This is a genomic window from Rhodococcus sp. TAF43 (assembly GCF_052113525.1).
Classification (GTDB): Bacteria; Actinomycetota; Actinomycetes; order Mycobacteriales; family Mycobacteriaceae; genus Prescottella.
Genome location: NZ_JBFRDL010000014.1, coordinates 1 through 55322, shown reverse-complemented (window position 1 = coordinate 55322; position 55322 = coordinate 1). Strand labels below are relative to the sequence as shown.

Below are 55322 nucleotides of genomic sequence, written 5' to 3'. Positions count from 1 at the left end.
GATCGCGTGAGAGTCGTTGTTGCCCTGCTCGATCGACGGCACCGAGTAGATGTGGGTCTGATCCGAGACGGCGGTCAGCGCGCGGATCGACGTCTCGATCGTCTTCGCGAAGTCCGGCGAGTCCATCGTCTTGGCGATGTTCAGCGAGCCGAGGTTGCACGAAATGTCCTTGCCGACATGGCTGTAGGACAGGTCGTCGTTGAACGTCGACGGCGTCGAGACCTGCAGGATCTCCGAGCACAGGTTGGAGTGCGTGATCTTGCCCTCGATCGGGTTCGCCCGGTTCACCGTGTCCTCGAACATGATGTACGGGTAGCCCGACTCGAACTGCAGCTCGGCGAGGGTCTGGAAGAACTCACGCGCCTTGATCTTCGACTTGCGGATCCGCTTGTCGTCGACCATCTCGTGGTACTTCTCGCTGACGTTGATGTCCGCGAACGGCACACCGTAGATGCGCTCGACGTCGTACGGCGAGAACAGGTACATGTCCTCGTTCTTCTTCGCGAGCTCGAACGTGATGTCCGGGATCACGACGCCCAGCGACAGCGTCTTGATGCGGATCTTCTCGTCCGCGTTCTCACGCTTGGTGTCGAGGAACCGGTAGATGTCCGGATGGTGGGCGTGCAGGTACACCGCGCCGGCGCCCTGACGCGCACCGAGCTGGTTGGCGTACGAGAACGAGTCCTCGAGCAGCTTCATGATCGGGATGACGCCGGAGCTCTGGTTCTCGATCTTCTTGATCGGGGCGCCGTGCTCTCGAACGTTACTGAGCAGCAACGCAACTCCGCCGCCGCGCTTGGACAGCTGCAGGGCCGAGTTGATCGAACGACCGATCGACTCCATGTTGTCCTCGATGCGCAGCAGGAAGCACGACACGGGCTCGCCGCGCTGCTTCTTGCCGGAGTTGAGGAACGTCGGGGTGGCCGGCTGGAAGCGACCGGCGATGATCTCGTCGACCAGCTCGGTCGCGAGCGTCTCGTCGCCCGCGGCGAGCGTGAGCGCAACCATGCAGACGCGGTCCTCGAAACGCTCGAGGTAGCGCTTACCGTCGAACGTCTTGAGGGTGTAAGAGGTGTAGTACTTGAAGGCACCGAGGAACGTCGGGAAGCGGAACTTCTTCGCGTACGCACGGTCGATCAACGACTTCACGAACTCGCGGGAGTACTGGTCGAGCACCTCGGGCTCGTAGTAGTTCTCCTTGACCAGGTAGTCCAGCTTCTCGTCCAGGTTGTGGAAGAAGACCGTGTTCTGGTTGACGTGCTGGAGGAAGTACTGGTTAGCCGCCTCGCGGTCCTTGTCGAACTGGATCTCACCGTTCGGTCCGTACAGGTTCAGCATCGCGTTGAGCGCGTGGTAGTCCAGCTCCCCCGCCGACGCGTCGGGTCGTGCCGCAGCGCGCTCTACACTCCCAGCCGGGGCTGAATCTGTGATGGTCGGTGCCACTGTTCACTCTCCATGAATTGTTCGAGGCCCTCGCGCACGGCGATGACATCCTCTGGTGTTCCCATTAGTTCGAAGCGGTACAGGTACGGCACCTGACACTTCTGAGAGATCACGTTCCCGGCGAAGCAGTACGACTCGCCGAAGTTCGTGTTGCCGGCAGCAATCACCCCGCGGATGAGCGAGCGATTGTGCTTGTTGTTCAAGAATCGGATGACCTGCTTGGGCACGTAACTCGTGTCGCGCCCCATCGCCGTCGTGCCGCCCCCATAGGTGGGGAGGATCAGGACGTAGGGCTCGTCGACTCCGAACGCGCCTTCACGGTCATGGAGCGGGATGCGCGCGGCGGGGACACCGAGCCGCTGGACGAATCGGTGTGTGTTCTCCGACACGCTGGAGAAGTACACCAGCGATGCCATCGGTGTTCACCCTCTTACTCGAGCTGAGATTCGACCGGCCCCGCGACGCTTCAAGCAGCGTTTGCGGTGAGGGTCTTGATGCGATCGGGTCGGAAGCCCGACCAGTGGTCGTCACCGGCCACCACGACGGGGGCCTGGAGGTATCCGAGGGCCATCACGTAGTCGCGCGCCTCGGGGTTCTCGGAGATGTCGACGATGTCGTATTCGAGACCGGCCTTGTCGAGGGCACGGTAGGTGGCATTGCACTGAACGCAGGCGGGCTTGGTGTAGACGGTGATGCTCATGATGGTCCCTCTTTCCACGGCCTGACGAGCTACGGATGCGTGCTCTGCATGCCGAGGAAAAGAGCCTGTTTTCCGACCCGGGATCCGTTTCGTTCCCGTTGTGCCCCTCGGCTGTGTAGACACTACACCTAGTGGCCGACAGAAACGCACAACCCGAGATCTTGTGAGTGACACGGTTGATATTCGCAGGTTGACCCCCTCCCGGCGGCGCGCCGAGACCCACTTTCGGCGTGTCGCAGATCACGTTTGCGTCGGTGATTTCGGTCACCTCCGAACCGTCTCGGACACGCCCCCGACGCGACACGCCGCGGACACGCCGAAGACGCGCCGGCGATGCCGTCACAAGCACCGTCGACGTGTGTTCACGGACACACTCACAACCCCTCGCCGCCCCACTCGCGCAAACGTCGGGAGCGCCGGTGCGGATGCCGGCCCCAGGGTCGGGACGGAGGGGTCCGGACGTCGCGCCGACCACCCCGAGCGACGTACCCCCCGACGCATAACTGGCCGGTAACTGGCAGGCGGCTTCCACCGTCGCCGCACCGCGGTGTGCCAATGTGATCAGGTGCCGTCGAACGAGAGCCCCTACTACTTCGCGACCGTGTCGCGGGTAGTTCGCGTGACGCCCAACATGCAACGGATCACCCTCGCCGGCGGCGACCTGACCCGCTTCACCTCGAGCGGCGACCCCGACGAGCGGCTCCTGGTGGTGTTCCCGCCCGACGACACGGACCGCCCGCCCGCGCCGGAACCCGTCGGAGACGGATGGGACTTCCCCGGCACGGAGAGTCCCGAGATGCGCAGCTACACCGTTCGCCGCTGGGACGCCGCAACCCACGAGATGGACATCGACTTCGCCGTGCACGACGGCGGCGCCGCCGTTCGATGGGCCCTGCAGGCGCGCCCGGGGCAGGTGCTCGGGGTGACGACGGCGTCCGGCTGGTACCGCCCGCCGACCGAATCACGCTGGCAGCTGCTGATCGCGGACATGACCGCGCTACCCGCAGTGGGGCGCATCGTCGAGGGCCTCGAGCCCGACACGCGCCTCCACGTGATCGCGGAAGTCACGACGGCCGCGGACGAGCAACGCCTCGACAACACCGCCGGCGACGTCACGTTCACGTGGCTGCACGGCACCGGCAACGGCATCCGGCCCAGCGTCCTCGCCGCCGCCGCGAGGTCGTGGACCCGCCCCGACGGCCCCGGCTACGTGTGGTTCGCCGGTGAGGCAGGCCTCTCCCGCGAGGTGCGCCGGTGGGTGCGGCACGACCTGGGCTGGCCGTCCGACCGGTACGACGTCATCGGCTACTGGCGTGCCGACAAGGAGGCCTGGACCGCGCGGTACGAGCAGGCGCGCGAGCAGATCGAGGCGGCGCAGCTGGCGGCACTGACCGCGGGCGGCGACTTCGACTCGGTCCGCGACGCCGTCGACGCGGCGATGGAGCAGGCCGGGCTGTGAGCACTTCCTGAAACGCCGAATGTCACATACGTTCAGTCGAACTGAACGCATGTGACATTCGGCGAAAAGGACGTCAGGCGTTCGCGAGGGCCTCGGACGCCTTGGACGCCTTGGACGCCTCGACCAGCGCGGCGACGACGCCGGCGACCTGCTGCGCAACCTCGGCGTTCTCACGCGGGTGCTGGTCGCCGAACTTCTGGATGGTGCCGCCGATGGAGAGTTCGACGTCGAGCACGTTGCCGCCGGCGATGCCGAGAGCCTTGCGGGTGTCGTCGTGCGCCCACTTGGCGGCGTTGGGGCTCGGGGACGCGCTGATCACGGCGACCGGCTTGTCCTTGACGGCGCCGGTGCCGTACGGACGCGACAGCCAGTCGATGCCGTTCTTCAGGACGGCGGGGATGGTGCCGTTGTACTCCGGGGTGACCAGGAGCAGGGCGTCCGACTCGGCCGCAGCCGCGCGCAGCTCATCGGCGCCGGGGATCGTGGCACCGGGGACGTCGACGTCCTCGTTGTAGAAGGGGAGGTCGCCGAGACCCTCGTAGATGGTGAGCTCGACACCCTCGGGTGCGACAGCTGCCGCGGTCTCCGCGACCTGACGGTTGACGGAGCCGGCACGGAGGCTGCCGACGAGGACGAGAACGCGGGACTGAGACATGGGAAGTTCCTTCGGTGATCCGGTCGATAACGCCGTGGACATGTATAGCAGCACAAACGGACCGCGGTCCACTTGCATTCCCGCCTGGGCTACGATGCTCACGTGAACAGCCCGCTGCTTCCGCTGGTGGACGCCGAGATCCCCGAGCGATGTGATGCCGCCCGCAATCGGAAACTGCTCCTCGACGCTGCCGCTCGACTGGTCGCCGAGCGAGGCGTCGACGCCGTGACGATGGAGGCCGTCGCCGCCACGGCCGGAGTCGGCAAGGGCACCGTCTTCCGCCGCTTCGGCAGCCGCTCGGGCCTGATGAACGCGCTGCTCGACCACACCGAGCGCGAACTGCAGCACGCCTTCATGTTCGGGCCCGCACCGCTCGGCCCGGGCGCCGACCCCATCGTCCGCCTCGTCGCGTTCGGGCGTGCACGCCTCGACATGGTCGCCGTCCAGGGAGACATCCTGCGGGCCGCCGAGGACTCCCCCGAGTTCCGGTTCGCCGGTCCGGCCCGGGCCGTGAGCCTGCGACACATCGTGACGCTCCTCACCGTCGCGGGCGTCGACGGGGACACCGAACTTCTCGGCACAGCCCTGCTGGCACCGCTCGAGGCGAGCCTCGTGCTGCACCAGATCCGCACCCTCGGAATGTCGGAGAGACGGATCGCCGACGCCTGGGAAGACCTGGCCCGCAGGATCACCCGTTCGGCGCCGCCCGCCGACTAGGGTGTGGTCATGCGCACGTCGTTGGTCGTCCTCGCCCTCCTGTCTGCAGCCACGCTGACCGCGTGTGGCAGCAGCACCGACGGTGCGGACGCCGGGACGACGTCCGCGAGCACGTCGGCGTCGGCCGCTGCTGCGCCCGAGGACGCGCTGTGGGGGCACACATACCTCTCGGTCGCCGTCACCGGTACAGCCATCCCCGGCGGCGGCCCGCTCGAGGTCGCCTTCCCCGAGAAGGGGAACATCGCGATGAGCGCGGGCTGCAACCGCGGCGTGAGCAGCGTCGACCTGTCCGGCGGAGTCGTGAAGACCGGTCCGATCGCGACCACCATGATGGCCTGCCCGGGCGACCTCGCGGGCGCCGACAAGTGGATGACCGACCTGTTCGCCACCCAACCGTCGTGGACGCTGACCGGCGACATCCTCACGCTCTCGTCTCCCGGAACCACCGTCACGCTCGCCGACAAGAAGACCGCGAATCCGGATCGCCCGCTCGTCGGAACGACGTGGGTGGTCGACTCGCTGATCGGCCCGAACGCGATCTCGACGTCGGCGGCCCTCGAGACGTCGGCACCGACGTTGACGATCGGCGACAACGGGCAGGCCACCGGATCCACCGGATGCAATCGTTTCAACGGTCCCGCCCAGGTCGGCGAGAGCACCGTCATGTTCGGTCCGCTGGCCACCACCAGGATGGCGTGCCCGACGGACGTCGCCGAGGTGGAGCAGGCCGTGCGGCACGTCCTCGACGGCGAGGTCACCTACACGATCGACGGCGACACCATGAAGCTGATGCGCGCCGACAGCACCGGCCTGGGACTGCGCGGCCAGTAGGCGACCACGCCTACGTCAAAGCGTCTCGCGCAGCCACTCCCCGAGCACCCGCGCGCTCGCGTCCACCTGCGCCGGCCAGTCCATCGCCGAGTCGTCGGCCTGATCGCTGACGTGCTTGACCAGTCGGCAACGCGCACCGACCTGCGCGCACGCGAACGCGACAGCGAACCCCTCCATGTCGACCAGGTCGGCCCGGGCGGCGAGTGCATCGCGGATCTCGGCGTCGGAGATGAACGAATCCCCCGTCGCGAGGACCGAGCCGTCGCCGTCCTCGACCTCGATGACGTCACACACGGGGTGACCGAGCGAGCGCAGCACCTCGCTGCTGATGTCGTGGTTGAGGACCGCCGACGGCAGGTAGAGGCCGCTGTGATGGGTATGCAGGGCGCCGGCGGTACCGATGTTCACCACGAGCGGCAGCCGATCCGGATCGCATTTCGCGAGTGCGTGCGTGACCGCGACCGCCGCGGCCACCTTGCCGATGCCCGTCACGACGACGTCGAGGCCGTCCGGCACGTGCGCCGCCTCGCCTGCCGTGGCGCTCACCACGAGGATGCCGGTGCTGCCGGTGCTGCTCATCAGGGTCTCCCGAGTTTCTCTGCCGACGCCGGTGGGCGTGCGGAATCACATCCTGCCGTGCCGGTTCGCGTTGCTGCACACCCGACCCGTGCTCGCTACAGTTCTGCCATGGCAATTTCGCGCGCCCGGATCATCGAGGAACTCGGCGTCGAGTCGACGATCGATCCGGCAGCCCAGATCCGCAACCGTGTGCAGTTCATCAAGAACTACCTGCGGTCCACCCCGGCGAAGGGCTTCGTGCTCGGAATCAGCGGCGGCCAGGACAGCACGCTCGCCGGCCGACTGACCCAGTTGGCGGTCGAGGAGCTGCGCGCCGAGGGCCACACCGCCGAGTTCGTCGCGGTCCGCCTGCCGTACGGATCGCAGTTCGACGAACACGACGCGCAGGTGGCCCTGAAGTTCATCGGACCGGACCGGTCGCTGACCGTGAACGTCAAACCGGGTGCCGACGCGACCATCGCCGAGGCCTCACAGGCCATGCGAGGACTGCTGGGCGACGGCGGGCTGCTGCGAGACTTCGTGCGCGGCAACATCAAGGCGCGCGAGCGCATGATGATCCAGTACGCGGTCGCGGGCGAGCTCGGCTACCTGGTGGTGGGTACGGATCATGCCGCGGAGGCGCTCACCGGGTTCTTCACCAAGTTCGGCGACGGCGGCGTCGATCTCACCCCGCTGACGGGACTCACCAAGCGGCAGGGCGCGGCACTGCTGCGCGAACTCGGCGCCCCCGACTCGACGTGGCGCAAGGTGCCGACCGCGGACCTCGAGGACGACCGGCCTTCACTGCCGGACGAGGTCGCGCTCGGGGTCACCTACCACCAGATCGACGACTTCCTCGAGGGCCGGGACGTCACCGACGAAGTGGCCGAGAAGCTGGAGCGGATGTACCGCAACACCCGCCACAAGCGGACGGTTCCGGTGACTCCGCTCGACACGTGGTGGCGCGAGGACTGACGGTCCACGACCGAGGGGGATCCATGACCAGATTTCTGGTGGCGGGCGGCACCGGTGTCGCCGGGCGGTCCGTGGTCGCCGAACTGCTGCGCCGCGGCGAGCCGGTGCGGGTGCTCAGCCGCCACGGCGGGGCGCCGAGCAACGGTCTCGAGCACGCCGCCGGGGATCTGGTGAGCGGTGAGGGACTCGCGGCCGCCCTCGACGGCGTGGATGTCGTGATCGACACCACCGACGGCAAGACCCGCAGTACCTGGGCGGTGTTCACGACCGGCGCGACCAACCTGCTCGCCGCCGCGCGGTCGGCGGGCGTCTCCCGCGCGGTGCTGCTCTCGATCGTCAATGTCGACCGCGGGAGGTTCGCGTACTACCGGGCCAAGACACAGCAGGAACGGCTGTACAGCGACTCACCGCTGCCGACGCAGGTGGTGCGCGCGACGCAGTTCCACGAGTTCGTCCCGATGATCTGCGCGCCGGCGTCGAAGGTCGGGCTGATCCCCGCGTTCACCCGCACCCGGTTCCAGCCGATCGACACCGCCGACATCGCCCGCGCGCTGGTCGACGCCGCCGTCGCGGATCGGGTGTTCGACGACCCGACGACGATCGGCGGACCCGAGGTCCTGACGATGCGTGAGATGGCACTCGCGTGGAAGGCGGCCACCGGCGCCCGCGGCCGGGTCACGAACCTTCCCATGCCCGGCAACATGGGCACCTTCTGGAGGAACGGTTGGAACCTGGTGCCGGACAAGACGTTCGGCACCGTCACCTTCGCCGAATGGCTGCGCGGCCGGTGAGCCGCAGAGCTATCCGCCCGCGAACGGCGGCAGCACGTCGACCTGCGCGCCGACCGGTCGCGACGGGTCGCGGGTGAGCTCGGAATCGACCAGGTACGCCGCGACGCCCAGGATCTTCTCCATCCCGGCGCCGTAGCGGTCGACGAGTACCGCCGTCAGGTCCGCGAGATCGGCGTCCATCGGCACCGACAACGTCTCCGTCGTGCAGTCGGCCGCCTCGGCCGCCGCCGCGAAGTACCGCACCTCCACCGTGCGCACCGCCCCGAGTGTGTCAGCCACCGATCGCTCCCATACTGCGTTGCGGGGGGACGAATCCCGCCGCGTTGATGCCGTGACCGGCCCACTTGTCCCACATCGCCGCGCGCCACAACTGCGCGAGTTCCTCGTCGTCGGCACCGGAGCGCAGCGCGTCCCGCAGGTCCACCTCGCGATCACTGAACAGGCACGACCGGACGGTCCCCTCCGCGGTGAGCCGGGTGCGATCGCAGTCCCCGCAGAACGAGCGGGTCACCGAAGCGATGATCCCGACCGTGGCCGGACCCCCGTTCACGAGCCACTCCTCCGCGGGCGCCGACGGATCCTCGCGGCCCACCTCCCGCAGCTCGAAGCGCTCGCCGAGGACGGCGAGGAGGGTCTGCGCGTCCACCATATTCTCCCGCGCCCATTCGTGGTCGGCATCGAGGGGCATCTGCTCGATGAACCGCAGCGCGCATCCGGAGTCGAGGCACCACTGCAGCAGATCGGCTGCCCCGTCGAGGGTTTCGGCCATCAACACCGCGTTGATCTTCAGTGGCGCGAGTCCGGCGTCCTGGGCGGCGCGGATCCCCGCGAGCACCGAGCTCAGTCGGTCACGGCGGGTCAGTTCCGCGAAGTGTGCCCGATCGACCGTGTCGAGCGAGACGTTGATCCGCGTGAGCCCGGCGCGGGCGAGGGCGTCGGCGCGGTGCTCGAGCCCCACCGCATTGGTCGTCATCGACAGGGGAATCCCGGGCACCGCGGCGGCGCAACCCGCGACGATGGTCTCGAGGTCGCGGCGCATCAGCGGCTCTCCACCGGTGAACCGGACCTCCCGTACCCCCAGCCGGTGCACAGCGACGCCGACCAGTCGGACAATCTCGTCGGCGGTGAGCAGCTGCCGCGCCGGGACCGCCGGCAGACCCTCCGCCGGCATGCAGTACGTGCAGCGCAGCGAGCACTTCTCGGTGATGGAGACCCGCAGATCTCGCGCGATCCGCCCGAAACTGTCCACCAACTCGGGAACGTCGGGACGTCCGGTCGTCGCGGGCGCGGTCCGCACAGCAGGAATGCCGACGTCCACCACCGTTCCCGTTCGTACCGCGCTCATGCCCCCAGTATGCCGCTGTACCGCCGCCCGAGTGCGGGGAAGATGCCTAGGATTGGCACTCATGGCACAGCGTCCTGGGCACGAGCACCGCGGCACTGCGAGATCCGTCGAAGAACACGCCGCGGAGGTGGGCCGACTCCTCGCGCCGCTGCTGACGCGACCGTCCGAGACCGTGCGCCTCGACGACGCGCTGGACCGGGTCCTGTCGTACGACATCACCTCCCCCGTCGATCTGCCACTGTTCCGCAATTCGCAGATGGACGGATTCGCGGTCGATGCCGTCTCGGTGGCGGCGGTTCCGGTGACGCTCCCGGTGGTCGGCACCGTCGCCGCCGGCCCGGCCGAGCCTGCCCCGCACGTGCCGGGAACCGCGGTGCGGATCATGACCGGGGCGGTGATTCCCGATGGCGCGGATGCCGTTGTGCCGGTGGAGGACACCGAGGTGATCGACGGAAAGGTGACCGTCAGTCGGCCCCGGGACCGCGGCGACTACGTCCGCGAGCGGGGCAGCGACGTGCGCACCGGGATGCTGCTGCTGACGGCCGGAACGCTGCTCGAACCGCGACATCTCGGGGTGCTGGCCGCGGTCGGGCTCGGGTCGGTGGCGGTGCGGACCCGGCCCCGCGTCGCGGTGATCACGACCGGCGCGGAACTGGTGGACGCCGGCACCACACCCGCGCCGGGACAGATCTACGACTCCAACGGCGCCGCGCTGTCCGCGAGCCTGCGGGCCAACGGCGCCGAGGTCGCGGTGGTGGACCGCAGCAGCGACGAGCCCGACGCCTTCCGTGCCGCGCTGCGCCGCGCGGTTGCCCGCACCGAACTGGTGATCACCTCGGGCGGGGTGTCGATGGGCGACTACGAGGTGGTCAAGGACGTCCTCACCGAACTGGGCGCACGGTTCGGTCCGGTCGCGATGCAGCCCGGCGGACCGCAGGGCCTGGCGTTGGTCGACGAGATCCCGGTCCTGACGTTCCCCGGTAACCCGGTGAGCACGATGGTCTCGTTCGAGGTGTTCCTGCGCCCGCTGCTTCGCCGCGCGGTGGGACTGCCCGCCGTGCCGACCGAGGATGCCGTGCTCGGCCACGCGGTCACGTCGATCGCGGGCAAGCGCCAGTTCCTGCGCGGCCGCCGCACCGACACCGGGGTCGAGGTGGTGTCGGGTCCCGGATCGCACCTCGTGGCGGCGTTCGCGTGGGCCGATGTACTGATAGACGTTCCCGCCGCCGTCACGTCCCTGGCGGCGGGCGATCGAGTGAAGGTGTGGCCCCTGTAGTGAGCGAACAGAACATGAGCGAGCTGAGCCATCTGGACGGCGAGGGCCGGGCCCGGATGGTGGACGTGAGCGCGAAGGCGGACACCACCCGGATCGCCGTCGCTGCCGGCGAACTGGTGACCACACCGGAGGTGGTCGCGCTGGTCCGCGCCGACGACATGCCGAAGGCCGACGTCCTCTCGACCGCGCGGATCGCGGGCATCGCCGGCGCCAAGAAGACCTCCGAGCTGATCCCGCTGTGTCACCAGCTGGCACTGTCGTCGGTCAAGGTCGAGTTCGGGTTCACCGACACCTCGATCACGATCGAGGCCACCGCGAAGACGAAGGGCCCCACCGGGGTCGAGATGGAGGCCCTCACCGCGGTCGCCGTGGCCGGCCTGACGCTGCACGACATGGTCAAGGCCGTCGACCCGGCCGCGACGCTCGACGGCGTCCGGTTGCTGACCAAGGAGGGCGGCAAGCGCGGSCWGTGGCGGCGCGACGACGCGACGCCGACCGCCGCCGCCACGGTCACCGACGTGCGGGCCGGTTCCGCGACCGTCCTCGTCGCGTCCACGGGTGGCGCGCGGGGTACCCGACCCGACACCACGGGCCCGGCGATCGTCGGCTGGCTCGAGACCCGCGGCCACACTGTCCGCGGCCCGCTGGTCTACGCCGACGCCGACATCGCGGCGGGCCTGGCCGACGCACTCTCCGACGCCCCCGCGCTGGTGATCACCACCGGCGGCACCGGGGCCTCCCCCACCGACGCGACACCCGAGGCCACGCTCGCCGTCCTCGATCGGCAACTGCCGGGCCTCGCGGAGGCCATGCGCCGGCGCGGCACCGAGGTGACCCCGCACGCGTCGCTCAGCCGCGGCGTCGCCGGGTTGGTCGGGCGCACCGTCGTGGTGAACCTGCCGGGGTCGCCGGGCGGGGTAAAGGACGGCCTGTCGGTGCTGGACCCCGTCCTCGATCACCTGTTGGCGCAGGTCGCGGGGGGCGGTGCACACGATGCGTGAGCTGCTCGCGCGCATCTGCGCCGAACCACTCGATCCAGCGGTCGTCGACGCCGCAGTCGCCGGGCCGGAGCACGGCGCTGTGGTGGTTTTCACAGGTGTCGTCCGCGACCACGACGGCGGCCGGTCGGTGTCGGCGCTCGAGTACCAGGCCCACCCGGACGCCGGACGGTTCCTCCGCCAGTGCTGCGAGCAGGTCTCCGAGCGCACCGGACTGCCCGTCGCGGCGCTACATCGGGTGGGGCAGTTGACCATCGGCGATCTGGCGTTGGTCGCTGCGGTGGCCGCACCGCACCGCACCGAGGCCTTCGCCGCGTGCGCCGAACTGGTGGAGCGGATCAAGGCCGAGGTGCCGATCTGGAAACGTCAGCGGTTCGCGACCGGCACGTCCGAATGGGTGGGTTTGTGACCCGGTCGGAGCGGCCCATCGGCCGACCCGCACAGCCCCGGATACCGGAACCCGGTATGGTGGCGAGTACTGGACGTCCGCTTGCGAGGCGTCCAGCGTCGTAGAACGCTTCACTTCGCGCCGGATCCGAGCGAGTGCTCGAATGCCCAGAGGGCATCCACGCCCGCCAACGAGTGCAGACGAGTGCACCAGCACAAGCATTTCTTGCGGCGATCGATCTTGCCTCCCGGCAATGTCGCCACCTTGTGCAGGCCGTGCACCGGGACCTCCCGGCCGTAGGCGTGCATGACGAATGCCCGAAAGGCACCGACGAACTTGTCCACCAGCGTCACCACCCCGTCCGACGAATCGGCAACTCCCTCCTTCGAGTCCCTGGGCGTCCCCGCCCCGATCGTCACCGCTCTGACCAACGGCGGCATCACCGCGCCGTTCCCCATCCAGGTCGACACCCTCCCCGACACTCTCGCCGGCCGCGACGTCCTCGGCCGCGGCAAGACCGGCAGCGGCAAGACCCTCGCGTTCTCCATCCCGCTCGCGGCCCGCCTCGCCGGCGGCAAGCGCCGCCCGGGCAAGCCCCGCGGCCTCGTCCTCGCCCCCACCCGCGAGCTTGCGACGCAGATCACCGCGACACTCGAACCCCTCGCCGACGCACACGGTCTGCGCGTCACCACCATCTTCGGCGGTGTCTCGCAGCACCGCCAGGTCAAGGCGCTCGAGGCCGGGGTCGACATCGTCGTCGCGTGCCCGGGCCGCCTCGAGGACCTGATGAAGCAGGGCTTCGTCAAGCTCGACGGCATCGAGATCACGATCCTCGACGAGGCCGACCACATGGCGGATCTCGGCTTCCTGCCCGGCGTGACCCGCATCCTCGCGGCGACGCCGGCCGGTGGCCAGCGACTGCTGTTCTCGGCGACGCTCGACAACGGCGTCGACAAGCTGGTCAAGCGGTTCCTGCAGAACGAGGTCCTGCACTCCGTCGACGAGGCGAACTCGCCGGTCGCGGCGATGACCCACCACGTCTACGACGTCTCCGGCGTCGAGGCCAAGAAGGCCCTGATCCACAAGCTGGCGTCCGGTCAGGGTCGGCGCATCTTGTTCATGCGCACCAAGCACCAGGCCCGCAAGCTCGCCCGCCAGCTCACCGAGTCGGGCATCCCGTCGGTGGACCTGCACGGCAACCTCTCCCAGGCCGCGCGCGACCGCAACCTCGCTGCCTTCTCGGAGGGCTCGGCCCGCGTGCTGGTGGCGACCGACGTCGCGGCGCGCGGCGTCCACGTCGACGAGGTCGAACTCGTGGTCCACGTCGATCCGCCGGCCGAGCACAAGGCGTACCTGCACCGCTCGGGTCGCACCGCGCGCGCCGGCAGCGCCGGCGACGTCGTCACCATCGTGCTGCCCGATCAGCGCAAGGATCTGTCCGCGCTGATGCGCAAGGCATCGATCAAGGTCACCCCGGTCCAGGTGACCGCCGACTCCGAGCACGTGATCCGTCTCGTCGGCGAGCCGGCCCCGCACGTGCCGCCGGCCCCCAAGACCGACAAGCCGGCCGGTGACGCGCGCCGCCAGCAGGGACAGCGTCCGGGCCGTGGCGGTCAGGGCGGCCAGGGCCGAAACAGCCGGGGTCCGCGAGCGGAAGGCGCCGCCACCACCGGTGGTGGACGCCGCCGCTCGGGCGGACGTCCGGGCGGCGGCAGCGGAACGGGCGCCACCGGTTCCGCCGGCTCGCAGGGCGGCGGAACCCGTCAGGCGTCGCAGGGCGGCGGCTCGCGCCGCCGCCGCGGCTGACACCCCTCAGGAACGAATCAGAAGCGTTCCCAGTGGATCGCGTCGGCCAGTGCCCGACGCGTCCGCCAGCCGAAACGCTCCAGATCGGGCACCTCCTGGAACTGGTCCACCTTGCCGACGCACAGCCACGCGATGGGGCGGACCGGGGCCGGGATGTCCAACAGTTCGGTGAGGTACTCCTCGTCGTAGAACGACACCCACCCGACGCCGATGTTCTCGGCGGCCGCGGCCAGCCAGAGGTTCTGGATGGCCAGCACCGCCGAGAACAGGCCGGTGTCGTCGATGGTGTGCCGGCCGAGGATGTTCTGGCCACCGCGCGACGGATCGTAGGTGACCACGATGCCGGTCCCGCTCTCGCGGATGCCCTCGATCTTGATGGGGTCGAACGTCTTCCGGCGATCCTCGGGCAACGAGTCGGCGAAGGCACGGCGACGGTCGGCGACGTGGTCGGCGAACGTCGCGAGGGTGTCGGGGTTGCGGACGACGATGAAGTCCCACGGCTGCGTGTTGCCGACGCTCGGTGCCGCGTGTGCCGCACCGAGCACCCGTTGCAATGTCTCGTCGGGGATCAGCTCGCCGCTGAACTCGGCGCGGACGTCACGGCGTCGGCGGATGGCTTCGTACACGGAAACAAGAGATTCGGTCACCACCCCACGGTAGCCGTCCCCGGAAAGCCCTCCCGGTAGAGCCGCTCGCGGGTATCCGATCAGGCGTCGACGGTGTAGCGGTGCACGCCCATCATCGTGTCCGCGTCGAGCCCCTCGGCCTCGGATTCGGTGCAGGCGTCCAGCATCGCGTCCACCGAGTCTGGATCCAGGTCGGTGCCGATCACGACCAGTTCGGTCCGACGGCGCTCGCCCGGGTTCCACCGCTGCGGATGGAACGCGATGTGGTCACCCACCACCTGCAGCAGGTACTTCTGTTGATGACCCCGCACGCCGAAGTACACGTACCCCTTGATCCGGTACACGCCCGCGGGCTGCTTCTCCAGGAAGCGGATGAGCCGACGCGGGTGCATCGGCAATTCGGACGCGAACGTGACGCTGTCGTAGAGCGTGTGGATGTGCGTGTCGTGATCGCCGCCGCATTCCCCGCAACCGGCGGCGTCTGCTGCGTCGGCGAGCAGATCGTCGAACGACAACTGTTGTCCCGGCCGGGGTTCGGGCCGCGGGGCACGGTCGAACAGCAGGCCGGGATCCACGCGCCCCTGCACGGTGGAGACCACAGCCGCCCGCGGATTGATCCCGCACACGTCGCCGAGAAGGGTGTCGTGGTCCTCCCCGCCGATGCGGTCCGTCTTGTTCAGCACGATCAGGTCGGCGATCGCGATGTGCTGGTCCAGTTCCGGATGCCGCGCCCGGCTGTTCTGGTACTCGGCACCGTCGACGAGCATGACGAGACCGCCGTACGTGATGTACGGGTTCTCACTGCCGAGTACCAGCCGAATCATGTTGCGCGGCTCCGCGAGTCCACTCGCCTCGACGACGATGACGTCGATCTCCGACGTCCGGTGCGCCAGCCGGTCCAGCATCGCGTCCATGTCGCTGACGTCCACCGCGCAGCACATACAGCCGTTGCTGAGCGCCATCATCGAATCGACTTGCCCCGCAACCATCATCGAGTCGATGTTGACCGAGCCGAAGTCGTTGACGATCACGCCGATCCGGGTGCCGCCGTTGTTGCGGAGCAGATGGTTGAGCAGGGTCGTCTTTCCCGACCCGAGGAAACCGGCCACGACGACGACAGGGATCGACCGCGGACCACGTTTCTTCGCCACTCCTCGATCCTCCGCGCCCCGAGTCACCTACATCACCGACCGGCCATGCTACTCGGTTGGGGCCGGTGTGTTTCCACTCGCGCGAGAGCCCACACAACAATGCCCCGGTCAAATGCCATATCGTTGGCGACATCGACGCACTCTCCCACCTGATCCGCACTCGCCCGGCGACCGAGCTTCTCGTGTCGTCGCCCTCCGAGGTCTCCAGGACCCTGGCCTCGCTGGCCACCGTCAACCCCTACTTCGTCGCCACCACAGGCGATCCCGGCCTGGGCGACTGGCGTCCGGCGAGTCGGCTGTACGACGAAGCGGACGCGCTCGCCGAGGTCGTCGGACATGTCGGAGCGCGCATCAGCTCGACGGAGTATCGCGTCGCGGCGTCGACGCTGTTCCTCGGGTATGCGGCGCGGTTGTGGTCGCTGGTGCTGGGCGGGGCCGTCCGTGATCGACGACTGCTGGACCTGGATCCGGCCGAGTTACTGTGGCTCGACGACCACGGTCAGATCCGGTTGCACGTGCGCGAGCCTCGCGGCTGGGAGGGCGCAGATCTGGTGGATCTCGTGCGGGCGATGGTCCTCGACCGTCACCTCGAACCGATGGTCGACTCGATCCGGTCCGCCGAGCCGATGTCCGAGCGCCTGCTGTGGGGCAATGCGGCGTCCGCACTGATCGGGGCGGCGCGTGTGCTCGACGGCGACACCCGCACCGACGCCATCACCGTGACCGAGACGATCCTCCGTGATCCCCGCCTGACCGACACCGTCGACCGTGAGGGCGCGGGCTACCGACGTCGGAGCTGCTGCCTGTTCTATCGCACGCCGGTCTCCGGATACTGCGGCGACTGTGCGCTCACCGGTCCGAGCGAATCCGTCCACCACCAGGGGGACGAGTCGGTGTGACCACCGCAGGACCCGGCCACGCCACGATCGAGTTCGGCCGGTCGCACGTCCACCTGCGCACGGCTGACGCCCAGTCCGACGTCTCGAGAAATGGTCATTCGACCCAGCCGACGTGCTTCAGGCCACAAATTGCACTACAGTTCAAAAAGTTGCCCGACCCCCCCTGGGCAGCAACGGGCCCGCCCAGAATTCCCCCCCTGCCTGGGCGGGCCGTCGGGTGGTGGCGCGTGAGACTACTCCGCGTCACCACCCGGCACCGTGTGCGAGGATCCGTCGATGATCCTCGAGCATGCACCACTGCAGGTGAGACCGGGACAGGCCGCCGCATTCGAAGCGGCGTTCAGCCAGGCCAGAACGATCATCTCGGCGATGAAGGGGTTCCGGCGCCTCACGCTCTCACGCTGCCTCGAACGCCCCGGCGCTTATCTCCTCCTGGTGGAGTGGGACACGCTCGAGGACCACACCGAAGGGTTCCGCGGATCGGCGGAGTACCAGGACTGGCGTCGGCTGCTGCACCACTTCTACGACCCGTTCCCCACCGTCGAGCACTACGCGCCCGTCGACGACGCCTGACACGCCCGCCACTGGCGCGGCGTGCAGGGACCGCCGGGGACGGCACCCGACCCTGCAGAATGAGCGCTCATGGAATCACTTGCCATCCTGAGTGACGTCGACGCCGGCGAGCTGCTGACCCTGCAGCGGGCCGCCTACGTCACCGAGGCACAGGCCCACCACGATCCGAACCTTCCGCCGTTGATGCAGACGTCGGAGGAGCTGCAGCGCGAGCTGCGGGACGACGCGGTGCTCGCCCTCGGACTGCGCGACGACTCGTCGCGACTGGTGGCAGCGGTGCGCGTCCGCATCGGGCAACCCGACCGCCGGACCGCCGAACTCGGCCGGCTGGTGGTCGCACCCGACATGCAGGGGCGGGGCCTGGGCAGCAGGCTACTGTCCCTCACCGAGCAGCATCTCCCGGAGTCGGTCACCGAGATGCGGTTGTTCACCGGCGAGTTCAGCAGCGGGAACCTGCGGCTGTACGCGCGGTTCGGCTATCACGAGACGCACCGCACCCCGACACTGTCCGGCTACGATCTTGTGCACCTCGCCAAGACCGTCGGCTGACGGCCGTCCGCGCCGATCGGCGATACGTAAAAACTCCGGGCCACGATCGTGATGATCGTGACCCGGAGTTTCGGAGTGGAGCTAAGGGGACTCGAACCCCTGACCCCCACACTGCCAGTGTGGTGCGCTACCAGCTGGTCTGGGTCGGCCACCACCGGGTCCTACTGCGTCACCTGCGACACCCAGTCGGGGTTGCCGAGCGCGTCGATCACTTCACCGTTGTGGACGACGGCCGGGGTGCCGGTCGCGCCGGACGCGGCGAGGGCCTGACGGCCGGTCTCGGCGTCCGCGGCAGCCTGCTGCATCCGCTCACCGCTGGTGATGCAGTTGACGGCGGCCTCGTTGGCGCCGGCGTCCTTCGCGAGCTTCGCGAGGTCCTCGTTGGAGAGGTCCGACTTGCCGTTCTCCGCGGGCTGGTTGGCCGGCGAGAACAGCTCGCCGTGGAACGTGGAGTACGCGATGGCGTCCCCGGTCTGGGCGACGCACTGCGACGCGGCGACCGCGCGCGTGGAGAAGTCACCGCTGGCCGAGAGCCGGTTGAGGAAGTTGAGGATGTGGTAGCGGACCGCGAGCTTGCCGTCGTCGACGGCCTGCGCCACCTCCTGGCCGTGCTTCTGCTCGAGCTGCGCGCAGAACGGGCACATCGGGTCCTCGAACACGTCGATCGTGTTCGTGACGTCGGGCAGGCCGAGGCGCACGACGCCGGCGTCCTCCATCGTCACCTGGACGGCGGAGTTCTGCACCCCCCCGTATCCCTCGTTCCGCGGCTTGTCGTTGTCCTTGGTCAACAGGATGCCGCCGATCACCAGCGCCGCGATCACGACGATCGCGAGACCGCCGACGATGTACGTGGCCTTGCTGGAGGTCGGTTGAGGGTTGTACTTGGCCGACTTCGGCTTCTTCGAACTCACTTCGCGTCCTTCGTCATAGGTGTGAGATCCGTTCGGGGAACTGACTGCGGCGCCTGCTCCATCATGTGGGCAGGCACAGCTCGACGACTACTCTGCCACCGCTGCCTGAGCGGGTACTGAGAGCGGTCCGCGGGAGCGCGGGCCGAGGGACAGCGGGCTCCGCGGGAACACCACCAGCCACACCGCCAGCGCCAGGAAGCCGACGTCGCGGGCGACCTCCCGCGCGTAGTCCCACCCGTCGACGTCGGCGACACCACCGCCGCCGAAGCAGCCGCAGTCGATCGACAGACCGCGCGCCCACACGGAGACGATGACACCGATCAGAACGAGCAGCGCGGCCGCCGACACGATGGCGGTCAGTCGCACACCCAGGCCGATCACCAGGAACAGTCCGAGCGCGATCTCGAACATCGGCATCGTGTACGCGACGGGACGGACGAGATCCTCGGGCAGCAACTGGTACGCGCGCACCGCGACGACGGTCTGGGTGGGGTCGATGAATTTGATCCATCCGGAGATCAGCCACACAGCCGCCAGACCGAAGCGCGCCAACAGGCTCACAATGCGTATCCACACGCCCCACACGCTACCGAACAGGTATGCCTCGGCTTTCTAGATCATGTGCGTTTTCGCAGCTAGATTCGGCTGTGTGAACGACTCTGCCCCCGATCCCGACACGTCGAACACGGCGTCCCCGGCCGCCCGGCCGCACGACTTCGACCACACGCATTCGGACGTCTCCGGCGGCTGGCTGCGCGCGGCGGTGTTCGGCGCAATGGACGGTCTGGTGACCAACACGTCGCTGATCGCGGGCGTCGGCGGCGCGGGCGTGGAAGCACACACGGTGATCCTCAGCGGTGTCGCAGGTCTGGTGGCCGGCGCATTCTCGATGGCGCTCGGCGAGTACACGTCGGTGTCGACGTCCAACGAGCAGATCGACGCCGAGGTGCGGGTCGAACGCCGGGCATTGCGCAGGCATCCCGAGGCGGAGGAGGCCGAGCTGGTCGAGACCTTCACCACAATGGGCATGAGCGAGCAGACGGCGACGGCCGCGGCCGCGGAGGTGCACGCCGACACCGAGCGTGCCGTCAACATCCACATCACCCACGAGCTGGGCGTCAACCCGCTGGAGAAGCCGTCACCGCTCGTGGCGGCCGGCTCGTCGTTCGTGATGTTCTCGATCGGCGCGATCATCCCGCTGATCCCCTACCTGCTGGGGTTCGAATCGCTGGTCGCGGGGCTCGCGGTGGGCGGCTTCGGTCTACTGCTCGCGGGCGCGCTCGCGGCGCACTTCACCGCCCAGTCCAGGATCCGTGGCGCACTCCGGCAGCTGGTGTTCGGTGCGATCGCGGTCGGTGCCACCTACGTGGTCGGCGCGCTCATCGGAATCGGTGTGCCCGGCTGACGCTGCATCCGACGCCTCCCCGTCGGTGTCGGTGTCGTCCGGCACCCGCCCCTTGGGCACCAGGAACCACAACACCATCGGCAACAGCATGATGGTCCCACTCACGGCCCAGGCCGCGCCGTAGGACCAGGCCTGCGCCACGATCCCGGCGACGAGCGGGCCGGCGAACGCGCCCACGTCGTTCATCATCTGGAACAGGGCCAGGACCGGGCCACCGCGCCGCTTGGACCCGACGACGTCGGCGACCGCGGCCTGCTGCGCCGGTCCCATCACACCCGACCCGATGCCGCACACCGCGGTCGCGATCAGGAATACGACGATGTTGTCGCTGGCCCCCATCGCGATCGTGGACACTCCGCAGATAGYCAGTCCGACGAGCATGAACGGCTTGCGGCCGATGCGGTCGGTCATCCGCCCCGCCTGCATCAGGACGGCGGCGTTGCCGAGCGCGAACACGGTGAGGGCGATCGCGGCCGTGGTGCCGTCGCCGTCGAGCATCTCGACGACGAACAACGGCACCAGCGAGATCCGGACACCGAAGATCACCCAGCCGGTGACCAGGTTCGCGCCGAGTGACGCCCGGAACATCGACGACTGGAGTCCCTCTCGGATCGTCATGATCGGCATCGCCCCGTGGACCTCCGGCGCGGCCAGGTGCGACTTGCGGAGCGCGAAGAACACGACGGTCGCGGCAACGAGCAGGGCGACCGCGTAGATGACGAACGGGACGCGCAGACCGAACCGCACGAGTGCGCCACCGAACAGCGGTCCCGTGATCGTGCCGATCAGGAACGCCGCCGAGTACACACCGGACACCCGCCCGCGGCCGCCGGGTGGCGACATGCGGATCAGCAGGCCCAGTGCCGACACGGTGAACATCGTGGACCCGATGCCGCCGAGACCCCGGAACACCAGCAGCTGCCAGTAGTCCTGCGCGAACGCGCACGCCCCCGTCGAGACCGCGGTGATGATCAACCCTGCCAGATAGGTGGGCCGCTCCCCCAGCTTCTGCACCAGGGTGCCGCTCATCGGCGCGAAGATCAGCCGCATCAGCGCGAACGCGCTGATCACGGCACTGGCGGCGGTGACGCCGACGTCGAAGCTGCGGGCGAACTGCGGCAACGCGGGCGCCACGATGCCGAACCCGACGGCGACGATGAACGCCGACACGACGAGTACCCAGATCTCCTTGGGAAGTTTCGCCTCAGCGCTCGTCGAGGTAGACGTCAATTTTCTCATTGCCGATCAATCTATCGGCGCACTCGAACGGTGGTTCAGCCCAGTCCCAGTGCCCGGGAGACCACGTCCTGCGCCGCGGCCTGCACCTGCGCGAGATGGTCGGGGCCACGGAACGATTCGGCGTAGATCTTGTAGACGTCCTCGGTGCCGGACGGCCGCGCCGCGAACCAGGCGTTCTCGGTGGTGACCTTGAGCCCGCCGATCGCCGCACCGTTCCCGGGCGCCGACGTGAGCGTGGCCGTGACCGGTTCACCGGCCAGGTCGGTCGCGGTGACCTGTTCCGGCGACAGCTTCGACAGCACCGCCTTCTGGTCGCGGGTCGCGGGCGCGTCGATCCGCGCGTACGCGGGATCGCCGAACTGCCGGGTCAGTTCCCGGTACCGCGCCGACGGGCTCTGCCCGGTGACCGCGGTGATCTCGGCCCCGAGCAGCGCCAGCAGGATGCCGTCCTTGTCGGTGGTCCACACGGTGCCGTCGTGGCGCAGGAACGACGCCCCGGCGCTCTCCTCACCGCCGAAACCGAGCGAACCGTCCAGCAGTCCCGGAACGAACCACTTGAATCCGACCGGCACCTCGACGACGGGTCGGCCCAGCCCGCCGGCCACCCGGTCGATCATCGAGGAACTGACGAGGGTCTTGCCGACCTTCGTGGTCGGCGACCATCCCGCGCGGTACGTGTAGAGGTAGTCGATGGCGACCGCGAGGTAGTGGTTGGGATTCATCAGCCCGCCGTCGGGGGTGACGATGCCGTGCCGGTCCGCGTCGGCGTCGTTACCGGTGGCGAGGTCGAACCGGTCCCGGGCAGCGATCAGCGACGCCATCGCGTACGGCGACGAACAGTCCATCCGGATCTTGCCGTCACCGTCGAGGGTCATGAACCGCCACGTCGCGTCCACCAGCGGATTGACCACAGTCAGGTCGAGTCGGTGCCGTTCGGCGATGGCGCCCCAGTAGTCGACCGATGCGCCGCCGAGCGGGTCGGCCCCGATCCGCAGGCCCGACGCCCGGATCGCGTCGAGGTCGAGCACGGTGGGCAGGTCGTCGACGTAGGCGGCGAGAAAGTCGTAGCGCCCGGCCGTCTCGAGCGCCAGCGCGAGCGGGACACGCGCGACGGCGGACAGTCCCGAGCGCAACAGGTCGTTGGCGCGGTCCGCGATCACGGTGGTCGCATCGCTGTCCGCGGGGCCGCCGTGCGGCGGGTTGTACTTGAAGCCGCCGTCGCGCGGCGGGTTGTGCGACGGTGTGACGACGATGCCGTCGGCCCGGGCGGCCGGACCGGACGCGTTGTGCCGCAGGATCGCGTGGCTGACCGCTGGCGTCGGGGTGTAGCCGTCGCGTGAATCGATCACCACCGCAACATCGTTGGCGACCAGAACCTCGAGCGCTGTCGCCCAGGCCGGCTCCGACAGCGCGTGCGTGTCGCGACCGAGGAACAGCGGACCGGCGATGCCCTGCGCGGCGCGGTATTCGACGATGGCCTGCGTCGTCGCGAGGATGTGGGCCTCGTTGAACGCCGAGTCGAGGCTCGAGCCTCGATGTCCGGACGTCCCGAACACCACCTGTTGCAGCGGATCCGCCGGGTCGGGGGTGCGCGTGTAATAGGCGGACACCAGATGCGCCAGATCCTCCAGATCCTCCGGCAACGCCACCTGTCCCGCTCGTTCGTGCACCATCTACCCCTCCGACTTCGACCCGATGAAACGCTGTGGAACGCTTCGGCTCCATCGTGCCAGGACCGGAGGCTACCGGCCGGTTCACGAGGTGATCCGAAACCCCGCCCACGCGAATCCGATACCGACGGCGAGACTGGCCGCGACATACACCGCAGACGTCACGGACCGCCGCACCCGGGTCAGACCGACAGCCTCGTTCGCGAACGTCGAGTATGTGGTGAGGCCCCCGCAGAAACCGGTGCCGAGCACTGCGAACACCGCCGCCGGCAGCGTCGCGCCCGCGAGCAGACCGAGGATCAGACAGCCGACGACGTTCACGACGAACGTGGGCACCGGGAAGCTGCCGTACGAGTGCAGGTGTCGTCCGGCGAGATACCGCACACCCGCGCCGACGCCCCCACCGAGCGCGACCCACAACACCGTCACGACACCGACCCCCGACGCGTGTGCAACACCTCGCCTATCCCCATGCCGAGACGCGCGGCGAACAGCGCCGGCACCAACGTCGCGAGGAGGTACAGCACCGCGACGCCCGGGTTCTGCACGACATCGACCGCGAATGTCGAGAACGTCGTGAATCCGCCCAGCACCCCGACCCCGAGGAACAGCCGCCACAACCGGTCCGGTCCGACCATCGCCGCGAGCACTCCGAGCAGCAGCGAGCCGACGACGTTGACCACGACGATGGTCCAGATACCGGGGAACTGCTGGGCCAGCAGGTAGCGCACACTCGCACCGATCGCCCCACCTGCCGCGACCACCGCCAGCGTCCGCGCCTCGGTCATCGCCCGCCGTCCTTCCCTTGCGGTCACCGCGCCTGTGAGTCGGTCCGGCCCGCGCGGGACCGACCGCGCGAACCCGGCGTCCGCGCCCTCATGATCATCGCCGCCACGAAGTATCGGCACGGCGATTGTCCGTCATTGACGAACCGGTGCGGGGTGTCCGCCTCGAAGTACAGCGTGTCCCCGGCGGCGAGCACCCATTCGCTGTCGCCGACGCCGACCGTGCGCCGGCCGTCGAGGACGTGCACGAACTCGTGCGAGTTGGGGGCGTACGCCGGGAAGTGCCCCGCGTCGCACCCTGGAAGACGCGGTCGGGGTACCGGTACTGCGTCGAGGAATCGATCTATCTGGCGCCGTGGGCCACCGGTCGACGGCTCGGCGGTGCGCTGCTCGACCGGACGCTCGCCGAATGCGCCCGCCTCGGCATCCGCGAGGTGATCGCGGTGCTGACGTCGGAGACCGGCGCGCCCGGCTCCGGCTCGTACCACCTGCACCGCAGCCGCGAGTTCGAGGTTGCCGGACGGCTTCTTGGCGTGGGGTTCGAACACGAGACGTCCCTCGACACGATCATCATGCAGCGCGCGCTACCCGATCATCCACGCGGCGGCAACGGCACGAAATAGCTGGTGCGATGCTGGTAGTCGCGGTACCCGGGCCGCTCGGCCATGTGCTGCTCGAGCAGGCGCGCACCCGTGGCGAAGACGAGGAAGTACGTCATCGCCAGCGGCGAGAGGATCGTGAGAACGCCGGGCCACGTCTGCGCGGCGACGAGGAAGATCCCCCACCACACGCACGCGTCGCCGAAGTAGTTCGGATGACGAGTCCAGCCCCACAGGCCGCGGTCCATGATCGTGCCGCGATTCGCCGGGTCCGCCTTGAACGCCGACATCTGTGCGTCCCCGACGGATTCGAACACGACCCCGACCGTCCACACGATCACGCCCAGTACGGTCAGCACCCCGAAGGGCCCGCGCGTGACGGCGGCGACCTGAACGGGCAGAGAGACGAACCAGAGCGCGCTGCCCTGCGTGATGTAGATCTTGCGGATCGCGGTGAGCGTCCGGTTCCCGCCGGCGTCGTCGAGGAGCTTTTCGTAGCGCGGGTCCTCTCCGTGCCCGCGCGAGCGCCGCTCCATGTGTATCGCGAGCCGCAGTCCCCACACCGCAACGAGGCCGGCGAGCAGCCAGCGTCGCCACTCGTCGCCGTCGCCGAATGCCGCCGCAACCAGCGCGACGAGGACGAAGCCGACACCCCAGGACACGTCGACCACATTGTGTCGAGCCCGCCGGAACCCGAAGGCGGCGGTGACCACCATGAGGATGACGATCGCGATCACACTCGTGATGGTGACGAGCGCGAAACCGCCCCAATCGAAACCGTTCATCTCGAGACCATTCATCGCGCCGCCCATTCCGTCCGCACGTTCCCCACCTCGAGGCCCGCGGCCTCGACAAGTCCGACGGTCTCCCCCGGCCCGGTCGTCGTCATCACGCATCCCTCCGGTCGAGGACGATCTGCTGCACGTCGAGGTAGCCCGAGCGGAACCCGGCCTCCGAGTAGCAGAGGTAGAAGTGCCACATCCGGCGGAAGACGTCGTCGAATCCGAGCGCGGCGACGTCGTCCGCGTTCTCGGCGAACCGCTCGTCCCACAGCCGCAGCGTCCGCGCGTAGTGGTCGCCCATCGACAACCGTTGCCGCACGCGCAGGTTCGTCTGATGTTCGGTGATCTCCTCGATCGCCCGGACGGATGGCAGGAATCCGCCGGGGAAGATGTACTTGTGCACCCAGGTGTAGGTGTTGCGGGTGGCGAGCATCCGGTCGTGCGGCATCGTGATCGCCTGGATCGCGACTCGTCCACCGGGCGCCAGCACCCGATCGAGGGTGCGGAAGTAGGTGCCCCAGAACTGGTGTCCCACGGCCTCGATCATCTCCACCGACACCACCGCGTCGTACCGGCCGTCGACCCGCCGGTAGTCCAGCAGATCCACCTGTACCCGGTCGGCGTATCCGGCCTCGGCGATCCGCTTGCACGCCAGGTCCTGCTGCTCGGTGGACAACGTCACCGATCGAACGGTCGCGCCGCGGGCGGCCGCCCGGATCGCGAGTTCGCCCCAGCCCGTGCCGATCTCGAGCACCCGGCTGCCCTCGCGCACACCCGCACCGTCGAGCAGGTGGTCGATCTTGCGGTGCTGGGCCGAGACCAGGTCGTCCCACGACGGGACGGTCTCGTCGCGTCCGAACAGCGCACTGGAATAGGTCAGCGTGTCGTCGAGGAACAACCCGAACAACTCGTTCGACAGGTCGTAGTGGCGCGAGATGTTCGAGCGGGTGTTGCGGGTGGTGTTCTTCTCGCTGCCCGGCGGCTTCGGAATCACCATGCCCCGCAGGCGCTGCAATGGGCCCGGGATCAGCGTCGCGGCGCGGGCCGCGAACACCTCGAGCACCGCGGTGAGGTCGGGTGCCGACCAGTCACCGGCCATGTACGCCTCGCCGAAGCCGATCAATCCACTCCGACCCACCCGCGCCGTGAAGTCACGCGGCCGGTGCACGAGCATGACCGGCGCATCCGGCGCGGCGGGATCGCCCAGGACGCGGCCGTCGGGGAACTCGACCCGGACAGGCAGTCGCGAGACGGCGTGCCGGAACAACCCGTCGGCGATCCGGCCGGCGGCCTGCGCTCGCGGCCCGCTCGGCACCCGGTGCAGATCTCCCCAACTGCAGCGGCCCGTGGTCGAGTCGGGCGAGATCGAACTCCGGGTCGTGGCCCCGATCGTGGTCGCGGTCATCACACTGCCTCCTGTCGCTGATGCACGGGCCGAGGGCGTATCGGCAGCCCCCTCGCCCACAAGCGGATTCCCTGCCAACGGATCTGCGCGGCCACCCGCAACGGGGCCAGCGGCACCGCGAGCGCCGCCCGGAGGACCTCGCGCGTCGTCGCGTCCCGCCGTTCGCCGATCACGGTCGCGACGAACGGCGACTGCCCCTCACGCTCGAGGGAGATGACCAGCCGTAGCGCGGCGCCCGGGACCGGCAGGGTCATCCGGTACTCACCGTCGACGTCGTTGAACGGCGAGACGTAGAACTCCTTGGTGGCACGCGCGGCCCCCGCGCTGTCCGGCCGCAGCAGGTAGCAGTGCCGCTCACCGTAGGTGTTGTGCACCTCGGCGATCACGCAGACCGGTCGGCCGTCCGCGTCGTGGCACCAGAACACGCTGAGCGGATTGAACACGTATCCGAACACTCGAGCGTTGCTGAGCAGCAGCACCTTTCCGCCGTCCAGGTCGATCCCGTGCGCGGCGAGGAAGGCATCGACGTTCTGCCGCAGGGTCCGCGACAGATCGCCGAGGTGGTCGGAGGACGCGAATCCGGCGAGCGGCGCCAGCAGCCTCGGAAGGTGCGGAAGGCGCGGCAGGTTGTCGACGTCGACCAGCCAGCTGTAGCTGCGATAGCGGAAGACGTTGTGCAGCGGGGCGGTTCGTACGTGACTGATCACGGTCCGGTAGATCGCCGGCGTCTCGGGAATCGACTGTGTGGTCATGTCCATCGCCCTCCGACACTCTCCGCGGCGCGCAGTCCGGACAGCGCGCCGTCCTCGTGAAAGCCCCAGCCGTGGTAGGCGCCGGCGAACGCCACGACGTGGTCGCTCAGCTCGGGCAGCCTGCGCTGCGCGGCGAGCGAGGCCGGCGTGTACTGCGGGTGCTCGTAGACCATGGTGTCGAGCACCAGGTCCGGATCGACGACGTCCTTGCCGCCCAACGTCACCAGGTAGCGCTCGCCGGTGTCGGGCAGTTGCTGCAGCCGCGTCATGTCGTAGCTCACCAGCACCTGCTCGGGCCGCGCGGCGCAGAAGGGGATCCGGTAGTTCCACGACGCGCGGGCCCGCGACCTGCGCGGCAACACCGATTGGTCGGTGTGCAACTGGGTGTGGTTGACCGAATACGGCATCGCGCCCAGCACCTCGTGCTGCAGCGGAGTGGGCGCCGCGAGCATCTTCAGCGCCTGCAGCGGGTGGGTGGCGACCACCACCGCGTCGAACCGGCGCAGCCGGTCTGCGTCGTCGCGGATCTCGACATGATCCGCGTGCCGGTGTACGGCCCGCACGGGCGTCGAGACCCGCACGTCGTCGATGTGGTCGGCGATGCGGCGCACGTATTCGGCGCTGCCACCGCGCACGGTCCGCCAGGTGGGCGAACCTCCGACACCGAGCATTCCGTGGTGGTCGAGGAACGTGAACAGGTAGCGGGCCGGATACTGCAGCGCGGTCTGCGGGTCGCACGACCACACTGCCGACACGAGCGGCGTCATGAAGTGCGCGACGAAGTAGGGAGCGAAGCCTCCGGTCGCGAGGAAGTCACCGAGCGTGATCTCGTCGGCGTCCCCGTCCTCCAGCAGGGCGGATGCCCGGCGGTGGAAGCGCTTGACCTCGAGCAGCATCCGCACGTACTCCCCGCGCAGCAGAGTCGACACGGTGGGCGCCAGCCCGCGCAGGCCCTGGCCGCCCGAGTACTCGAGCCCGCAGCCGTCGCAGCGCACCGACATGCTCATGTCCGAGTCCTGCGTCGGCACATCGAGTTCGGCGAACAGGCGAAGCAGGGTCGGGTAGGTGCGGTCGTTGTGGACGATGAAACCGGTGTCCACCGCCAGACCGTCACCCACCGGTGTACGCACCCGATGAGTGTCCGCGTGGCCACCGAGGCGTCCGTCCGCCTCGTAGAGCGTGACGTCCGCGTCCTTCGCCATCACCCAGGACGCGGTCAGCCCGGCCACACCTGCACCGACCACCGCAATCCGCCGTCTCTCGCCGCTACCTGTCACGACCACCCGTCCCTCCGCCGCTGTCCTGCTGTCACGAGGCATTCGGAGGCGACAGGCGCCGCGATTGGTCCAGAACGAAATCGACCACGATCCGGTCCACAGCCCAGCGTGTAGCGTTGAGGTATCGCGCAGCACTTCACGTCGAGCGTTCTGCTCACACGGGCCGCGATTGGAAATTAGCGGCCGATTCGCGGCCACACCAGGAGCGTCAGGTGACGCACACTTCTACCCACTCGGACCTGAAACGTACCGCGGCTTCCCCCGGGGACGGACAGCCGTTCCCGACACCGACCCGAACCCCGCGACTGCTTCTGCGGACGGGCGGGCCGCGCGACGTCGACGGGGTCTGGTGGCCGCGCACTCGGAACCTCACGGTCGAACTGCACGACCTGATCACCAAACTCACCCCGAGTCTCGGCGCCGTCGCGAGCATCCGGTTCGGCTGGAACTCCGTCAGCATGATGCAGCGGCGAATCGACATCGACGACGGCGTCGAGATCACCGGCCCCGAGACGGGCCAGCCGGGCAACGTTCTGCGCGTCTACGGGCGAGGCGGCCGCCACCTCGACCTCGTCGTCGTGCGTCCCGGACTCGACACCCACTACGGGTATCAGCTCATGCGCCGGGTCGTCGATCCGTCCTGGGCCCGGCCGCCGGTAAACGCGTCCGCGGCAGTCCCGGAGGAACACGGACGGCCCCCCGCTTGACCCCACCGCCGAGACAGCAAAAAGGCCCGGTCGGAAGGCGATTACCTTCTGACCGGGCCCGTTTGGTGGAGCTGCCGGGAATCGAACCCGGGTCCTCCGCCGCTTTGCCAGGGCTTCTCCGTGTGCAGTTCGCTATGTCTCTACTTGGATCTCCCGGTCTCGCGAACAAGCCGTGATGACGATCCCAGTCGCTGTTGGATGTCCCGCCCCACTCCGCGACCGAGTGGAACGGTAGAGCCCTCTAGCTGATGCCAGGGTCCGGGGCGAGGGCACACCCGGTCTGACAGACACGCAGTCGCTACTTAGGCAGCGAGGGCGTAGTCGCGCTGATTGGAATCGGCGCTTATTGGTTTGCAGCGACGCTTACGGTGGTCTCTTGCCTGCACCGACACGCTTCCCCTGACTCAACGTACGCAGTCGAAACCGTTCAGCCCCGTACGTCCCCGCGTCTCTCGCGGGGCTACTTACTTTAACCCGCGCGGACGCGCGAATCATCCCAATTATCGCCGACCGGTTCGAACCGCTCCCCGGCACCCCCACGACAGATCACCCCATCTGCGCATTTCCCCGTTCCGGGTCGCCTCGTTCCGTTAATGTCGTGCCCCGAGACGGCCGGTCGAGTGACGTTCGCCACTCGCTACTCGTACGGGGGAAACAGGGTATGAGTTCGTTCGCACGTCGATTGATGTCCGCTGCCACGCTCGCGATCGCGGCCGTGGTGGTGGGCACCCTCGCGTCACCGGCCTCGGCAGGCGCGGAGCCCGCCTACCCCACCCCGTACAGCGACCCCTTCTACGCCGCCCCACCCGACATTGCGTCGAAGGCGCCGGGCGACGTCCTCGAGAGCCGGCGCGCGGACACGTGGATCCTGCCCGGCACCGAGGTGTGGCAGATCAAGTACCGGTCGACCAACTCGGCCGGTCGACCCATCCCGGCGGTGACGACGGTGATCAAGCCGGTGGGCGCACCCGCCGACATGCCGGTCCTGTCGTATCAGGCGATCGTCAACTCCCTGGGGTTGCGATGCGCGCCGTCTGCGGCCCTATTCACCGGCGAGATCAAGGACGCGTTCGGAATTCCGCTGGCGCTCGCAATGGGGTGGGCGCTCGCGATTCCCGATCACCTGGGCCCCGACAGTGCGTACGGCGCGGCCAAGCTCGGCGGCATGATCACGCTCGACGGGGTTCGCGCCGTCAAGCACCTGCCCGAGCTGCGCCTGGGCGGCAGCCCGGTCGCCCTCGCCGGATACTCCGGCGGCGGCATGGCCACGGCCTGGGCCGCAGCCCTCAACCCCACATACGCCCCGGACGTGAAACTTGCGGGCGTCGCACAGGGCGGCGTTCCGGCGAGCATCGAGGAGATGGCCGTGGGGCTGGGCCTGGCCGACCGGCACCCCGGCTTCGGTCTCGGCTTCGCCGCGGCGGTGGGTCTCGAGCGGGAGTACCCGGATCGTCTCCCGCTCGGCTCCCAGCTCAGCCCCGCCGGGATCGCGCTGCGCGACGAACTCAAGGACGAGTGCCGCACCCTGATCATCGCGAAGGGCCTGCTGCACAGCGTCAGCGAGGTCGCGAAGTCCACGAGCCTGATCCAGGACGAGGACGTGCGCGCGGTGATGCGTGAGAACAGTCTCGTCGACTTCCCGGGCGTGCCGACCGCGCCGGTGTTCATGTGGCACGGCGCGTCCGACGAGCTCACGCCGTTCCGGTCCGTGGCCGCGACCGCCGACCGGTACTGCAAGGCCGGTGCGACGCTCGAGTTCCACGCCTACCCCATCGCCGAACACATGACGAACGCCGTCGTCGGCCTGCCCGAAGCCTTCATGTATCTGAAGGATCGCTTCGCCGGCCTGCCCGCTCCGAGCAACTGTTGACCCCCGGCAGAACCGTTTACGCCAGGTCGCGAATCGTATATGTCCATCCCTCGAGATTCGTTCGCCGAAACACCTGGACGGTCGTTCAGGTTCCCCTAGCCTGCTCGCCAGATAGCTGACGCCTGCGCTCGTGAGGGGACCTCCGCCGATGAAAACTCTCAGATTCGTTCGACGGAGGGCATTACCGCTTCTCGCTGCTGCCRTGGCCCTCACCGTCGCCGGCGCCGCGGCAGCGGTGTCGGTCCCGTTGTCGCCGAACCCGACCGAACCCGGACCGCCCACCGATCCCGTCTACGGACTCGCGGGCGGCTGCTACACGCTCACCTCCGACGTGTCCCCCGGATTCGTCACGCGGGACGGCGACGGCTTCCGCACCGGCGCCGACGTCGACTCCGCGTCCCGCTTCCGGATGCAGGCCGCGCAGCTGGGCCGGTTCCTGTTCTTCGGCGCCGACACCGCGATGCTCGCCGGCGAGTCCGGTCGGGTCTTCGCGTCGCCGCAGGCCACTCCGGCCGCCGACTGGGCACTGACGTTCACCGACGGCGCCTACACCGCCACGGCCGTCACCACCGGCAAGCAGTTGAGCGTGGGCCGGTCCGACGGTCGCCTGACCATCACCGATCCCGGCGCCGACCCCGAGGCGGGACGCTTCCGTCTCGCGGCCGCCGACGGCTGCGCCGACTTCCCCGAGGCGGAGGTGAACGCCAGCGGGGTGCCCGTCGGAGCGACAGCGGACGGCGAGGTACGGGGGTTCATCGACGCGCACGTCCACATGAACGCCAACGAATTCATCGGCGGCAGCATCCGCTGCGGCGAGCCGTACTCCCCGCTGGGCGTCACCGTCGCGCTGCAGGATTGCGAGGACCACAAGCCGGACGGGCTGCCCGCGCTGCTCGAGAACGTGCTCTCCCACGGCAACCCGTTCGAGTCGCACGACACGACGATGTGGCCGAGCTTCGCCGACGTCCCGTCGTACGACTCGATGACCCACGAGCAGACGTACTACCGCTGGGTGGAGCGCGCGTGGCGCGGCGGGCTGCGGATCTTCACGAACCTGCTCGTCTCGAATCGCGTGCTGTGTGAGCTGTATCCGCTGCGCAGCAACCCGTGCGACGAAATGGAGACGGTCCGGATCGAGGCCCGGCAGGCCCACGAGATCCAGGACTACGTCGACGCGCAGTACGGCGGACCGGGCCGTGGTTGGTTCCGGATCGTCAGCTCCCCGCAGCAGGCCCGCGAGGTGGCGGCGTCGGGCAAGCTCGCCGTCACACTCGGGATGGAGATCTCCGAGCCGTTCGGCTGCGGGTTGTCGGGCGGCGTCCCGCAGTGCACCGAGCAGGACATCGACGCCGGCCTCGACGAGCTGTACGCGATTGGCGTGCGGCAGGTGATCCTGACCCACAAGTTCGACAACGCGTTCGGCGGAGTGCGCTTCGACGAGGGACTGACCGGCACCGCGGTCAACATCGGCAACTTCCTGGGCACCGGCGAGTTCTGGAAGGCCGAGCAGTGCACCGGAGTCGCGACCGACAACCCGATCGGCAACGTCGGCGACGACGTCGTGGAGGCGGCGAAGTCACTGCCGCCGGGGGTCACGCTGCCCGTGTACCCGGAGGGTGACGTCTGCAACGCGCGGGATCTGAGTCCGCTCGGCGAGCACGCGATCCGCGCGATGATGCAGCGCGGCATGATCGTGGACATCGACCACATGGGCGTCAAGACCGCCGACTCGGCACTGCGGATCCTCGAAGAGGCGAAGTATTCCGGCGTGGTGTCGAGCCACGGGTGGACCGACGCGTCGAACTACCCGCGGATCTACAAGCTCGGCGGGTTCGTGGCGTCGTACGCGGGGCCGTCGGAGAACTTCGTCAAGGAGTGGCGAGAGGCGCGGCAGGGACGCGACGACGACTACTACTTCGGCTACGGCTACGGTGCCGACACCAACGGCTTCGGTTCGCAGCCGGCGCCGCACAAGGACGGCACGCGCGGGGTCGAGTACCCCTACACCACGTTCGACGGCGGCACGGTGATGGATCAGCAGCGAGCCGGCACCCGCGTGTTCGACTTCAACACCGACGGTCTGGCGCAGTACGGCATGATCCCCGACTGGATCGAGGACATGCGCGTGTATGCCGGCGACGACGGTGCGCAGTTCATGGACGACATGTCCCGGGTGGCGGCCACCGTTGTCAGTTCACCAGGAACTCGGTCAGCGCATGCCCTTGACGCGGCGCCCGAGCTCGCGCGTCACCTCGCGTTCGGCGGTGCGGCGCGCCAGATCCTGACGCTTGTCGTAGTCCTGCTTGCCCTTCGCGAGCGCCAGCTCGACCTTGACCTTGCCGTCGGAGAAGTACATCGACAGCGGCACCAGCGTCTGGTTGCCCTCGCGGGTCTTGCCCACCAGATGCTCGATCTCGCGCTTGTGCAGCAGCAGCTTGCGGGTGCGCCGGGGCGAGTGGTTGGTCCACGTGCCCTGCGTGTACTCCGGGATGTGCAGTGCGCGCAGCCACACCTCGCCGTCGTCGACGGTGGCGAAGGCGTCCACCAGGGAGGCCTTGCCCTCGCGCAAGCTCTTCACCTCGGTACCCAGCAGTGCGACGCCGGCCTCGTAGGTGTCGATGATGGTGTAGTTGTGTCGCGCCTTGCGGTTGGTCGCGATGACCTTGCGGCCCTTCTCTTTCACGTGCGGGCCCTCACAGTCCTCGTTCCGCCGTCACTCTTCGTACCGCTCCAGCATAGGAGCCTGCGCAAGCCGATAACGCCGCACTACTCCCGGACGTACAGGCGCAGTGCGATGTACGCGGTGATCGCGGCCATGCCGGCGCCGACGATCACCACGAACGGCGATACCAGCAGCACGTCACTGTTGGAGATCCGGGCCACGATATTGGCGTCGTAGATGTCGCCGAGGACGTCGTCGATGAACATGTTCTTCGCGGTGAACAGCCCGGCGATCGCCAGGACCGAACCGATCAGCGAGGCGACCACGGCCTCGAGCAGGAACGGCAGCTGCGTGTACCAGCGGGTGGCGCCGACCAGACGCATGATGCCGACCTCGGTGCGGCGGGTCAGCGCGGCGACCTGAACCATGTTGGCGATCAGGAAGATCGCGGCGATGGCCTGCACGACGGCGATCGCGAACGCCGCGTTGCGGACGCCGCCGAGGACGCTGAACAGGCGGTCGACCAACTCCCGCTGATTGAGGATGCTCTCGATGCCGGGACGCGCCGCGAACTCGTCGTTGATGACACCGAAGCGCTCCGCATCGCTGAGCTTGACCTTGAACGAGGCCGGGAAGCTCTCCGGGCTCACCAGGGACGCCAGTTCCGGGTTGTCCTTGAACACCCGGTCGGTGGCGTCGGCGACGGCGTCGTCGCGGTTGAGGTACTGCACCGAGACCACCGAATCGGTGTTCTCGAGATCGCTGCGGATGCCGCGGCAGATGTCCGCCGCACAGTCCGGGTCGGACGCGGAGATGTCGTCGGTGAGGAACAGCTGCACCTCGACGCGGTCCAGGAAGATCTGCTGGGTCTTGTCGGCCATCTGCACGACCAGCAGACCGCCGCCGAACAGTCCGAGCGAGATCGCGGTGGTCAGGATCATCGCGACGGTCATCGTGAGGTTGCGGCGCAGGCCGGTCAGGACCTCGCTGAAAATGAAACTGGCACGCATCGGGGAATCGCAGTCCTTGAGTCGTCTGTTCGAGAGGATCGGTGGGCGGGTGCCGTCGCGGGCCTAGCGGCCGACGGCGTACACGCCTCTCGCTTCGTCGCGCACCACCTTGCCGAGATCGAGCTCGACGACGCGGCGGCGCATCGAGTCGACGATGTGGTGGTCGTGCGTGGCCATGAGCACGGTGGTGCCGGTGCGATTGATCCGCTCGAGCAGCAGCATGATGTCGGCGCTGGTGTCGGGGTCGAGGTTGCCGGTGGGCTCGTCGGCGAGCAGGACCAGTGGACGGTTCACGAACGCGCGGGCGATCGCGACGCGCTGCTGCTCACCGCCGGACAGCTCGTTCGGCAGGCGATCGGCCTTGCCGGACAGTCCGACCAGGTCGAGGACCTCGGGGACGGTGCGCTCGATCATCGAGCGCGACTTGCCGATCACCTCGAGCGCGAACGCGACGTTCTGCGACACCGTCTTGTTCTGCAGCAGCCGGAAGTCCTGGAAGACGTAGCCGACGCTCTGCCGCAGCTTCGGCACCCGTCGACCCGACAGCTTGTTGACGTGGAAGTCGGCGACGTAGATGTCCCCCGAGCTGGGGGTCTCCTCCTTGAGGAGGAGCTGCATGAACGTGCTCTTGCCCGAGCCCGACGGCCCGATCAGGAACACGAACTCGCCCTTGTCGATCTCGACGTTCACCTTGTCCAGGGCGGGCCTGGTGGAGGCCTTGTAGAACTTGGAGACATCCTTGACGCTGATCACGGGAAGCCAGTCTAGCCGTTATCGAACAGTGACCTTGGGTAACGACGCGCACCGATCCGCGCGTGTCAGCCCTGCGGCGTCGGCGCCGTGGTCGTCACCTCGTCGGACGGGCCCGACTCGGGTTCCTGCGACAGCTGCGGAGCAGGTGGAGGCGTGGTCGTCGTCTGCTGCGACGTCCCCGACGTGGTCGTGCCACTGCCGGCGCCCGGCGTCGTGGTCGGCGTGCTCGACTGCTGCCCACTGTGGCTCGTCTCCGACGCGGGCGACGACGACGGCGTGGCGCTCTCCGACGACGACGGCTGAGTGGAGCTTTGCGGCGGCGTCGACGGACTCTCGCTCTGCCGCTCATCCGCCGGCAAGGCCGGATCCCCGGTGCTGACGGCCGGCTGCGTGCCGTGCGTCGAGGCGTCGGTCTCCTGATTGACCTGGGCGTTGAGCATCGCCAGACCCAGCCAGAGCACGCACATGGCCACGGTCGTGGTGCGCATGCGGCCGCCGAACAGCTTGCGCGGAATCCGCTTCCACAGCAGCGACACCTTCTCCTGCGGGCTCATTCGTCGCCACCTCCCACCGCGTCGTTCTCGAGTTCGGCCGCGACGGTGATACCGGCGCGTCGCAGCGCCGTCACGACGCGCACACGCAGCGCCCGGCCGACCTGGAACTGCTTGCCGGGCAGTGTGCGGGCCACCATCCGGATGCTCACCTGATCCACCGCGAGGCTCTCGACTCCCATCACCGACGGGGTGTCGAGCAGCAGCGGGCGCAGGCCCTTGTCCTCGTACGCGTCGACACCGACGCGGTGCAGGATGTCGTTGACGTGGTTGATGTCGGCGGTCGCGGGGATCGGCACGTCCACCACCGCGCGCGCCCAGTCCTTCGAGAGGTTGACCGCCTTGACGATCTGCCCGTTGGGAACGGTGATGACTTCGCCGTCGGCGTTGCGCATCCGGGTCACCCGCAGGGTGACGTCCTCGATCACACCCTCTGCGTCCGTGGACGACCCGGTGATGGCGATCTGCACTGTGTCACCGAAACCGTACTGACGCTCGGTGATGATGAAGAACCCGGCGAGGATGTCCTGGACCACACGCTGCGCGCCGAAGCCGAGTGCGGCACCGAGCACCGTCGCCGGAGCCACGAGGCTGCCGATGGGCAGGCCGAGCAGACCGAGCACCTTCACCGTCGCGATCACGTAGATCATCGTGATGACCACCCACGTGATGACCTGCGCCACCGAGTGCCGGTGCTTGGTGGCCTCGGAACGGACCAGGGCGTCGCCCTGCTGGTAGTTGTCGTCGATCTGCTGAGTGATCCGACCGCCGGCCCAGTTCACGAAACGGGCGACGATCAGCGCACCCAGAACCGTCAGCGCAATGGGAAGTCCGGTGACTTCGAGCCATGCACGCAGTTGGACGTATGGGGTGAAGGTYAGTGCGAGGGTTGTGGTCTGCATACGTCCTAGGCTTGGGTTTCGCTCATCCGCCAGCGGATGCCGGCCTCGATGAATCCGTCGATTTCACCGTCGAGCACTGCCGACGGGTTGTTGACCTCGTACTCGGTGCGCAGGTCCTTGACCATCTGGTACGGGTGCAGCACGTACGAGCGCATCTGGTTGCCCCACGAGCTGCCGCCGTCGCCCTTGAGCGCGTCCATCTCGGCGCGCTCCTCCTGGCGCTTGCGCTCGAGCAGCTTGGCCTGCAGCACCCGCATCGCGGACACCTTGTTCTGCAGCTGCGACTTCTCGTTCTGACACGTGACGACGATGCCGGTAGGGACGTGTGTCAGGCGCACCGCCGAGTCCGTGGTGTTGACCGACTGGCCACCCGGGCCGGACGAGCGGTACACGTCGACGCGGACGTCGTTCTCGTCGATGTCGATGYGGTCGGTGGTCTCGACGACGGGCAACACCTCGACCTCGGCGAACGAGGTCTGGCGGCGGCCCTGGTTGTCGAACGGGCTGATACGGACGAGACGGTGCGTGCCCATCTCGATCGACAGGGTGCCGTAGCTGTAGGGCGCCTTCACCGCGAAGGTGGCGCTCTTGATGCCGGCCTCTTCGGCGTAGGAGGTGTCGTAGACCTCGACGCCGTAGCCACGCTTCTCGGCCCAGCGGATGTACATGCGCATGAGCATCTCGGCCCAGTCCGCGGCGTCGACGCCGCCGGCGCCGGCGCGGATGTTGACGAGCGCGTCACGCTGGTCGTACTCGCCCGAGAGCATGGTCTTGACTTCCATCGCCTCGATGTCGGCGCGCAGGGTCGCCCGCTCGACGTGGACGTCGGCGACCGCGTCGGGGCCCTCCTCCTCGGCGAGCTCGTACAGCACGGCCATGTCGTCGAGGCGCGAGCGCAGTTCCTCCACGCGGCGCAGCTCCGCCTGGGCGTGCGACAGCTGGCTCGTCACCTTCTGCGCGTGTTCCTGGTCGTTCCACAGCTCCGGATCGGACGCCTGGTGTTCGAGTTCGTCGATGCGGCGGCGCAGCTCCTCGACGTCGAGAACCTTCTCGACCGTGGTCAGAGTGGCGTCGAGCTCGTTGAGGTCAGCGGAAACGTCAGGATGCACAGTTATCCAGGCTACCGGGTCCATCACGGTGGCATCGCTGCGACCGCAGTCACACCGGCCGCGATGGCGACCCTCGCGCCGCGGATCCGCCGAGCAGCGGTCCCCCGAACCCGCCCCGGGTTCACCTCGAGCTCACCCCAGGGCCGCCCGAAGGCGAATTCGAGTGACAATCCTTAAGACAATTGTCTACTTCACCCACTCTATTGCGGCAATCTGGCGAATATGCAACACTCATCCGACTCGTGGCCTGGGTCACAGCCCACGAAGTGCCTCGCCGTCGGCCGCGTCGACTTGTTCGGACGCCTCAACCCACATCCAGGAAGTCAGATGAAACGTCGCCTCGCACTCACCGCAATCGCCCTCGCAGTGGGCGCCTCCGCCTCCTTGACCGCATGCACGCCCGGGACGTCATCGGCGTCCGAACTCGTCGTCACGACGTTCGGCGGCGAGTGGCAGAAGAACTTCACCGATGCCGTGGTGAAGCCGTTCGAGAAGGAGAACAACGTCACCGTCAAGCAGGTGACGCTGTACAGCTCGGACGCGCTCGCGCAGCTCCAGGCCCAGAAGTCGAGCCCGCAGATGGATGTCGTCTTCTTCTCCGGGGGTCAGGAGGCGGTGGCCGCCAAGGACGGGCTCCTCGCGCCGATCGACCCGTCCGCGCTCACCAACGGTCCCGACCTGATCGCCCAGGCGACCAGCGATCTTGCCGGCGGTCAGGGACCGGTGGTTCAGATCACCCCGATGGGGCTGCTGTACCGCACGGACAAGATCGACGAGCCCAGGTCGTGGAACGACGCCTTCAACCCCGAGTACCGGCAGCACGTCGCCTTCACGGACCTGTCGAACAGCTACGGCACCCTCGGGATGCTGATGATCAACGGCACCCGGGGCGGGACGATCGACGACGTCGCCCCCGGTATCGACGCGATCGGCCAGTCGGCCCGCGCCGGCGACTCCATCATCACCAAGACGTCGTCCGACCTCCAGCAGGCCTTCGCGGCCCGCGACATCTGGCTGGCTCCCTACTCGCAGGACTACGCGGAGACGCTGCGCAAGGCCGGCCAGCCCGTCGGCTTCACCATGCCGCGAGAGGGCACGACCGGGTCGTTCATCACCGCCAACGTCGTCGCCGGCCGCCCCAACACCGACCTCGCCACCAAGTTCATCGACTATGCACTGAGCGCGGGCGCCCAGGAGAAGTTCGTCACCGGCATGGCCTACTCGCCGGTGAACACGAAGGCAGCCGTCCCCGCTGACATGCAGTCCAAGATTCTGTCGGGCCCGACGCTGGAGAAGCTGGTCAGGTTCGATCCGGCGCAGATCACCGGGAAGTCCGCGGCTTGGCAGAACCAGTGGCAGGAGYAGATCGCGCGATGAGGAAGCGCTCCGCCGAACCCTGGCTATTGGTGCTGCCGCTCATTGCGCTGCTTCTGATCGCATTCGTGATCCCCGTCGCCAGAACACTCCTGGCCAGCTTCACCACAGATTCCGCCGGGTTCACCCTCAGCAACTTCACCAGGTTCTTCGGGTCGTCGGTCTCCCTCGGCGCATCGGAGCGGTCACTGCGGATGGCATTCATCCAGACGATCGTCTCGGTCGTCATTGCCGTACCGCTGGCGTACATCATGGCCGGGCTCTCCGCGAAAGCGCGGGCCTTCATGATGATCGCGACAATCCTTCCGCTGATGACCAGCGTCGTCATCCGGACGTTCGGCTGGGTCATCCTCATGGGCCCGTCCGGCCCGCTGGCGAAGATTCCGGGTTTCCTGGATCTGAGCCAGGCTCGACAGGGTCTGCTGGGGACCGAACTCGGCGTGAACATCGCCATGATCCAGGTACTGGTGCCGTTCGCGGTCCTGTCGGTTCTCGGTGTCATCAACGGGATCGACGTGCGGCTCCGGGAAGCATCCCGAACCATGGGCGCGGGATTCGTCGGAACCTTTCGGCACGTGATACTTCCGCTGTCCCTACCGGGCATCGTCTCCGGAGCCACGCTGTGCTTCGCACTGTCGATCAGTTCGTTCATCACACCGAACCTCATTGGCGGAGCGCAGCTTCCGGTGATCGCCGGATTCATCTACCACGATGCGACGGTCAGCAACGACATCCCCTTCGCCGCGACGCAGGCGGTGCTGATCCTGGCGGTCGTCGTCATCACGATCGCGGCGACCAACCGAATTGCGAACGCGAGGATGAAATAGTGGTTCGATCAACTCCGCTTCCGTTGAGGATCGCCGGCAAGGTCTTCCTCGTTCTCATCGCGCTGTTCATGCTGGCCCCGCTCGCGGTGGTGGTGGGGGCCGCCTTCAACTCGGACCAGTTCCTCGCCTTCCCGCCCGAAGGTCTCAGCCTGGAGTGGTTCGCGGATGCGCTGGCCGACACCACGTACACGTATCCGTTCCTGTTCAGCCTGCAGGTCGCCCTCATCGCCGCGGTGGGTGCGGCCGCGATCGGGACGGCCTTCGCCATCGGGATCGCACGTCACAAGGTTCCCGGTTCGGGTGCGCTGCAGTCGTTTGCCCTGTCGCCGCTGACCATGCCGAGCATCATCTTCGCGATCGGCATCCTCCAGACGGTGTCCCAGTTGATGGGCGGATCCTCGCCCTGGATCCTGATGCTCGCGCACGTCGTCATCACCGTCCCCTACGTCGTCCGAACGGTCCTCGGGGTGATCGCGAGATCCGACGGGTTCACCGAAGAGGCCGTCCGGGTGATGGGTGCCAGCTGGTGGCAGCGCTACTGGCACGTGCTGCTACCGATGTGCCGCCCCGGAATCATCGCCGGCGCCTTCCTGGCCTTCATCGTCTCCTTCGACGACGCGGTCATCGCGCTGTTCCTGCGGACACCCCAGCTCCAAACACTCCCCCTCGCCATCTACGGACAGCTCGAGTTCAGCGCATCGCCGACGGTGGCGGCCGTCTCGACTCTCTCGATGGCCCTCACCGCGATTTCAATCCTGGCGATCGAGAAGATCGTCGGTCTCGGAAAGGTCTTCAGCTAATGGCCGATCTCACCATCGCCGACGTTCACAAGACATTCGGGGACGTGAAGGTACTCAAGGGCGTCGACATCCACGCGAAATCGGGCAGCTTCGTGTCGCTGCTCGGATCCAGTGGCTGTGGCAAGTCGACGCTGCTGCGGTGCATCGCGGGCCTCGAGACCGTCGACTCCGGGACCATCTCGGTGGGCGGAGAGGACGTCACCGACCTCGCGCCGGAGAACCGGCGGCTGAGCATGATGTTCCAGAGTTATGCACTCCTGCCGCACATGAGCGTGCTCGAGAACGTCCGCTTTCCCCTGCGGATGCGCGGAAAGGCGCACGGAAGTCGTGCCGAACAGCGGGACCTCGCGGTGCGGGCGCTGGAACAGGTCCAGATGGATCACCTGGCGTCGCGAATGCCACGACAGCTGTCCGGCGGCCAACAGCAGCGCGTGGCATTGGCCCGCGCGATCGTCGGTGGCCCCCGGCTGATCCTGCTCGACGAACCTCTGTCGAATCTCGATGCACGTCTCCGCGAGGACATGCAGGTGGAACTGGTGTCGCTGCAACGGAGTCTGGGCGTGACCACCGTTTTCGTCACGCACGATCAGGACGAAGCGCTGAGCATGTCCGACCAGGTCGTTCTGATGCAGGGTGGCGTCGTCGAGCAGTCCGGTACGCCCGAGGATCTCTATGCGAACCCGGGCACGCGTTTCGCTGCCGACTTCCTGGGGGCCGCGAACCTCCTCGACGTCACCGGGGGCGCGGACCGGCGCGCGTCGGTGGGAGATGTGACCGTGCCGGCCCCGGAGACTTTCGGTGACGAGGCGCTGCTGATGGTCCGACAGGAGGACATCCGGGTCAACGCACCGGACGGCTGCGACGCGCACCTGACCGCGGTGGTCAAGTCCCGAGTGTTCCGGGGCAGCGAGCTGCTGATCGTGGTGGAGGCGGCGGGACAGGAGCTTCGGGCCGTCGCCCCGACCTCGACGATCGTGTACCCGGGCGGCGAGGTGACGGTTTCCTGGCGCAGCGAGCAGAGTCGGATCCTGACGAAATAGCGTCGGACACATGGTTACACTGTGTAATTCTCTTCCCGCACATAAATTCTCATACGAAGGCTGCAGACCATGAGTCAGAAGGGCAATGACACGGGCGACACCGATCGGCTCATTGCGAGCGCACTGCAGGTCAACGGACGCGCCTCCTGGGAGGCCATCAGTCGCGTCATCGATCTTCCGTCGCGGACCGTCATGCGACGTGGACAGCATCTGCTCGACACGGGATGTGTGCGGGTGTCCACCTATGTCGATGCGAACAAGCTGCTGCACGCACGGGGCGTACTCATTCGCCTCGGCACCGAGATCGACCAGGTGGCCCAGGTGGCCCGCAGGGTGGCAGCGCTGCCGGGTGCGTCCTCGGTGTCGATCCTCGAGGGTTCGGGCGACATCGTCGCTCTCGTTCTCGTGGAGAGCGCCGAGGCGCATCAAGTGCTGCTGTTGCAGACACTTCCGGCCATCCCCGGGCTGCGGGCGTTCGAGGTCAGTACCGTTCTGCGGTCCTACCTGATGGGCCTGGACTGGCACGCCGGGATACTGCCGGCGGAGCAGGTCGAGGCCCTTCGCAAGTCCGCACCCTGGCACGCGCCGTCGACCAGTTCCACGCCGGTGGTTCTCGATGCCGTCGACCAGAACCTGATCGACCAGCTGAGCAACGATGGGCGCGCGACGATCTCGATGCTCGCGCAGGACGCCGGCATCAACGCGCAGACCGTTCGCCGTCGGCTCGACACCCTGTTCGGTGTCGGCGTCCTGCGGGTTCGCACCGAGGTGGCGCCCACATTCTTCGGTTTCAAGGTCGAAGCCATGCTGTGGCTGCACATCCGCGGCGGAGACATCGAGAGCATCGGCGGTTCACTCGCCACTCATCCGTCCGTTCGATACTGCGCGGCTCTCACCGGGCACGCCGGACTGTTGGTCGACGGACTGTTCACGGACGAGGAGGCGCTGTTCGACTTCCAGAACAGCGTGATCGGATCCCTGACGACCGTGGAGATCGCCGAATCCCGGGTGGTACTCAAAGCCGTTCGTCGCGGCCCGTTGTTCGTCGACGACGTCGTGGCCTGACCTCGGTCTCGATACACCCGACGCCGCACCACACGAGATGTGGTGCGGCGTTTCGGCGTGCGCTCGGTACCGAACACCTTTGAGCCGAACAGTTTCCGCCCGAACCCGCGCAGACGAATGGGGCCGTGCCCGCCGGCTACGTCGGCGGCGGGCACGGCCCCACTGGCTTCGGAGCTATTCGACGCGACCGATCGTGAGCTTCTTCAGCCCGGTGATCCGGATGTCGGCCGAGGCCTTGGCGAAGTCGGCGAGTCCCTCGGTCACGGTGGCGAACACGTTGACCGGGGTCCATCCCAGCGGGCCGAACGTGCGCACGCCGGGGGCGTAGCAGACGCCGACCTCGTACCACTCGAACGGCAGGCCGCCCATCTGCATCGGACGCTGGTAGTACCAGAGCACGTCACCGACGCCCGGAATGACCTGCTGGTTCTCGAACGGGACTGCCTCCGGATCGAAATTCTGCGCCTCCTCGGGGAGACCGGTCATCACCTCCGGGCCGGCATACATCGCGTGCATCGCATCGACGGTCACGGGCTTCACCAGCGCACCCCATAACGCGTCGCACGTCTTCGGTGCCAGGTCGAGATGCATGGTGGCGATGGCACGCGGGCCGTTCTCGTACTCGAAGAAGAGCTTCTGCTCGGTCACGGGGGTTCCTCTTTCTGTTCGGTGCATACTTCGGTGTTGCGTCATCAGGTGGTGTGTCGGTAGCTCTTGACGGCGTCGACGAACGGAGCGACGAACTGTGCCTGTTCGGCGAACTCGTCGGCGCCGCACATCTTCTCGGGGTGCCACTGGACACCAGCGGCGTACCAGTCGGTGGTCGACTCGATCGCTTCGATCGTCCCGTCCGCGGCCGTCGCGGTCACGGCGAAACCATCCGGGCAATGCGAGATCGCCTGCTGGTGAATCGAATTGACACGCATACCTCGAACAGCGGACGGCGCCGGGCCGGACGCGATGTCGATCTCGTGGCGGTGGTCGAGTTGTGCCTCGGGCGCGAGTCCGTACGGGTGCAGGTCCCGGACGGCGGGCAGGTCGACGACGCGACTGCCGTGGAGGGCCGCGAGCAGTTGCATTCCGCGGCAGATGCCGAAGACCGGCAATCCGAGTTCCCGGGCGGCCATGACAAGCGCGTGTTCGGTCACGTCACGGCTGGTGGCGTCGAGCGGGGCACCGACGTCCTCGCCGCGGGCGATCCACTCGCCCACGTCCTCTCCCCCGGAGAGCACGAGCCCGCTCACGTGCGAGAGCAGGGCCGCGGCGTCGTCTCCGGTGCATTCCGGAACGAGGATCACGGACAGGCCCTGCGCGGAGAAGAACCGGACGTACTCGGTGCCCACGGTGAACAGGTCGGTCCGCTCGCCGAGGTAGGTGGGGAGATCGCGCCGCCACGTGGTGACGGCGATCAGGGGGCGATCAGCCATCGAGCTTCATCCAGACCGCGGTGGTGTCGGTGTACTTGTGCAGCGCATCGGCGCCCTTGTCCCGCCCGAATCCGCTCTCCTTCACACCGCCGAAGGGAAGGCGCATGTCGCCCTCCTCGTAGCAGTTCACCCAGATCACGCCGGCCTTCACGGCACGCGTGACGCGGTGGATCGCGGCGACGTCACTGCCCCACACCGAGGCCGCGAGTCCGTACCGGGTGTCGTTGGCGACGCGGATCGCCTCCGCCTCGCTGCTGACGCGGATGACCGAGAGGACCGGCCCGAAAACCTCCTCCTGCGCGATCCGGGAATCGGGATCGACGTGATCGAGGACGACAGGGGCGAAGTACGAGCCCCCTTCCAGGCCCTGCACCACAGCGCGCCGCGGGCTGCCGGCGGCCAGGACCGCCCCCTGCTCGAGCGCGTCCGCGACCTTGGCCTCGATCCCGGCCACCGCGCCGGCGCTGACGATGGCGCCGAAGGCGGTACCGGCGTCGAGCGGGTCCCGCGGCTGCAGCGCGGCAGCAATCTCGCACGCCGCGGCGACGGCCTCGTCGGCGTTGTCCTCGAACACGATCAGCCGAGACGAGGCACTGCACATCTGGCCCTGGTTGAAGAATGCGTTCTCGGCGGCGCTGGCGGCGGCGGCCCGGATGTCGGCGTCGGGCAGGACGATGGTGGCGGATTTCCCGCCGAGCTCCGGCCACACCCGCTTGCCGTTCGATTCGGCGCTGTACTTCATGAAGGCGCGCCCGGTGACCGGCGATCCCGTGAAGGTCAGGACGTCGACGTCGGGGTGCCGACCGAGCGCCTGACCGGCGTCCCGACCCAGGCCGTTCACGACGTTCAGCACACCCGCCGGCAGTCCGGCCTCGCCGGCCAGTTCCGCCAGTCGCAGTGCCGAGAACGGCGTCTGCTCCGACGGTTTCACCACCACCGAGTTGCCGGCGAGGAGTGCGGGCGCGAGCTTCCATGCGGTCATCGTGAGCGGGAAGTTCCACGGCACCACGGCGGCCACCACGCCGGCCGGGGCCTCGACCGAGTACGCCAGCACGGACGCCTCGTGCGCGATCAGCTTGTCCGACAGCTTGTCGGCGAGTTCGCCGTACCACCGGATGCACTTCTCGACCGCTGCCAACTCCACGTTGAGCGCTTGAGACACCGGCTTGCCCATCTCGAGCGAGATGATGGTGGCCAGTTCCTGGGCGTTCTCCCCGACGAGGAGCGCCCACTTCTTCAGGACCTCGCCCCGCTCGCGCGCCGGCGCCGTGGCCCAGCCGGACGTCCGGAAGGCCGATCGGGCGACGTAGACGGCGAGGTCGACGTGCATCTCGTCGCTTGCGTGCAGTACCCCGAGCGACCGGCCGTCGCGTGGCGAGATGACCGGCACGCATTCGGCGCCGTCGAGCGACACGAGTTGCCCGCCGATATAGGCGCCCTCGAGTCGCATCACATCCTGCATCGCGTCGCGCGCAGTTGAACTGAGCGACATGTAACCGTCCCTTCGACGACCGAGGATTGTGGCTTCCGCCACGATTCGCGCTCAAGAGTGCCACATCCGCCAATGTTCGGCAATCAGTAGTCCATATTCGTCACTGATTGCCGGTTCTCCATCCGAATCCGCCTGAGGCCTTCGCTGGAAGCAACCGCGGGCAGGGCGCCGGTAGGCTTTGCTGTCGTGACCGCACGCGCCGCCGACCTGACTCTCGCCCGCCGCATCGCCGACGAGGCCGACGCCATCACCCGCGCTCGATTCGGCGCGCTGGATCTGAAGGTGGATTCCAAGCCCGACCTCACCCCCGTGTCGGATGCCGACCTGGCGGTGGAGCGGGCAGTGCGCGCGACGTTGGCCGTGGAACGGCCCGGCGACGACGTCCTCGGCGAGGAGTTCGGCGGCGACGCGAAGTTCGAGGGTCGGCAGTGGGTGATCGACCCGATCGACGGCACCAAGAACTTCGTGCGCGGTGTCCCGGTGTGGGCCAGCCTGATCGCACTGCTCGAGGACGGCGTCCCCGTCGTCGGCGTGGTGAGCGCCCCAGCACTGAACCGTCGCTGGTGGGCGTCGGCCGGTGAGGGCGCGTGGGCGTCGTACGACGGCGGCGACGCCCGACGGCTGTCGGTGTCGGCGGTGGGCGACCTGGCGTCGTCGAGCCTGGCGTTCTCGTCGCTGTCCGGGTGGAAGGAACGCGGCATCCGCGACCGCTTCGTCGACCTCACCGACGAGGTGTGGCGCATCCGCGGCTACGGCGACTTCTTCTCCTACTGCCTGTTGGCCGAGGGCACGCTCGAGATCGCGGCCGAGCCCGAGGTGTCGCTGTGGGACCTCGCGCCCCTGGACCTGCTGGTCCGCGAGGCGGGTGGCCGCTTCACCAGCCTCGAGGGCGCCGACGGCCCCCACGGCGGCAGCGCGGTGGCCACCAACGGCCTGCTACACGACGAGGTCCTGGCCCGCCTCCGCTGATTCCCCCGCGATTTGCGCACTAATCGGTGTGATTCGGGCTCCGCCGACACCGATAAGTGCGCGAATCAAGGGAAGGCAGGTCCAGCACAGACACGAGTAGCGACGGGAGTGACCGGGATGGACGCGGACGAGGTCGACTTCGCCCACACTGATCAGGCGAGCCGCAAGCGTCGGGAGAAGGCGCTGGAACTGGCGCGGTTCGTGTGGGACCGCTCGATCACCGGCGCCGAACTGCTCGACCTGCCCGACGATCGGCTCCGCAAGCTGGCACGGGCGGCCGGCGCGAACCCGCCGAGTACCCGCGAGACGTGGACGGTGGCCGCGGAGTTGGTCGACGAGAAGACCCGGTGGGCCCAGGCCCATCCCGACGATCCGCGCGCCGTACCCGCGCACGCCGACGAGAAGATCATGTGGGTCAAGCCGCCCATCGTTCCCTGGCACTGACGTCCGCCCTCACCAGGACCCGTGGGTACACGCCATCACCGGCCGGTCCCGCAGGATCTCCCGTGCCCGCGATCGGGCCGCGTTGTACTCGAACCACGCCGTACCGCCACCGACGTCGATGCCGGACAGCGCGCACGAGCGCACAGGTTCGGCGAGCCGGTCGAGCGCGGGCACGGCGTCGACGGACAACCCGCCCAGGTACGCGACGTCGATGTCGCCGGTCGCGGCGTACCGCTGCACGTTCCGTTCGGCGATGTAGCCGTCCGGGTTCAGCGCCGCGAACCCGAGCAAGCCGATCGCGGCCGACGCCAGCACCGCCCGGGGCAGCCACCGCGCCGACATCCGGATTCCCGCCAGGAGCAGCAGCACGAACACGACGCCGAGCCACAGCTCGGTCGCCATCACGCTCAGCCGCAGCCGGGTGAATCCGAACTCGTTCTCGTACAGCGACATCCGGTGCACCGCCGACGCCACGACGACGAGCCCGAGACCACAGAGCAGGCCCAGCAGCACCCGGGCGAGCGCCCGGTCCCCCGCGCTGCGGCGGTCCACTTTGCGCACCGCGACGGCGACGACGACCAACGTGAGAACGGTGACCGCCGCGAGCTGCCAGAAGCCCTGCCGCGCGTAGTTCGCGTAGGTCAGTCCGACGGTGTCCCGGACGTGCCGGTCCCCGCCGAACAGCACCCGCACCTGCACCGCGACGAAGCCCACGAACAGTGCGTCGAGCAGCGCGAGCGGCACCGCCCACTCCCACCGCGCGAGCGGGTGGCCGGGTCCGGGTGCGAGGGCATCGAATCGCGGCGTCCGCCTCCGCAGGTACGCCGACGCCGACGCCACGCCCACGACGAAGAGACCGAGGAGCACGCGCCCGGCGGGATTGCCGACCCGGACGTCGGGCAACGCGGCGTCGAACAGTCTGCCGAACTCCGGGTCCGCGCTGACGAACAGCGATCCGAACACCGCCAACAGTGCCACGCTGATCGCGGCCACGACGAAGACCCGAACCGGCTCGACCCTGCGCCCGGGCCGCAGCCGGGCACGACCGCGGCGCACCCAACCGGTCACCCGGACCGGGGTGAGCCACAGCGCGACGGACGCGAGCGCAAGCCCGGTCCACGTCCAGCCCCCCACCAGCGCAACCGATCCCACCACCCAACTCGCCACCACACACAGCGCCACCAGCCAGTCGGCGCCGCGGAGCGCCGCGACCGCGAGCAGGGCGAGCGCACCGACGACCACCACGAGCTGCAGCGGCGTCGGGCGCGGGCGCACGGTGACGAAGGCTGTCGCCGCCACCGCCGCTCCGGTGAGGAGGTACGCGATGCTCACCACCGTCACCTGCAGCGTCAGGGTCGCGATCGTGCCGGCGGTCAGCGCGGCCACCAGGGCCCCGCGGGGCGCCATCGATGTCCGGTCGCGCCGCCACACGTCGCGGCGCCAGCGCCACAGACCGTCGGGCGGGACGAACTCCGGCGGGATCGTCGTCGGTGCGGTCATGATGTCCTCCTCGTCTGTGCCCGGCCGTGGGCGGGCAGGCGTCATCGCGGGACCGGAAAGGTCCGGTCCCGAGCGGATGTCGATCGTGAGTGGGGTCTAGCCCTGGGGCAGTGTCACCCGGATACAGCAGCCGGACGCGGTGTCGAGGACCTCGATCCGGCCCGCGTGCAGATCCACCGCCCAGCGGGCGATCGCGAGGCCCAGCCCGGTTCCGCCGTCCTGGGCACCGCCGCGCGCGAAGCGTTCGAACACCCGGGAACAGTCCGCCGCGGGGATTCCGGGGCCGTCGTCGTGGACGTCGAGGATCAGCTCGCCGGCGTGAGGGTCGGCGCGGACCCGGATCCGGATCCGCACGGGCACGTCCTGCGAACCGTGCCGGGCCGCGTTGTCGACGAGGTTCGCGATCACCTGGTGCAGCCGGGCGGTGTCGGCCACGGCCCGCAGTCCGGTCGGCGAGACGTCCACATCCACCAGCAGCGGTCGTGCCGGGCTCGACGCCTGCCGGATCACCTCGCCCAGGAACGGCTCGACCTCGAAGGCGCTCTGCTGCAGCGGAACCGCACCTCCCTCGATCCTCGACAGATCCAGGAGGTCGGCCACCAGGCTGCCGAGCCGCTCGGTCTGCGCGAGCGCCGACCGCATCGTCGACTCGTCGGGCGACTCGACCCCGTCGACGACGTTCTCGAGCACCGCCTGCAGCGCCGCTATCGGCGTGCGCAGTTCGTGCGAGACGTTGCCGATCAGTTCACGGCGGTACCGGTCCTCGGCCTCGAGGTCCTCGGCCATCTGGTTGAACGCCGTGGCCAGTTGCCCGATCTCGTCCCGCGACGTGGACCGCACCCGGCGCGAATAGTCGCCGGTCGCCATCGCTTTCGCCGCGGCGGTCATCTCCCGCAGCGGCGAGGTCATGCCGTGCGCGAGGACCTGCGTCACCACCAGCGCCGCGACGAGCGCCGACAGGAGCGCGAACCGGAACTGCCACTGCGACGTGGCCCAGAACGTCAGCGAGGCGAGCAGCAGCGAGGCGACCACGAGCAGGCCGGTCTTGGCCTTGAACGAGCGCAGCGGGTCGAGGGGACGGGGCCAGTTCATCTCGGGACCTCGAGCGCGTAGCCCACCCCGTGCACGGTGCGGATCACGTCGCCACCGAGCTTGCGGCGCAACGCCTTCACATGACTGTCGACGGTGCGACTGCTCGCGGCGTCGCCCCAGCCCCACACCTGCTCGAGCAGGGTCTCGCGGGCGATCGCGGCGCGCGGCCGCGACGCCAGGTGCGCCAACAGGTCGAATTCGGTGCGGGTGAGGTGCACCTCGACGCCCGCCGCGCGGACCGAGCGGGCACTGAGGTCGATCGCCACGTCGCCGAGCACCAGCAGGTCCGACTCCGCCGCGCGGTCGGCCCGGCGCAGCAGCGCGGCGACCCGGGCGACCAGCACCCGCATGCTGAACGGCTTGCTCAGGTAGTCGTCGGCGCCCACCCCGAGCCCGATCACCATGTCCGTTTCGTCGGCCCGCGCGGTCAGCATCAGCACCGGAACCGCCCGAGACGCCTGGATGCGGCGGCACACCTCGAGCCCGTCGAAACCGGGCAGCATGACGTCCAGCACGACGACGTCGGGACCGAATGCCTCGCACTCCGACACAGCGGTCGGTCCGTCGTATGCGGCCCGCACCTCGTAACCCTCGGCGCGCAGCCGCGCAGCGATCGATTCGGAGATCGTGCGTTCGTCGTCGACGACGAGCACTCTCCGCCGGTTCGCCCCATCTCGGTTCGTCACGATCTCGACTGTATTGGGCGGTTGTGGGGATGCCCGGCAGGAGTTGTGAAGGTTGTGTGCAGGTTCTCGGCCGCAGCGCGAAATGCCCGACTCATGACACTCATCACTTTCGGGATTCGCTCGACTTCATATCTTACTCCGGAGTAAGGTGGTGAATCGTCCAAGACCGAACACCGAGAAATGGTGACCATGAGCAAGCAAGACGTTGTGAAGACGAACGGCGCCAAGCGTGAGCCCCGCGACACCTCGGCGGTCGGCTTGAACCCGGTCAAGCGCGATGCCATGGGCGCCGCGATGCGCGTGCTGACCCGGATCACGGGTTCCGACCTGGCCGAGAAGTACAACCTGCGCCAGACCATCGATCGCGTCACCTACGAGGGCACCAAGACCGGCTTCAAGACCCTCGGGGCCGCGACCCGCACGTTCAACCGGGTCTCCGGCGGCGGCGCACCCAAGCGCCTGCCCGACGGTGCCACCAAGAACGCCGGCTACTTCGACCTGACGCCCGACGACGACCAGAAGATGATCGTCGAGACGGTGCGCGAGTTCTCGGCCGAGATCCTGCGCCCGGCCGCGCACGACGCCGACGAGGCCGCCGCCGCACCCGCGGATCTGCTCAAGCGCTCCGCCGAACTCGGCATCACCCTCATCAACATCCCCGAGGAGTTCGAGGGTGTCGCCTCCGAGCGCGGCGCGGTCACCAACTCGCTCGTCGCCGAGGCCCTCGCGCACGGCGACATGGGCCTGGCGCTGCCGATCCTCGCCCCCAGCGGCGTAGCCGTCGCCCTCACCCAGTGGGGCACCGACGAGCAGCAGAAGACGTATCTGCCCGCGTTCGCCGGCGAGAACGTGCCCGCCGCCGCGGTCGTGGTGAGCGAACCGCGCGCGCTGTTCGACCCGTTCGCGCTGCAGACCAAGGCCGTCCGCTCCCCCAGCGGCTACCGGCTCAACGGTGTCAAGTCGCTGGTGCCCGCGGCCGGGTCGGCGGAACTGTTCGTCGTGGCCGCCGAACTCGATGGCCGCCCGGCGTTCTTCCTCATCGAGTCCGACACCGAGGGCCTGGTGGTGGAGGCGGATCCGAGCATGGGCCTGCGCGCCGCGGGCCTGGGCCGGCTGATCCTCACCGATGTCGCGGTGCCCGAGTCCGCGATCCTCGGCGACGGCGACGCCGACCAGCGTGYGCGCGAGTACGCCGACGCGATCCGTCTCGCCCGCCTGGGCTGGGCGTCGCTCGCGGTGGGCACCAGCCAGGCCGTGCTCGACTACGTGATCCCCTACGCCAACGAGCGGGAGGCGTTCGGCGAGCCGATCAGCCACCGCCAGGCCGTCGCGTTCATGATCTCGAACATCGCGATCGAGCTCGACAGCATGCGCCTGGTGACCCTGCGCGGCGCGTCCCGCGCGGAGCAAGGCCTCTCGTTCGCCCGCGAGGCGGCGCTGGCCCGCAAGCTCGCATCCGACAAGGGCATGCAGATCGGCCTGGACGGCGTCCAGCTGCTCGGCGGGCACGGCTACACCAAGGAACACCCGGTGGAGCGCTGGTACCGCGACCTGCGAGCCATCGGCGTTGCCGAAGGCATCGTCCTCATCTGACGCCGAACCGATCTGTCGAATCTTTCGACTAGGAGACCTTTTCGATGATCAATCTCGAACTTCCCAAGAAGCTGAAGGCCTCTGCGAACCAGGCGCATCAGGTCGCAGCGGAAATCTTCCGGCCCATCTCCCGCAAGTACGACCTGTCCGAGCACGAGTACCCCAAGGAACTCGACACCATGGCCGCCATGGTCGAGGGCCTGAACGACTCGGGCCAGGGCGCGTCCGGTGCGGCACTGGGTCGTACCAGCGACCAGAACGGTGACGAGCCCAAGGTCATCGGCAACGCCAACGGCGGCAACATGGCGTCGCTGATGAACGTGATCGAGACCTGTTGGGGCGACGTCGGTCTGACGCTGTCGATCCCCTACCAGGGCCTCGGCAACTCGGCGATCGCCGCGGTCGCGACCGACGAGCAGCTCGAGCGCTTCGGCAAGGTGTGGGCCTCGATGGCCATCACCGAGCCCAGCTTCGGCTCCGACTCCGCCGCCGTCACCGCCACCGCGGTGCTCGACGGCGACGAGTGGGTCCTCAACGGCGAGAAGATCTTCGTCACCGCCGGTGAGCGCTCCTCGCACATCGTGGTGTGGGCGAGCGTCGACAAGAGCAAGGGCCGCGCGGCGATCAAGTCGTTCGTCGTGCCGCGCGAGGCGCCGGGTCTGAGCGTGGCCCGCCTCGAGCACAAACTCGGCATCAAGGCGTCCGACACCGCGGTGCTGCTCCTGCAGGACTGCCGGATCCCGAAGGACAACCTGCTCGGCAGCCCGGAAGTGAACGTGGAGAAGGGTTTCGCGGGCGTCATGCAGACGTTCGACAACACCCGTCCCATCGTCGCCGGTATGGCCGTGGGCCTGGGCCGGGCGGTGCTCGAGGAGTTGCGCAGCGTCCTGGAGGAGGCCGGCGTCGAGATCTCGTACGACACCCCCGCCTACAACCAGCACGCCGCCGCCGCCGAGTTCCTGGCGCTCGAGGCCGACTGGGAGGCGTCGTACCTGCTGGCGCTGCGGGCGGCGTGGATGGCCGACAACAAGAAGCCCAACTCGCTCGAGGCGTCGATGTCGAAGGCGAAGGCCGGGCGCACCGGAACCGCGGTGTCGCTCAAGGCCGTCGAGCTCGCCGGCAGCTACGGGTACTCGCAGCGCCCGCTGCTCGAGAAGTGGGCCCGCGACAGCAAGATCCTCGACATCTTCGAGGGCACCCAGCAGATCCAGCAGCTCATCATCGCCCGACGACTGCTCGGCAAGAGCTCGGCCGAGCTCAAGTAGTCTGCGCGAGAACAACTCTCAACCGCAACGGTGCCCCCGCCGATCCCAGATCGGCGGGGGCACGGTTGCATTCACCGTGGACGGAAGAGGAACGCCGCCGCGCTGATGCTCAGCGCCGTCAGGATTGTCACCACGGCAGCGTCGAGAATCGTTCCGTAGACACGGAACGAGACGAGTCCGGGCAGCACCGACAGTGAGACGAAAAGCAGCGGAACCTTCAGTCGCCGTAGTCGGCGGCGCAGATTCGGACGGCGGCTGTCGCGGGCTGAGCTGTACAACGAATCAGGCATATCTCCCCTTGGCCTCCCCGCCGCAGGCTAACACGACGGTTCACCGCACAGGCTGATCCCCGCTGCCGAGTCGAGGAATCGGCGACGGCCCCCGCCGGCCCGTCAACGGCCGCGGAACACCTCGGCCAACTGCGCCACCGTCGGCACACCCGCGAGCCCGGACTCGGTCCGGTACACCCGGCACGCCAGGTCCGCGACCCGCTCCGCCGGGAACGGATCCACCCCGTCGACCAGGATCGTCGGAGAACCCGCGAACTGCGATGCCGCGGCCTCCGCGCTCGTGGCCAGTACCCGGTACTCGATCTCCACGTCCGCCCGGCCCACGCTGGCCAGCGCCGCCAGGACGCGCTCGCCCGCCTCCCGCGAGTTCGGGCACGCATCGACATACAGGATCTCGACCTTCACATACTCATTGTGACCCGTGTGCGCCGGATGTCCACGACCGAATCCGCGTACCGGCTCCGGAGCTGCACTCGGCATGTCATGATCCACCCGTTCCGATCCGGCGCTGGGGGCGCGTTACGGAATCGGTGGGGTACACGGCTGGGTAGACGCAAGACCCCGTCCGGGGTGTGGGCGTCACGAGGAGGGGGAATCCGCATGACTGAAGGACAGATCACGAACATCGGCGCACGGGTCGCGCTGGCCGACGGGCGGTACGCGTGGGAGGTACCGGTGTCGGCGTTCTCCGACTTCGACGCACTCGTCACGGATGTGGCCAGCGAACTGTTCCCGGCAGCGACTCTCGCTGCCGCACATACGCACGGCGACCTGCCGACCGCAGGGACTGTCACCGCGACCCTGTCACCACACCTGGGCGGGGCCTCGGTACAGGTGCACTGCCGGCCGGGCACGAGCGCCGAATTCCGTACCAACGCAGCAGGGTTTGCCCTGCTGTTCGAGGCCGTCATCGCATCGGGCGAGGTGGTAAGGGCACCGATCGTCACCGAACCGGCTACGCCGCAATCCAGTTCGCCGACGGAGGAGCTTCCCGAGGTTGTYGAGACGTTCGGTGACCGGTGGGATCCCAGCAGCTCGCAGTCCCTCGAGGATCGGTTGACGATCATCGTCGCGGAGTCGATGGGTTACGCGCCGGAGGACCTGCCTGCGGAGATTCCGCTGGTCGAGCTGGGTCTGGACTCGCTGATGGCGGTGCGGATCAAGAACCGGGTCGAGTACGAGTTCGACATTCCGCAGTTACAGCTCGCGGCCGTCAAGGACGCGAGCATGCAGGACGTCGCGAAGTACCTGCACTACGCGGTCGAGAACCGCGAGGAGGTCGCGGCCCTGGCCGCGCAGCAGCAGGCCGAGCGCGAGGCTGCCGCAACC

The 55322-nt window shown here is 68.4% G+C and carries 59 protein-coding genes, 1 other RNA gene and 2 pseudogenes (1 of these 62 running past the window's edge); 26 read left to right on the top strand and 36 right to left on the bottom strand.

Annotated features, from left to right (window positions below; genetic code table 11):
* The 3 genes in view from nrdE to AB4Z09_RS12040 are tightly spaced (at most 50 nt apart) and all read right to left on the bottom strand, a layout consistent with a single transcriptional unit that may run on beyond the window.
* Positions 1–1443, bottom strand: partial view of a class 1b ribonucleoside-diphosphate reductase subunit alpha gene (nrdE, locus tag AB4Z09_RS12050; RefSeq protein WP_442239795.1) — the 5' portion only. 744 nt of this gene lie to the left of the window's left edge; only the first 1443 of its 2187 coding nucleotides appear in the window; the start codon lies at positions 1441–1443; its stop codon lies off the left edge, out of view.
* Complete coding sequence (nrdI, locus tag AB4Z09_RS12045) at positions 1401–1859, bottom strand: class Ib ribonucleoside-diphosphate reductase assembly flavoprotein NrdI (RefSeq protein ID WP_114722556.1); 459 nt, start codon at positions 1857–1859, stop codon at positions 1401–1403. Before nrdI ends, nrdE begins: the two co-directional genes overlap by 43 nt.
* A gap of 50 nt (positions 1860–1909) precedes the next feature.
* Complete coding sequence (locus tag AB4Z09_RS12040) at positions 1910–2143, bottom strand: redoxin NrdH (RefSeq protein WP_114722557.1); 234 nt, start codon at positions 2141–2143, stop codon at positions 1910–1912.
* A gap of 565 nt (positions 2144–2708) precedes the next feature.
* Between AB4Z09_RS12040 and AB4Z09_RS12035 the strand changes: the two genes are divergently transcribed.
* Complete coding sequence (locus tag AB4Z09_RS12035; RefSeq protein ID WP_442239794.1) at positions 2709–3602, top strand: siderophore-interacting protein; 894 nt, start codon at positions 2709–2711, stop codon at positions 3600–3602.
* Between the two features lie 73 nt (positions 3603–3675).
* On the opposite strand, the gene AB4Z09_RS12030 is transcribed toward AB4Z09_RS12035, so the two are convergent.
* Entirely contained in the window at positions 3676–4257 is a 582-nt protein-coding gene (locus tag AB4Z09_RS12030; protein WP_174911742.1) for an NADPH-dependent FMN reductase, read from the bottom strand.
* 102 nt (positions 4258–4359) lie between these two features.
* Between AB4Z09_RS12030 and AB4Z09_RS12025 the strand changes: the two genes are divergently transcribed.
* On the top strand, positions 4360–4974 hold the full coding sequence (locus tag AB4Z09_RS12025) for a TetR/AcrR family transcriptional regulator (RefSeq protein ID WP_174911744.1): 615 nt from the start codon (positions 4360–4362) through the stop codon (positions 4972–4974).
* Positions 4975–4983: 9 nt separating this feature from the next.
* On the top strand, positions 4984–5805 hold the full coding sequence (locus AB4Z09_RS12020; RefSeq protein ID WP_442239793.1) for an META domain-containing protein: 822 nt from the start codon (positions 4984–4986) through the stop codon (positions 5803–5805).
* Positions 5806–5820: 15 nt separating this feature from the next.
* Here the strand turns inward: AB4Z09_RS12020 and AB4Z09_RS12015 are convergent, their stop codons facing one another.
* A complete protein-coding gene (locus AB4Z09_RS12015) occupies positions 5821–6384 on the bottom strand; it encodes a nucleosidase (RefSeq protein ID WP_174911750.1) in 564 nt (187 codons plus the stop codon).
* 108 nt (positions 6385–6492) lie between these two features.
* Here AB4Z09_RS12015 and nadE point away from each other — a divergent pair, with 108 nt between their 5' ends.
* Complete coding sequence (gene nadE, locus AB4Z09_RS12010; protein ID WP_442239792.1) at positions 6493–7338, top strand: ammonia-dependent NAD(+) synthetase; 846 nt, start codon at positions 6493–6495, stop codon at positions 7336–7338.
* Positions 7339–7361: 23 nt separating this feature from the next.
* Positions 7362–8129 carry an SDR family oxidoreductase gene (locus tag AB4Z09_RS12005; RefSeq protein WP_442239791.1) on the top strand — a complete coding sequence of 256 codons (768 nt, stop codon included), beginning with the start codon at positions 7362–7364 and terminating at the stop codon, positions 8127–8129.
* A 9-nt stretch (positions 8130–8138) separates the two neighbouring features.
* Here AB4Z09_RS12005 and AB4Z09_RS12000 read toward each other — a convergent pair whose 3' ends face one another.
* The gene (locus AB4Z09_RS12000) at positions 8139–8408 is read right to left on the bottom strand and encodes a MoaD/ThiS family protein (protein ID WP_254622590.1); all 270 of its coding nucleotides are present in this window, start codon (positions 8406–8408) and stop codon (positions 8139–8141) included.
* Positions 8401–9474, bottom strand: coding sequence for a GTP 3',8-cyclase MoaA (moaA, locus tag AB4Z09_RS11995; RefSeq protein WP_429519847.1), 1074 nt, complete (start codon positions 9472–9474; stop codon positions 8401–8403). Before moaA ends, AB4Z09_RS12000 begins: the two co-directional genes overlap by 8 nt.
* A gap of 61 nt (positions 9475–9535) precedes the next feature.
* On the opposite strand from moaA, the gene AB4Z09_RS11990 reads away from it, so the two are divergent.
* The 3 genes from AB4Z09_RS11990 to AB4Z09_RS11980 are packed head-to-tail and all read left to right on the top strand — an operon-like array spanning position 9536 to position 12157.
* A complete protein-coding gene (locus AB4Z09_RS11990; protein ID WP_174911762.1) occupies positions 9536–10750 on the top strand; it encodes a molybdopterin molybdotransferase MoeA in 1215 nt (404 codons plus the stop codon).
* 14 nt (positions 10751–10764) lie between these two features.
* Entirely contained in the window at positions 10765–11751 is a 987-nt protein-coding gene (gene moaCB / locus AB4Z09_RS11985; RefSeq protein WP_442239812.1) for a bifunctional molybdenum cofactor biosynthesis protein MoaC/MoaB, read from the top strand.
* Entirely contained in the window at positions 11744–12157 is a 414-nt protein-coding gene (locus tag AB4Z09_RS11980; RefSeq protein ID WP_174911765.1) for a molybdenum cofactor biosynthesis protein MoaE, read from the top strand. Before moaCB ends, AB4Z09_RS11980 begins: the two co-directional genes overlap by 8 nt.
* A gap of 110 nt (positions 12158–12267) precedes the next feature.
* Here the strand turns inward: AB4Z09_RS11980 and AB4Z09_RS11975 are convergent, their stop codons facing one another.
* Complete coding sequence (locus AB4Z09_RS11975) at positions 12268–12480, bottom strand: hypothetical protein (protein ID WP_147283537.1); 213 nt, start codon at positions 12478–12480, stop codon at positions 12268–12270.
* On the opposite strand from AB4Z09_RS11975, the gene AB4Z09_RS11970 reads away from it, so the two are divergent.
* The gene (locus AB4Z09_RS11970) at positions 12443–13942 is read left to right on the top strand and encodes a DEAD/DEAH box helicase (protein WP_258557958.1); all 1500 of its coding nucleotides are present in this window, start codon (positions 12443–12445) and stop codon (positions 13940–13942) included. The genes AB4Z09_RS11975 and AB4Z09_RS11970 overlap by 38 nt on opposite strands.
* A 17-nt stretch (positions 13943–13959) precedes the next feature.
* On the opposite strand, the gene bluB is transcribed toward AB4Z09_RS11970, so the two are convergent.
* Positions 13960–14589 (bottom strand): 5,6-dimethylbenzimidazole synthase, encoded by a 630-nt coding sequence (gene bluB / locus AB4Z09_RS11965; RefSeq protein WP_174911768.1) that lies wholly within the window; start codon positions 14587–14589, stop codon positions 13960–13962.
* A 59-nt stretch (positions 14590–14648) separates the two neighbouring features.
* The gene (locus AB4Z09_RS11960; RefSeq protein WP_174911771.1) at positions 14649–15719 is read right to left on the bottom strand and encodes a CobW family GTP-binding protein; all 1071 of its coding nucleotides are present in this window, start codon (positions 15717–15719) and stop codon (positions 14649–14651) included.
* Between the two features lie 182 nt (positions 15720–15901).
* On the opposite strand from AB4Z09_RS11960, the gene AB4Z09_RS11955 reads away from it, so the two are divergent.
* The 3 genes from AB4Z09_RS11955 to AB4Z09_RS11945 all read left to right on the top strand — a co-directional run bounded on the left by AB4Z09_RS11955 (position 15902) and on the right by AB4Z09_RS11945 (position 17740).
* Entirely contained in the window at positions 15902–16618 is a 717-nt protein-coding gene (locus tag AB4Z09_RS11955; protein ID WP_174911774.1) for a (2Fe-2S)-binding protein, read from the top strand.
* A gap of 276 nt (positions 16619–16894) precedes the next feature.
* Positions 16895–17191 (top strand): antibiotic biosynthesis monooxygenase family protein, encoded by a 297-nt coding sequence (locus tag AB4Z09_RS11950; protein WP_114722616.1) that lies wholly within the window; start codon positions 16895–16897, stop codon positions 17189–17191.
* A 69-nt stretch (positions 17192–17260) separates the two neighbouring features.
* Positions 17261–17740, top strand: a complete 480-nt coding sequence (locus tag AB4Z09_RS11945) for a GNAT family N-acetyltransferase (RefSeq protein ID WP_174911777.1) — start codon at positions 17261–17263, stop codon at positions 17738–17740.
* Positions 17741–17901: 161 nt separating this feature from the next.
* Here AB4Z09_RS11945 and AB4Z09_RS11940 read toward each other — a convergent pair whose 3' ends face one another.
* A complete protein-coding gene (locus tag AB4Z09_RS11940; RefSeq protein WP_114722567.1) occupies positions 17902–18651 on the bottom strand; it encodes a DsbA family protein in 750 nt (249 codons plus the stop codon).
* 87 nt (positions 18652–18738) lie between these two features.
* Positions 18739–19227 (bottom strand): MauE/DoxX family redox-associated membrane protein, encoded by a 489-nt coding sequence (locus AB4Z09_RS11935; protein ID WP_114722617.1) that lies wholly within the window; start codon positions 19225–19227, stop codon positions 18739–18741.
* Positions 19228–19300: 73 nt separating this feature from the next.
* On the opposite strand from AB4Z09_RS11935, the gene AB4Z09_RS11930 reads away from it, so the two are divergent.
* On the top strand, positions 19301–20056 hold the full coding sequence (locus tag AB4Z09_RS11930) for a VIT1/CCC1 transporter family protein (RefSeq protein WP_254622592.1): 756 nt from the start codon (positions 19301–19303) through the stop codon (positions 20054–20056).
* Positions 20057–20095: 39 nt separating this feature from the next.
* Here AB4Z09_RS11930 and AB4Z09_RS11925 read toward each other — a convergent pair.
* From AB4Z09_RS11925 to AB4Z09_RS11905, 5 genes and pseudogenes are all read right to left on the bottom strand, one after another.
* Positions 20096–21295: pseudogene (locus tag AB4Z09_RS11925) on the bottom strand (MFS transporter); the annotation flags it as partial.
* A 35-nt stretch (positions 21296–21330) separates the two neighbouring features.
* The gene (gene pgm / locus AB4Z09_RS11920; RefSeq protein WP_442239790.1) at positions 21331–22968 is read right to left on the bottom strand and encodes a phosphoglucomutase (alpha-D-glucose-1,6-bisphosphate-dependent); all 1638 of its coding nucleotides are present in this window, start codon (positions 22966–22968) and stop codon (positions 21331–21333) included.
* Between the two features lie 81 nt (positions 22969–23049).
* Positions 23050–23394 (bottom strand): fluoride efflux transporter CrcB, encoded by a 345-nt coding sequence (crcB, locus tag AB4Z09_RS11915; protein WP_174914859.1) that lies wholly within the window; start codon positions 23392–23394, stop codon positions 23050–23052.
* Complete coding sequence (locus AB4Z09_RS11910; RefSeq protein ID WP_442239789.1) at positions 23391–23753, bottom strand: fluoride efflux transporter FluC; 363 nt, start codon at positions 23751–23753, stop codon at positions 23391–23393. Before AB4Z09_RS11910 ends, crcB begins: the two co-directional genes overlap by 4 nt.
* Positions 23754–23776: 23 nt before the next feature.
* Positions 23777–23998, bottom strand: a complete 222-nt coding sequence (locus AB4Z09_RS11905) for a cupin domain-containing protein (RefSeq protein ID WP_442239788.1) — start codon at positions 23996–23998, stop codon at positions 23777–23779.
* A 33-nt stretch (positions 23999–24031) separates the two neighbouring features.
* On the opposite strand from AB4Z09_RS11905, the gene AB4Z09_RS11900 reads away from it, so the two are divergent.
* On the top strand, positions 24032–24373 hold the full coding sequence (locus AB4Z09_RS11900; RefSeq protein ID WP_442239787.1) for a GNAT family N-acetyltransferase: 342 nt from the start codon (positions 24032–24034) through the stop codon (positions 24371–24373).
* On the opposite strand, the gene AB4Z09_RS11895 is transcribed toward AB4Z09_RS11900, so the two are convergent.
* The 4 genes from AB4Z09_RS11895 to AB4Z09_RS11880 all read right to left on the bottom strand — a co-directional run bounded on the left by AB4Z09_RS11895 (position 24343) and on the right by AB4Z09_RS11880 (position 28607).
* The gene (locus AB4Z09_RS11895) at positions 24343–25134 is read right to left on the bottom strand and encodes a DUF1295 domain-containing protein (protein WP_442239786.1); all 792 of its coding nucleotides are present in this window, start codon (positions 25132–25134) and stop codon (positions 24343–24345) included. The genes AB4Z09_RS11900 and AB4Z09_RS11895 overlap by 31 nt on opposite strands.
* A gap of 103 nt (positions 25135–25237) precedes the next feature.
* On the bottom strand, positions 25238–26536 hold the full coding sequence (locus AB4Z09_RS11890) for an SAM-dependent methyltransferase (RefSeq protein ID WP_174911788.1): 1299 nt from the start codon (positions 26534–26536) through the stop codon (positions 25238–25240).
* A complete protein-coding gene (locus tag AB4Z09_RS11885) occupies positions 26536–27294 on the bottom strand; it encodes a DUF1365 domain-containing protein (RefSeq protein WP_442239785.1) in 759 nt (252 codons plus the stop codon). Before AB4Z09_RS11885 ends, AB4Z09_RS11890 begins: the two co-directional genes overlap by 1 nt.
* On the bottom strand, positions 27285–28607 hold the full coding sequence (locus AB4Z09_RS11880) for an NAD(P)/FAD-dependent oxidoreductase (RefSeq protein ID WP_174911793.1): 1323 nt from the start codon (positions 28605–28607) through the stop codon (positions 27285–27287). The genes AB4Z09_RS11885 and AB4Z09_RS11880 overlap by 10 nt, the downstream gene beginning before the upstream one ends.
* A gap of 170 nt (positions 28608–28777) precedes the next feature.
* Here AB4Z09_RS11880 and AB4Z09_RS11875 point away from each other — a divergent pair, with 170 nt between their 5' ends.
* Positions 28778–29272, top strand: coding sequence for a DUF5994 family protein (locus AB4Z09_RS11875; protein WP_174911796.1), 495 nt, complete (start codon positions 28778–28780; stop codon positions 29270–29272).
* A gap of 63 nt (positions 29273–29335) precedes the next feature.
* Here AB4Z09_RS11875 and ssrA read toward each other — a convergent pair.
* Positions 29336–29707: a transfer-messenger RNA gene (ssrA, locus tag AB4Z09_RS11870) on the bottom strand.
* 226 nt (positions 29708–29933) lie between these two features.
* On the opposite strand from ssrA, the gene AB4Z09_RS11865 reads away from it, so the two are divergent.
* On the top strand, positions 29934–31142 hold the full coding sequence (locus AB4Z09_RS11865; protein ID WP_174911799.1) for a lipase family protein: 1209 nt from the start codon (positions 29934–29936) through the stop codon (positions 31140–31142).
* Between the two features lie 2209 nt (positions 31143–33351).
* Here the strand turns inward: AB4Z09_RS11865 and smpB are convergent.
* From smpB to prfB, 6 genes are all read right to left on the bottom strand, one after another.
* Entirely contained in the window at positions 33352–33825 is a 474-nt protein-coding gene (smpB, locus tag AB4Z09_RS11860) for an SsrA-binding protein SmpB (protein WP_114722577.1), read from the bottom strand.
* An 83-nt stretch (positions 33826–33908) separates the two neighbouring features.
* On the bottom strand, positions 33909–34814 hold the full coding sequence (gene ftsX / locus AB4Z09_RS11855; RefSeq protein WP_114722578.1) for a permease-like cell division protein FtsX: 906 nt from the start codon (positions 34812–34814) through the stop codon (positions 33909–33911).
* Positions 34815–34877: 63 nt separating this feature from the next.
* Positions 34878–35567 (bottom strand): cell division ATP-binding protein FtsE, encoded by a 690-nt coding sequence (gene ftsE, locus AB4Z09_RS11850; protein WP_114722579.1) that lies wholly within the window; start codon positions 35565–35567, stop codon positions 34878–34880.
* Between the two features lie 65 nt (positions 35568–35632).
* A complete protein-coding gene (locus AB4Z09_RS11845; RefSeq protein ID WP_429519843.1) occupies positions 35633–36121 on the bottom strand; it encodes a hypothetical protein in 489 nt (162 codons plus the stop codon).
* Positions 36118–37020, bottom strand: coding sequence for a mechanosensitive ion channel family protein (locus AB4Z09_RS11840; RefSeq protein ID WP_114722581.1), 903 nt, complete (start codon positions 37018–37020; stop codon positions 36118–36120). Before AB4Z09_RS11840 ends, AB4Z09_RS11845 begins: the two co-directional genes overlap by 4 nt.
* Before the next feature lie 5 nt (positions 37021–37025).
* Complete coding sequence (prfB, locus tag AB4Z09_RS11835; protein ID WP_442239784.1) at positions 37026–38129, bottom strand: peptide chain release factor 2; 1104 nt, start codon at positions 38127–38129, stop codon at positions 37026–37028.
* A gap of 327 nt (positions 38130–38456) precedes the next feature.
* Here prfB and AB4Z09_RS11830 point away from each other — a divergent pair, with 327 nt between their 5' ends.
* From AB4Z09_RS11830 to AB4Z09_RS11810, 5 genes are all read left to right on the top strand, one after another.
* Positions 38457–39506 (top strand): ABC transporter substrate-binding protein, encoded by a 1050-nt coding sequence (locus AB4Z09_RS11830; RefSeq protein WP_442239783.1) that lies wholly within the window; start codon positions 38457–38459, stop codon positions 39504–39506.
* A complete protein-coding gene (locus AB4Z09_RS11825) occupies positions 39503–40330 on the top strand; it encodes an ABC transporter permease (protein ID WP_442239782.1) in 828 nt (275 codons plus the stop codon). The genes AB4Z09_RS11830 and AB4Z09_RS11825 overlap by 4 nt, the downstream gene beginning before the upstream one ends.
* Positions 40330–41130, top strand: a complete 801-nt coding sequence (locus AB4Z09_RS11820) for an ABC transporter permease (RefSeq protein WP_114722585.1) — start codon at positions 40330–40332, stop codon at positions 41128–41130. The genes AB4Z09_RS11825 and AB4Z09_RS11820 overlap by 1 nt, the downstream gene beginning before the upstream one ends.
* A complete protein-coding gene (locus AB4Z09_RS11815; protein ID WP_442239781.1) occupies positions 41130–42170 on the top strand; it encodes an ABC transporter ATP-binding protein in 1041 nt (346 codons plus the stop codon). Before AB4Z09_RS11820 ends, AB4Z09_RS11815 begins: the two co-directional genes overlap by 1 nt.
* Before the next feature lie 69 nt (positions 42171–42239).
* Positions 42240–43235, top strand: coding sequence for an Lrp/AsnC family transcriptional regulator (locus AB4Z09_RS11810; RefSeq protein WP_174911816.1), 996 nt, complete (start codon positions 42240–42242; stop codon positions 43233–43235).
* A gap of 174 nt (positions 43236–43409) precedes the next feature.
* On the opposite strand, the gene AB4Z09_RS11805 is transcribed toward AB4Z09_RS11810, so the two are convergent.
* Genes AB4Z09_RS11805 through AB4Z09_RS11795 form a run of 3 tightly spaced genes read right to left on the bottom strand, consistent with a single transcriptional unit; the run spans position 43410 to position 46154 of the window.
* Positions 43410–43883 (bottom strand): DUF3830 family protein, encoded by a 474-nt coding sequence (locus tag AB4Z09_RS11805; protein WP_114722588.1) that lies wholly within the window; start codon positions 43881–43883, stop codon positions 43410–43412.
* A 44-nt stretch (positions 43884–43927) separates the two neighbouring features.
* The gene (locus AB4Z09_RS11800; RefSeq protein WP_442239780.1) at positions 43928–44662 is read right to left on the bottom strand and encodes a gamma-glutamyl-gamma-aminobutyrate hydrolase family protein; all 735 of its coding nucleotides are present in this window, start codon (positions 44660–44662) and stop codon (positions 43928–43930) included.
* Entirely contained in the window at positions 44655–46154 is a 1500-nt protein-coding gene (locus AB4Z09_RS11795; RefSeq protein WP_114722590.1) for an aldehyde dehydrogenase family protein, read from the bottom strand. The genes AB4Z09_RS11800 and AB4Z09_RS11795 overlap by 8 nt, the downstream gene beginning before the upstream one ends.
* Positions 46155–46340: 186 nt before the next feature.
* Here AB4Z09_RS11795 and hisN point away from each other — a divergent pair, with 186 nt between their 5' ends.
* Positions 46341–47123 (top strand): histidinol-phosphatase, encoded by a 783-nt coding sequence (hisN, locus tag AB4Z09_RS11790; protein WP_114722591.1) that lies wholly within the window; start codon positions 46341–46343, stop codon positions 47121–47123.
* A gap of 117 nt (positions 47124–47240) precedes the next feature.
* A complete protein-coding gene (locus tag AB4Z09_RS11785; RefSeq protein ID WP_174911825.1) occupies positions 47241–47567 on the top strand; it encodes a hypothetical protein in 327 nt (108 codons plus the stop codon).
* Between the two features lie 9 nt (positions 47568–47576).
* On the opposite strand, the gene AB4Z09_RS11780 is transcribed toward AB4Z09_RS11785, so the two are convergent.
* The 3 genes from AB4Z09_RS11780 to AB4Z09_RS11770 all read right to left on the bottom strand — a co-directional run bounded on the left by AB4Z09_RS11780 (position 47577) and on the right by AB4Z09_RS11770 (position 50812).
* Positions 47577–49067, bottom strand: a complete 1491-nt coding sequence (locus tag AB4Z09_RS11780; protein WP_442239779.1) for a DUF4153 domain-containing protein — start codon at positions 49065–49067, stop codon at positions 47577–47579.
* A 96-nt stretch (positions 49068–49163) separates the two neighbouring features.
* Complete coding sequence (locus tag AB4Z09_RS11775; protein WP_174911827.1) at positions 49164–50159, bottom strand: HAMP domain-containing sensor histidine kinase; 996 nt, start codon at positions 50157–50159, stop codon at positions 49164–49166.
* Positions 50156–50812, bottom strand: a complete 657-nt coding sequence (locus tag AB4Z09_RS11770) for a response regulator transcription factor (RefSeq protein ID WP_114722594.1) — start codon at positions 50810–50812, stop codon at positions 50156–50158. The genes AB4Z09_RS11775 and AB4Z09_RS11770 overlap by 4 nt, the downstream gene beginning before the upstream one ends.
* Positions 50813–51028: 216 nt before the next feature.
* Between AB4Z09_RS11770 and AB4Z09_RS11765 the strand changes: the two genes are divergently transcribed.
* A complete protein-coding gene (locus AB4Z09_RS11765; RefSeq protein ID WP_442239778.1) occupies positions 51029–52438 on the top strand; it encodes an acyl-CoA dehydrogenase family protein in 1410 nt (469 codons plus the stop codon).
* A 44-nt stretch (positions 52439–52482) separates the two neighbouring features.
* A complete protein-coding gene (locus tag AB4Z09_RS11760) occupies positions 52483–53703 on the top strand; it encodes an acyl-CoA dehydrogenase family protein (RefSeq protein WP_114722596.1) in 1221 nt (406 codons plus the stop codon).
* A 71-nt stretch (positions 53704–53774) separates the two neighbouring features.
* Here AB4Z09_RS11760 and AB4Z09_RS11755 read toward each other — a convergent pair whose 3' ends face one another.
* Together AB4Z09_RS11755 and AB4Z09_RS11750 are read right to left on the bottom strand one after the other, a co-directional pair.
* Positions 53775–53993 (bottom strand): hypothetical protein, encoded by a 219-nt coding sequence (locus AB4Z09_RS11755; RefSeq protein ID WP_114722597.1) that lies wholly within the window; start codon positions 53991–53993, stop codon positions 53775–53777.
* A gap of 102 nt (positions 53994–54095) precedes the next feature.
* Positions 54096–54398: an alkylmercury lyase gene (locus AB4Z09_RS11750; RefSeq protein ID WP_114722622.1), complete on the bottom strand. Its 303-nt coding sequence runs from the start codon at positions 54396–54398 to the stop codon at positions 54096–54098.
* Between the two features lie 222 nt (positions 54399–54620).
* Between AB4Z09_RS11750 and AB4Z09_RS11745 the strand changes: the two are divergent.
* Positions 54621–55322, top strand: a pseudogene (locus AB4Z09_RS11745) (phosphopantetheine-binding protein); the annotation flags it as partial.

What these genes read in the sequence shown, in the direction of transcription:
- AB4Z09_RS12015 (WP_174911750.1), bottom strand. Translation starts at nt 6,384, where the DNA reads ATGAGCAGCACCGGCAGCACCGGCATCCTCGTGGTGAGCGCCACGGCA.
- AB4Z09_RS12005 (WP_442239791.1), top strand. Translation starts at nt 7,362, where the DNA reads ATGACCAGATTTCTGGTGGCGGGCGGCACCGGTGTCGCCGGGCGGTCC.
- AB4Z09_RS12040 (WP_114722557.1), bottom strand. Translation starts at nt 2,143, where the DNA reads ATGAGCATCACCGTCTACACCAAGCCCGCCTGCGTTCAGTGCAATGCC.
- AB4Z09_RS11890 (WP_174911788.1), bottom strand. Translation starts at nt 26,536, where the DNA reads ATGACCGCGACCACGATCGGGGCCACGACCCGGAGTTCGATCTCGCCC.
- moaA (WP_429519847.1), bottom strand. Translation starts at nt 9,474, where the DNA reads ATGAGCGCGGTACGAACGGGAACGGTGGTGGACGTCGGCATTCCTGCT.
- AB4Z09_RS11980 (WP_174911765.1), top strand. Translation starts at nt 11,744, where the DNA reads ATGCGTGAGCTGCTCGCGCGCATCTGCGCCGAACCACTCGATCCAGCG.
- AB4Z09_RS11755 (WP_114722597.1), bottom strand. Translation starts at nt 53,993, where the DNA reads ATGCCTGATTCGTTGTACAGCTCAGCCCGCGACAGCCGCCGTCCGAAT.
- AB4Z09_RS11785 (WP_174911825.1), top strand. Translation starts at nt 47,241, where the DNA reads ATGGACGCGGACGAGGTCGACTTCGCCCACACTGATCAGGCGAGCCGC.
- AB4Z09_RS11945 (WP_174911777.1), top strand. Translation starts at nt 17,261, where the DNA reads ATGGAATCACTTGCCATCCTGAGTGACGTCGACGCCGGCGAGCTGCTG.
- AB4Z09_RS11910 (WP_442239789.1), bottom strand. Translation starts at nt 23,753, where the DNA reads ATGACCGAGGCGCGGACGCTGGCGGTGGTCGCGGCAGGTGGGGCGATC.
- AB4Z09_RS11950 (WP_114722616.1), top strand. Translation starts at nt 16,895, where the DNA reads ATGATCCTCGAGCATGCACCACTGCAGGTGAGACCGGGACAGGCCGCC.
- AB4Z09_RS11760 (WP_114722596.1), top strand. Translation starts at nt 52,483, where the DNA reads ATGATCAATCTCGAACTTCCCAAGAAGCTGAAGGCCTCTGCGAACCAG.
- AB4Z09_RS11780 (WP_442239779.1), bottom strand. Translation starts at nt 49,067, where the DNA reads ATGACCGCACCGACGACGATCCCGCCGGAGTTCGTCCCGCCCGACGGT.
- AB4Z09_RS11895 (WP_442239786.1), bottom strand. Translation starts at nt 25,134, where the DNA reads ATGAACGGTTTCGATTGGGGCGGTTTCGCGCTCGTCACCATCACGAGT.
- pgm (WP_442239790.1), bottom strand. Translation starts at nt 22,968, where the DNA reads ATGGTGCACGAACGAGCGGGACAGGTGGCGTTGCCGGAGGATCTGGAG.
- AB4Z09_RS11970 (WP_258557958.1), top strand. Translation starts at nt 12,443, where the DNA reads ATGACGAATGCCCGAAAGGCACCGACGAACTTGTCCACCAGCGTCACC.
- nrdI (WP_114722556.1), bottom strand. Translation starts at nt 1,859, where the DNA reads ATGGCATCGCTGGTGTACTTCTCCAGCGTGTCGGAGAACACACACCGA.
- AB4Z09_RS11815 (WP_442239781.1), top strand. Translation starts at nt 41,130, where the DNA reads ATGGCCGATCTCACCATCGCCGACGTTCACAAGACATTCGGGGACGTG.
- AB4Z09_RS11990 (WP_174911762.1), top strand. Translation starts at nt 9,536, where the DNA reads ATGGCACAGCGTCCTGGGCACGAGCACCGCGGCACTGCGAGATCCGTC.
- AB4Z09_RS11885 (WP_442239785.1), bottom strand. Translation starts at nt 27,294, where the DNA reads ATGGACATGACCACACAGTCGATTCCCGAGACGCCGGCGATCTACCGG.
- AB4Z09_RS11880 (WP_174911793.1), bottom strand. Translation starts at nt 28,607, where the DNA reads ATGCCTCGTGACAGCAGGACAGCGGCGGAGGGACGGGTGGTCGTGACA.
- AB4Z09_RS12020 (WP_442239793.1), top strand. Translation starts at nt 4,984, where the DNA reads ATGCGCACGTCGTTGGTCGTCCTCGCCCTCCTGTCTGCAGCCACGCTG.
- AB4Z09_RS11865 (WP_174911799.1), top strand. Translation starts at nt 29,934, where the DNA reads ATGAGTTCGTTCGCACGTCGATTGATGTCCGCTGCCACGCTCGCGATC.
- AB4Z09_RS12030 (WP_174911742.1), bottom strand. Translation starts at nt 4,257, where the DNA reads ATGTCTCAGTCCCGCGTTCTCGTCCTCGTCGGCAGCCTCCGTGCCGGC.
- AB4Z09_RS11795 (WP_114722590.1), bottom strand. Translation starts at nt 46,154, where the DNA reads ATGTCGCTCAGTTCAACTGCGCGCGACGCGATGCAGGATGTGATGCGA.
- AB4Z09_RS11810 (WP_174911816.1), top strand. Translation starts at nt 42,240, where the DNA reads ATGAGTCAGAAGGGCAATGACACGGGCGACACCGATCGGCTCATTGCG.
- AB4Z09_RS11845 (WP_429519843.1), bottom strand. Translation starts at nt 36,121, where the DNA reads ATGAGCCCGCAGGAGAAGGTGTCGCTGCTGTGGAAGCGGATTCCGCGC.
- AB4Z09_RS11825 (WP_442239782.1), top strand. Translation starts at nt 39,503, where the DNA reads ATGAGGAAGCGCTCCGCCGAACCCTGGCTATTGGTGCTGCCGCTCATT.
- ftsX (WP_114722578.1), bottom strand. Translation starts at nt 34,814, where the DNA reads ATGCGTGCCAGTTTCATTTTCAGCGAGGTCCTGACCGGCCTGCGCCGC.
- AB4Z09_RS11775 (WP_174911827.1), bottom strand. Translation starts at nt 50,159, where the DNA reads ATGAACTGGCCCCGTCCCCTCGACCCGCTGCGCTCGTTCAAGGCCAAG.
- AB4Z09_RS11800 (WP_442239780.1), bottom strand. Translation starts at nt 44,662, where the DNA reads ATGGCTGATCGCCCCCTGATCGCCGTCACCACGTGGCGGCGCGATCTC.
- nadE (WP_442239792.1), top strand. Translation starts at nt 6,493, where the DNA reads ATGGCAATTTCGCGCGCCCGGATCATCGAGGAACTCGGCGTCGAGTCG.